Raw genomic sequence first — 57671 nt, 5'->3', positions numbered from 1 at the left:
AGCGAAACCCGCGACATCGATAACGTCCCTTCAGTGCTGGAAATCGAAGTGCCCTATGAGTTGATCAGGGACATCGCCCAAGGACGCGCCGATGCGTCTTATATTCTCTACAAAAAGGACGGTGGCGACCCGATATCTTCCAAGCGCGCTCTTGCCAGGGTAGACGGCGACGTCAACATGCTCCCCGAGCCGAGCATCCGCGAACTGCTCGGCGACACCCTCGAACCGGACGAGATCTACGCCACGGTCGACGTGCGCTACGCGATGAAAAATGGCGACCTGATCTGCCTGAGATGGTCTGGCATCAAGTCCAATGGCGATGACTATCTGCATGAAGTCCCGCATATCGTCAGCGACAACGAAGCCAGGGAAGGCCTGGTCACGGTCTACATCGATTCCCAGCACATCAGTGTGCTTGATAACGGCACGCTCGACCTTTCTTACGTGGTCGCGAACGATGCACCTGGCCTCCTCGACATCAGAGAGTCCGAGCGGTTGCTGGCCAAGGTCGGGAAGGTCCGCGCGACACTGCCGGCCCCCGAAGTGGAAGAGGCCGATCCGCCGGGGGATGTGCTGGATCCGTCCAAGGTGTTCGAGAGGGTGCATGTGTGGATCAGCGAGGCGAAGACCCTGAAGGGGGATGTTCTTACCTATTACTGGCGCAGTCCCAATCCCTTCGCCAGCACCAGTGACTGGTTGCCCATCACCACCGTGACCGAAGGTCAACCTGTGCGTTTTCCGGTGGACGCTGAATTCGTGACGCCCAACATTGGCCAGTATGTGAAAGTGCGCTACTCGGTGTTGCGGGCGTCGAACAAACAATACGAGCACTCGGCCACGCTCAATTTGCTCATAGGCGAACTGGTCGGTGAGTTGCCGCCGCCCGAGGTGGTCCAGGCACCCGACAAGACGCTCAACCCAATGGATGGGTTGAGCGGCGTGGACATCAACGCCAGTTACTCCAGCATGAACCCTGACCGGGACATGATCCGTTTGAAGTGGTCAGGAACGCCCGGCGCGGGCACCTCTGATGATCTGGAGTTGCCCGGCAGCCCCACAGGCACCGTTCAATTCCATTTACCCGCTTCAGTGGTTGGCGCCAATATTGCGAGAACGGTGTCGGTTGAATACGAAGTAACCCGCTATACCCTCACCACGCCCTCGCAAGTGCTCGACTTGTATGTTTCAGACTTCCAGGACCCTGAAAACGAACTGCCCCACCCGCAAGTACTCCAGGCACAGGACAACGTTCTGGATCTGATGACATTCAGCGGCGATGCCAAAGCTGTCCTCGCTATCTGGCCCTACATTGCCCTGAAACAGCGTCTGTGGTTCTACCTGACAGGACAAACAAGTTCAGGCGCGTCCCATACGATCCCGCTAATCACCGGCCAGGAAATAACCCCGACCCAAGTCAGCAACGGCCTCAACGAAAACTTGCTCAGAAGCGAGCTGATGAAACTGGGCCACTCCACACCCGCCAACGTGATCTGCAAAGTGGCATTCGATGGCAGTGAAAAAGAGGACACTGCCTGCGTATTTCCACAGTTGCCCCTGATCATCAGAACCCGCTACGACTACGTGCAACCGGCCATCACCGGGGTGACGGACTCACGGGGCGAAGTGGAAGAGGACGGCAAAACCCGCGACGAAAAAGTCACCGTCACCGGTACCGCCACACGCGGTGAAACGGTCGAGCTGTTCGATGGGCCAACGACATCGATGGGCACGGCACTGGTGGACGCCGACAGCACCTGGCGGCGTGAGATCGGCCCGTTGACCGAGAAGTCTTACCGCATCAGCGCCAAGGCCCTTTATGACGCCGACCCGGTGTCCAGCGATCCCCGCACATTCACCGTGAAATTCGCACAGACCCCGGAGATTCTCTCGGTCACCGATTCACGGGGGGACGTCGCCCATGGGGCAACCACCTATGACAACAGTGTACTGGTGGCCGGCAGCGCGACGCCAAACCTGCAGATCAAATTGCTGGAGAACACACAGCCGCTCATTACACTTGACGTCGACGATAAGGGTAACTGGAACCACCGCATCAACGATCTGAAAGTTCGCTCCTACAGCCTCACTGCCGAGGCGTTGTACGAGATTGACCCTGCGACCAGTCCGCCGCGGAATTTCGTCGTGGCGCAAGCGGTCACGCCGACGATCTCTCGCGTGAGTGACCTGCGCGGTGAGGTCGCCGCCAATGGTACGACCTACTACCGGACCGTCACCCTGACGGGCAAGGCCAGTCCAAACGAAAAAATCATCCTGCTCAATGCCGGTGCGGCCGTCGATACGGTGGATGTCAACGCCAGCGGCGATTGGCAATATGTTTTCAGCAGCCTGAACCTGACCACTTACCGCCTGACCGCGCGAGGCGATTACGGCAGTAACCCGGAGTCCAGCCCTCCCCGGGTCTTTACGGTTGCAGCCTTTATTTCACCGACGATTACCACGGTCACCGACTCGATCGGCACGGTGGGACAGAACGAAACGACCTATGACACCGCTGTGACCGTCAAAGGCGAAGCCACCCCGCGCGAGCAGATCCAGATGTACGACAATGGCGCCCCCGTTGGTACACCGATCAGCGTCAATGCCGACAAACAATGGACAACGTCTGTCACCGGTCTGGCCATCCGCTCGCAAAGCCTGAAGGCCAAGGCCTTGTATGACGCGATTCCGGTGGAAAGCCCGGCGAGAGACTTCAAGGTCGCCGCCCACATCGCGCCGACGCTGACGTCTGTGCATGATGGCCTCATTGAAATCGCTAACGGCGGAACAACCAAAAGGACCTCGGTCACCTTGCGTGGCAAGGTGACGCCCAACCGTGAAGTCCAGGTCTACGACAACAACAATCCAAAGCACACGGTGAGAGCGAACGGCGACGCGTGGAGTACCACGCTGGCGGTGGGTGTGGGTAATCATTCTATAAAAGTAAAAGCAGTCAGCACCGGCCAGGAATCTCAGCCGCCTCGTGCCTTCACGGTACTGCCGGTGATACCGCCGCTGAACTTCAATACAAATCACGAAACCTTGAGCGGCAGGATTTATCTCATTCCGGGGAGCTCAGTATTGCCAGCCTTCGGCCCAGGCACTTCGGTGCCCCACCAGGCAAGTGGTGGCCAACCTCCTTACGTTTATAGCTCTAGTAATGGCAACGTTGCTGCCGTGGATTCGCAGAGTGGACTCGTCACTGCGCGAGGTAACGGCAGTGCAACGATTTCGGTAAGGGATCAGGCAGGACAAGGGAAAAGCTATTCGGTGTCGGTAACAGGGGTGACGCAATGTTACGGATTAAGCGCAAACTGGTTGTCCAGGGTAGGTGATGAGGCAAAAAGTCGAGGGTTGAGGTTGCCTTCAATGGCCGAGTTACGGGCAATAAGCAGTTCTTTTGGCAATCGTTGGCCATTGGGTAATTCATTCTATTGGTCTAATGAGTCGAGACTTTATTGGCCCAACCCCAACCCGTTCTATTACTGTAGAAATCTGGTTACAGGGGAAGAGAAAACGATTATGAACCTGAGTGTGGTGCCCGGAGTGGGCATCACACCTTGAGCATTTCAAATGTGGGACCGTATACCTGCCAACAAAAAATCCCCTGCCAAACCCGATGAAGGCGCGCCATTGCGCCAAGGATGAGTCCTTCCCCCATGCTGGCGGCAGCATTGGACAGCGGATGGCTTCGGCACCAGGTAAAACCATTAACACAAATGACAAGGCCGCTGCTCCTCGACAGAACAGCGGCCGTTAAGGTATCTCGCTGATTACGAGACACTTTCCCTGTACCAAACAGTAGTTAAAAGCTGTACCGCCATCCCAGATTCACACCGTAAGGCTGCTCAATATGCTCCCCTTTGGCATAGTCCAGATCGACATGCACCTGCCACTTCTCCGATAGGGCCACCGCCACCCCCGCACCAAACTCCGCCCGAGAACCCGACAAGTCATTGTTGAACACGTTGTTGTTGACCTTCACTTCGTTGTTCGAAGCGAACTCATGAGCAATTGCCGCGCGCACATAAGGCTGAGCGACAGCGCCGTTACCAAAACCGAAGTTGCGCCCGACCGTGGCCCCGGCCTTGCCGAGCAGTGAGCGCATGCGATCACTGTCGGCGTCCATGTCGTTGTCCAGCGTGTAGTGTTTGCCCTGGATCTGCACGGCCGACAGTTGCGCGAACGGTTCGACGAAGTAGTCGTTGGCCAGTTTGATATGCCGACCGAACTCGGCGGAACCGCCTACACCCCAGTTGTCGTAATCACCTTTGGTGCGGCTGCCGTCGCTCAGGTTGACCTTGGACTCGTTGCGAAAACGGTTGAACTTGAGCACGCCGTCAAAGTAGTAACCGGTATCACTGTCGAGCCAGGTGAGATAAGGCCCGACGTAGTAGCTTTTCACCGTACCCGAAGTACCACGATTCAGATCCAGATCGGACTCACTCGTGCCGGCGAGCACCCCGACCAGCACCTGGCTTTCACCCAGTCGAGCGTCGGCGCCAAGGGACAAACCCTGTTGCGTCTGCTGATAACCCACGCCCGAGCCATCGGCAACGTTGTACTTGTTGCCGTAGGTGCGGATCCAGCCGCCGGCCTGGCCACCGTTGAAACGCAATTCGCCCATGCGGCTGCGCAACGAACTCAACTCGCCGTACCACACGGTCGGAGCTGTGTTGAACAAGGCCAGTACCGAGCGCGCGCCGGGGCTGATGACTTCGGTGGTCGGGTCGAGAAACCACTCCTTCGCTCCCCCCTCGATTTCCCGACTGGCCAGGCTGTAAGACCATGTGCCGACATCAACCCGTTGATCGCCGGCCAAGGCAAAATTCGCACCGTCGAGGGTGCCGGTACGCACCAGCGTCAACGCCTGCGGTGAAGCGGCGTCCAGGCCAGAGGCCGCAACCGCCAGCGCAAAGTCCCCCGCCGAAGCACCGATGACATTGAGAAAATCATGCTCACCGCTGGCGAAATCGCCCTTCATCGCAAAGGTCCCATTGCCGGAAAGTGAGCCGACATTGAGCGTGTAATACGTACCGGGAGCGTCCTGGGCGCCAAAGGTGACGGTGCCACCGTTCATGCCCAGTGCACCGATCGAATCGTTGCCGGTGAGTGTCCAGTTGGAGTTGCTGTTGACGTTCACGCTGTCGACCTGATCGAGACGACCGGTTAACTGCGAATGATTTTCCAATGTGACACCCGCCGTTGAGCTGCCATCGACGATGACATCACCGACCATGTGGCCGTGATTGAAAGACAGATTGGCGAGGCTGTTATCGGTGACATTGATGTTGCCTTCCAACATGCTGTCAGCCACCGTCATCGTTGCAGTGGAAGCGCCTTGCACGTCAAGCAGTACACCGTTGCCGGCAAGCAGGCGGGTGAAATTCAGCACGTTGATCTGTGCCGTAACCCCTCCAGTAGCAAGAATGGCTGCACCCGCCACCCCTCGAACCTCAACATTATCCAGCGTTACGTTGGCGCCGCTGCCAATGCCCTCGCCGTCGGGACGCAAGCGAATACCGCTCATGCCTCCGGTGATGCTACCGCCCTTGGCCCTGACTTCGGCACCGAACGAATTCAAGCCGAAGCTGTTTGCGCCGGTACCGGTCAGGTGCGTATCAGTCAATTGGATGTCAGTGCCGCCGCCGGTTTCGATTCCGGCGATCTGTCCGGTAATCCGGCTGCCAGTGATCACGGCAGTCGAACCGGTGGTTGTACCCGTCGCCCGGGCGATCGACATGCCCATTCGGGTACCGGTCACAATGGCGTCGCTCACATTGGCACTGGCATTGATCAGACTAATCCCAGCGTTGCCCGAACGCCCGGCATATGTCCCCCCCACCGCATTCAATTGCGAACCGGTGGTGATCAAGACTTCGTAAGTATTCGCATCATTGGCGTTCAATACACCACCATCGCGGGCGCGATAGTTGTCCTGTGCCGTTGTTTGATCGATGCTCAGCGTTTCTCCCGCCTCAATGGACGTCAAGGCGAAGACCAATGGGCTTGCGGAGAAGACCGGCACGAAGGCCAGCCAGGCCAAGCGATTTTTTGACATTAAACATGGATACCGACCTGGACAAACGCCCATACAAACTCCTTCGACTTTTAGCGGATATGTTTTCAGAAAAACAAGATTGGTCCGCGCGCACGGTACAGGAGCTATTCATTTTATTCTGTAGGATAACTCCTGCTTTTCCACGGAATTCATTACCGTACATGCCGCAGCAAAAGAACACGGGGGAAATATCCCCCGTGTTCTTCCATTATGCTTCCTAAGTACCCGGACAGAATGTCCCTGCATTATCAACCACAATTACCCTGACGTCGTGATCCTTGGAGTTATGAGTACGGCCATCAATTTCGGCTGTATATGAAATGACTCCGCGCCCATCCCTGATGGGTCTGAGGGCAGCATTGAAGGGCAGGTAAACTTCAAACCCCGCTATATGTTCATTGCCCTGCAACGTCTTGCTAAACGGGTAATCAGGAATATCGGCCCCTCCTGGAAGCGGTGTTCCTTTCCATACGAAGTCCAGTTTCAAATCAGCAACGAGTGAACCACCTCCAGGGATACGGACAACCGCGGCCTTACCTACCACCGGAATATCGCGAAGAGAAGAACAGTTCAAATACAAATTACCAGCCGGATTTGTATAAAGATTCTGAATGACAGGAGCGGGCAAATCCACTGGAATAACGTACGCATCTACCGGGGTCGGCAAGGATGGGTTCACATTGCTGCCATTTGCCGGATTGGTGATGATGTAGCGGGCTATCTTTATGCCGTTTTTAGCGGCCTCAAATACATCAGACGGTAGTTTGAACGGTATCTTGAAATCATCAGCCTCACCACCGACAACCGTATAACGACCGTCTGGAGCTGGAACTATATTACCGTCATACATCAAATCAAAAACATCCCCGATTTCTAATGTCGTGGTATCAGGAATAGTCAAGTCAATGTCGATCACGGTACCAACGTCAGCTTCCACCAAAGTGTTATCAGCCGTTGACCCTTTGACTACCAAGGCAACCAGGTTCGGATTACCTTTTTCCGGATCGGGTTCGGGGTTGGCAGGACCAGGGATCGACAGATCGACGTTGATGTCCGCCCCTGTCGGTTCCGGAAACGGGTTGTTGTTTCGCATGATCGCGTAAGTCACCCTCACAGGCTTAGGACCATCACCGCCGTCTGCGACATCTCTGAACGGTACGTCGACAATAACTTCGGTGGTGCCATCCGTCGGCTTGTCGGGCTGCACCTTCCCGTTGAAGGTGACTCGGGCTACATCGTTCGGCTGACCGCCTCTGAATGTCGGAATGACCACGGCGACATCGGGAAAGGCATCCTTCAAATCGACAACGCCGTCGTCGTTTTCCGGTACCTCGGGGGGTTGCAATCCACTGGGTGCCGGTGTCAGTCGAACATCGAATTGAAACGGTTTGGAAGAGGGCCCGACGTTGCCGACGCGATCTTCAAACTTGCAGTAAAAGATAAACGGTCCCTCGCCCCACGTTTCAATATTGGCTTTCGGGATAACCAGTTTAATCGGCGCAGTTGAATCCGTATCGACGATAAAGGTGTCCACGAGTATCCCTGGGTCACTTTTCCCATAGTAACCGCTATAAATATCCCCCTCCTTGACATCGTCAGGCCTCGGAATTTCCATCGTAACGTCACCCAGAGCATCCAGGATTTCCCGCGTCAACAAACCGTTAACAATCTCCGCCGGTGGTACTGCTTCACCTCCGGGCGCACCGTGATTAGGTGCGACAGTATCAATGAAAAATTCAAAAGTATCAGACGTATTAGAATTACCACCGTATTCAACTTTATATGTCAAGCGAAACGGACCGGGAGTTGCAGTCTCTTTCGCCGGCAAAATCATCTCGAAAGGTGAAGGTGGCGGAATAGGAACTGGTAACCAAGCCGACACTACTACCTCATCTTTTTGCAATGCAACAAATGTGTCACCGGCGCTTGAACCCGGCGGCACAACCATACCGGTAATAGTTACCTTGCAATCCGTCCCCTGCCGCGCCGCCTGCAGTTTCTTTACATTATCTCCCGGCAAAGCCGGGAGTAAGTTTTCAACTTCAGGAGCGGTACCTGATCGGGTACTCAGCGCCTGACGCAAATCAAACAATTTTTTACGGGCAAGCTCCGCCTTGGATGGTACTTTCAAGTTACTCATTTTCAATTCTCCTGATCTATGGACGCACCGATCCTCCACTCCCACTGCAAACTTCCAGAGCGATACCGGCTATTAACCGCATTACACAGTTGTTAAATATTTCAGTTCTCTTCGCACAAATCATTAGTGGGCGAACATACTGCGCCACTGGGCAAGGTGCGATTGATGATCACGATTTCCCTCTCGGATATCCCCCGGCCGCCCTTGCTTTTTTTCAGCCGGTAAAAAACCAGCGCAGAACCGTCGTCGACCATGGGCGCAATCAACCCGTCGTAATCCTCGACGACGATATCGATGTCTTCACCCGGGCGCAGTGTCGTGAGTTCTTTTTCGATTTCCGCGTAGGTACCTTCGATGGGGTCGCTGCCGTTGAGCCCGGTGCTGCCTTGCCAGACCAGCGTCAGCGTGTCGCCCTCCTCGATCTGCGGGTCAGCTTTGATTCTTACCGTGACGCCCTCCCAGAGCCTCGGGCGTGCGCAGCAGTCCAGTACGCCGTTCTTGTTAGCATGCGGGAAGACCGGCTCCTTCAACCCCCCGATCACGACAATGGAAACAGCCACCCGGGTCAGTAACGACTGCTGCTGATTCACGCCGTTGCCGGTGGTGTACCAAACCGGCAAAGCAGGGTTCTCTTTGTCGGTATCGATAACGTGCCAAGGAACGGAAAACTTGATGGGCTGACCAGCAACATCGCCTGATTTCACCTCATAAAACGCAACTGCGCCGGGGTAACTTCCCCAGTACAGCTCCAACAGCTGTCCCTGCTCGGGTGCATCGTACAGAGACAGCAACACGCGGGCCGGCAGACCAAAATCATCCGTTAACAGGGTGTTCAGGGTTTGGCTGTTTTCGCCGAACACTTCGACCAACGCAAGATCTTCATTGATCAACGCCGGCGCCTTGGCATGATCCTGACCTGCCAGCGTCAGGTTAACTGCCACCGAAATGTCTGGCGAGGGTGGCCCATAGGCTGTTCCCTGACGAATCTTGTAATAGATTTTGGCCCGCAAAGGCCCGTCGCCCTTGGCCTGCAAGATCGGCCATGGCACAGGGACCGACATAGGAAAGGCAGAGGGATCGACAGGCACTTCAGTGAGTGGCGTGTCGTCCCAGAAAACCGCCAGCCAATGGCCGGGATCGGCAAAGTCGTATTCATCGACTTGCACAACGACACCGTCACGGGCTTGCTGGCGATCGACCAGCCCCCGGGGTGACAGCGGCACTCGAGGTGGCAGCAGTGCCCCTGGTGCAGGCGACAAGTCAACTTCAATAGAGGAAAGATAGGAATTCGGTCCTTCGTTTCCGGCCCTGTCTCTCAGATGGTAATAAAAATAACGTGTACCAGAGCCCCAGTATCGAATTTCATCGGCATACACAGTGATGCGCAAACGTCGGTTAGCGACATCTTCAGCGCTGAACTCCTGCTCGCGGATCGGTTTTTCAGAGTCCGGCGGGATGGCTTCGCTGGTCCAGTAATAGGGTGCGCGATCCAGCGCCTCGACATCGGTGTACCAAGGCACCAGCACACTGACCTCCCCCTCCTGAGTCAGGAAGGTTTCAGTGATGGTGCCATTCAACTCGGGGGGAAACTCGGCCGCAGCCGGCTTGTTTCCGAAGTTGGGTTTGGTGGTGTCGATGGTCAGGGTTTTGCGCGGGCCTTCATTCGGGTTGCTTCCGTAGATCGAGATCTGGATTGCGACTTCGTAGACACCTTCTGACAGTAATTCGCTAGGCACTTTCAGGGTTTGCGGAAACGCAATGGGATCATTGGTCGGATACCAGCGGTCATCGACCCTCCTGAACTCTCCGTTTTTGGACATGAAGCCCAATTCGACCAGATCCGACTCGTCCGGCGCAGGACCTTGTTCAAAATCCATGAACGTCACGATCAGGTCATCACCCAGCGCTGTGAGCGGCAAAAGACCCTTGGGATCAGCCGGATCAAGAACGGCCGGTACCGTGACTTCGACCGACCGGCTCAAGAGATCCGGTGCAAGTTGCTCTGGCTGACCAGCCGGTTTTTCGCGCTTTGCCATTCCAGCCTTCCTCTATGGATAACGGCGCTGCGCGGTGCATGCGCTGCGGGGATGGCTTCATTAGATGCGGCTGGGATGATCCTGCCTACTGTCAGAAATTACAGGTACCGCTACCGCTCGTCGGAATCAGTGTTTGAACACGAGGAAATTAAACAGCGGCGTTTATCAAAAACGTACGGACACGAATCGAACTACGCCAGCATCTGCCGGGAGTTATTCGGAGTCAGATCTGGCGCTTTCGCGAGCAGGCTCCCACAGTTGAACGCGCTCCAATGTGGGAGCGAGCCTGCTCGCGAAGACTGACGAAAGAACAACGCCCTGCCTCCAGGCAGAAAAAACCCGCCGTCCCGGTTGAACGGGGCGGCGGGTTTCGTCGTTTCAGGCGTCGCCTACACCGTATCCACCTTCAACGAATGATCATTCAGCATGCCGCTGATGATCGTCGCCGTGTCATGCCCACCGGCAACCACCCCGCCCGCCCCAGGCGTCACGCCGTAATGGCTGGCGAGGTTGACGCCGGCCAGGTCAATGGTCTGGTTCGGCGTAGCACCGGCCATCGCGCTGACGTCGATGCTGGTGAGCACCGAGGCGCCGCTGCCGGTAACGGTGAAGTGCAGGTAGTCATCCAGTGAGGCGGTGGTGCCGTTTTCACCTTGCAGCAGTTGCGACAGGTCGAGCTTGTCGGTGCCTGGGGTGAAGTCGGTGATCAGGTCGTGGCCGCTGTTGCCCTTGAGCCACTGGAAGGTGTCGGCCCCTGCCCCGCCGGTCAGGGTGTTGTTGCCCATGCCGCCGATCAGCAGGTCATCACCGCCGCCACCGTTGAGGATGTCGTTACCCAGGCCACCGTTGATCACGTTGTTATTGTTGTCGCCGGTCAGGGTGTCGTTGAAGTTCGAGCCGACAAGGTTCTCGATCCCGGTCAGGGTGTCAGTGCCGGCGCCGAGGGTGTTTTGCGCACCGAGCAGGCCGAGGTTGACGGTGACGGCAGCCGTGGCGTGGGCGTAGCTGGCGGTGTCGCTGCCAGTGCCGCCGTCGAGCAAATCGTTGCCCGGACCGCTGTAGAGCAAGTCGTTACCGGCGCCGCCGTGCAGCTCGTTATTGCCTGAGCCTGCGGTCAGCACATCGTTGCCGTCGCCGGCGTTGATGATGTTGTCGCCGCTGCCGGCCACCAGCACGTCATCCCCCGCTGTGCCGGTGAGGGTGTGGCCGTCCTGATAGCTGATGCTGACGTTGGCGGTGTCGCTGCCGCCATGGTTGTCGTTGGCGGTGTAGCTGCCGTGGAAGTCCGGGGTGATGTCATGCGCCCCGGCGTAGTTGAGGGTCATGGTCAGCTGATAGTTTTCCGCCGCGTTGGGGTTACCGCCGCCGGTGGGGTTGGTGATGTTGGTGATGTGGATCTGATAGACGCCATCGGCCGACGCGGTGAGGGTTTGCCCATCCGCCAGCGCGATGTAGGCGCCACCGTTGATCGAGTACTCCATGCTGACTTGACCGGCCGCCAGGTTGTGATCGAGGTTGAGGGTTTCGCCCTGGCGCAGGTTGACGGTGATGCGGTCTTCGTCGTTGGCGTTGCTGTTGGTCACTGCGCCGAGATAGCCGCTGACCACCAGCAAGGCAGTCATGGTCGCAGCGTTGGCGCTGAACGAACTGCGCACGTTGGCCAGATTCTGGTTGGCAGTAGTGTTGACGTTGGTGCCGGTGAAGTTGATCGCCCCGGTGCCAGTGAAGTCCGCCGCTTTCGAGATCCAGCCGGTATTGAAACTGGTGGGCGTGGCGTTGAGGGTATCGCCGTTGGGGTCGGTGTCGTTGGCCAGCAGCAGTTCGCCCGGCACCACGATGTTGCCCGAGAGCACGTTGGTGATGACGTGGTCATCCACCGCCACCGGCGGCGCGTTGGGAATCACTTTAACGGTCAGCGTCGAACTGGCGAGATCGCCGTCGTTGTCGCTGACGGTAAAGCCGATGTTTTCGGTGATGACCACCGCCGTGGTTTTCTGCGAGGTGTAGGTGTAGTCGCCGCTGTCGAGGTTGACCACCAATGTGCCGCCGTTATTGGTGGCGATGCTCAGCGTGTTGTTCACGGTGTTGAACGTCCCGTGATTGGTGCCACCGCTTGGCGTCAGCGAGCCTTGGCCGCTGAGGGCTTTCGGATCGTAGGTGTAAGTGGTGCCGTCGACCACGATGGACTTGATGAAACCGCCATCGGCGCCGAAGGTGCCGCCCTCGCCCAGCAACGAACCGGTGACCGGTGCGCCCTGTACGGTGCCTGACAGCACCGAGTTCAGTTGGTTGAGATCGGTGACCACCACCGCATTGGTGTTGGTGTGGCTGATGCCGTCATAGGCCAGCGGGTCGAGGTTGGCGTTGCTCACGCCGCTGCCGAGGCCGATCGCGTAGTTCTTGATGTTGTTGGCATCGAGGAAGTTTTTCAGCGCGGCTTCATCAGCGGCGTTGATGTCGCCTTCGTTGGGTTTGCCGTCGGAGAAGAAGTAACCGACGTTCTGCGCCCCGGTGAGTTTTCCCGAGGTGTTGAACGCGGTTTGCATCACCGCTACCGCGGCGTCGTAGTTGGTGCCACCACCCGCCGTCAGGCCGGCGAGAATCGTCTTCGCGGTCGCCACATCGACCCATACCGAGGTTCGGTCAGTAGCGTTGCTGCTGAAAGTGACGAGCTGGACTTTGACATCCCCGAGGTCGTCGTACTTGTCGAGCAAGGCGCTGATCGCCTGCTTGGCCAGGGCCAACCGCGACAGGCCCGGCACACCGGAGGCATCGGCCATACTGCCGGAGATATCGAGGACGATAAGCAGGTTGGAATCGATCTCCACCGCCGCCACCGAACGATCCGAGGCCACCGCTTTTGGCACGTCATCGACGATGTTCACCACAAGGGTGCTGGTGGTGCTATTGCCCAGTGCGTCAGTGGCTTTGTAGGTGAAGCTTTCGCTGAGGGTGTTCGCCCCGTCGTTGGCGCTCGGCGAGGTTTTCGGCGCCGAGGTCAGCGTGTAGGTGTAGGTGCCGTCGGCGTTGAGCTGAATCTGCCCGTAAGTACCAGTGGCGCTGCCAACCAGGGTGTAGGTGATCGAGCCCGTGCCGCCGGTGACCGCGCCGACCAGCGTGCCGGTGGCGGTTTCGCCGGTGTTGCTCGGGTCGCTGCCGGTGACCGTACCGGGGGCCAGATCCGCGCCGTCCTTGCTCAGGTCGAGGGCTTTTTCATAGACCGTCACGTCCTGATCGACCGAGGCCACCAGTTTGCTGTCGGCGACGTTGATGGTGATGGTCGTGGTGCTTTCATCGCCGTCGCTGTCGCGAATGGTGTAGGTGAAGGTGTCGGTAGCGCCCGGTGGACTCACCGAGTTCGGATTGCTGTGATAGACGGCGTTGCCCGCCGCATCGAGGGTCAGGTAACCGAAGTTGCCATTGATGTTGCTGTTGAGACCGCCGATGGCCGAGGTGCCGGTATTGCTGCCGGCACGCACACCGACCACCGTGGCCGCGCCATCGGCACCACTGATGTCATTACCGAGCACGCTGACGTTGACCGTACCGCCCTCCGCCACCGAACCGGTGTCGGGTTTGGCGGTCGGCAGGTCATCGACGATGTTGACGTTGATCTGACCGTTAGCGGTGCTGCCATCGGTGTCGGTGGCCACCACATTGAAGTTCTCGGTGAGGCTGTTGGCACCGTTGGCGTTCGGGTGGATTTCGTTTTCGACCAGGGTGTAGCTGTAACTGACCACGCCGGTAGCCGGGTTGTAACCGGTGACGGTGAAGGTGCTGCCCAGCGGCGAAACCACCGATTGCGGGAAGCCTGCGGCGACACCGTTGGTGACCACGGCAATGCCACCGACGGTGAGGGTTTGCAGGCCATCGAGCGCGGTCACGGTGAAGGTGCCGCTCTGGGTCAGTGCCGGAGTGTCGGGGCTGGTGCCGTCGCTGAGGTTTTTCTCGTAGACGGTGAGTTCGCCGCCATTGACGTCGAGGCCGTTGAGCAGCACCGGATCGTCATTGTTGTGGATGTTCAGCACCAGGTTGGCAGTGCTGGTGTCGCCGTCGGCATCGGTCAGGGTGTAGGTGAACGTCTCGGTGCCATTGCCGCCGCCGTGCAGTGCTTTGAAGTCGGTGTCGTTGCCGTCCAGCGTGTAGGTGTAGGTGCCGTTGGCGTTGAGCACCAAGGTGCCGTAAGTCCCGACGATAGTGGCGGGGGTGATCGGGCCGGCATTCGGCCCGGTCGCGACCACATCGGCGCCTTGCACATCATTGGTCAGCACATTGCCGGTCAAGGTCAGTTGGGTTTCCGAGGCGCTGTTGGCGTTGCTGTCGTTCACAGCTTTTGGCACGTCATCGACGATGCTGACGACAAGGGTGCTGGTGACGATGTTGCCCAGCGAATCGGTGGCCTGATAGGTGAAGGTTTCGGTCAGGCTGTTGGCGCCATCGTCGGCATGCGGCGTGGTGCTCGCCGGCGAGGTCAGCGTGTAGGTGTAAGTGCCATTGGGGTTGAGGACGATTTGCCCGTAGTTGCCGGTGGCGCTGCCAACCAGCGCATAACTGATCGCACCGACTGCCCCGGTGACCGAGCCGACCAGCGTGCCAGACGCGGTTTCGCCGGTGCTGGTCGGGTCGCTGCCGGTAACCGTACCGGGCGCCAGATCCGCGCCGTCCTTGGTCAGGTCCAGCGCTTTCTCGAAGACGGTGACGTCGGTGTCGCTGGTCGCGCACAGCTTGCTGTTGGCGACATCGATAGTGATGGTGGTGGTGCTTTCATCCCCGTCGGCATCGCGCACGGTGTAGGTGAAGACATCCACTGCGCCCGGGCCGTTCACGACGTTGGGATTGCTGTGGTAGACGGCGTTGCCGTTGGCGTCCAGGGTCAGGTAGCCGTAGGTGCCGTTGATGTTGCTGTTGAGGCCGCCGATGGCCGAAGTCGAGGTGTCGGCGCCGGCGCGCACGCCGACCACTGCGCCGGTCACGGCTGGGCCGTCAGCGCCACCGATATCGTTGTCCAGAACATTACCGCTGACCGTGCCGCCCTCCGCCACCGATGCGGCGTCAGGATGGGCGCTCGGCAAATCATCGACGATGTTGACGTTGATCTGGCCGTTGGCGGTGCTGCCATCGGTGTCCGTCGCCACCACGTTGAAGTTCTCGGTGATGCTGTTGGCGCCGTTGGCGTTTGGATGAGTTTCGTTGTCGACCAAGGTGTAGCTGTAACTGACCACGCCGGTGGCGGGGTTGTAACCGGTGATGGTCAACGTGCTGCCGAGCGGCGTGACGGTCGATTGCGGGAAGCCTGCGGCCACGCCACCGGTGACCACGCTGATGCCGCCCACGGTCAGGGTTTGCAGACCGTCGAGGGCGGTGACGGTGAAAGTGCCGCTCTGGGTCAGCGCCGGGGTGTCGGGGCTGGTGCCGTCGCTGAGGTTTTTCTCGTAGACGGTGAGTTCGCCGCCATTGACGTCAAGGCCGTTGAGATAGACCTGATCGTCATTGTTGTGGATGTTCAGCACCAGGTTCGCGGTGCTGGTATCGCCGTCGGAATCGGTGATGGTGTAGGCGAAGGTTTCTGTGCCGTTGCCGCCGCCGTGGAGGTTTTTGAAGTCGGCGTCATTGGTGTTCAGCGTGTAGGTATACGTGCCGTTGGCGTTGAGTACCAAGGTGCCGTAAGTCCCGGTGAAAGTGCCCGGGGTTACCGGACCGGTCGGTACGCGATCGGCGCCTTGCACATCGTTGGTCAGCACGTTGCCATTCAGGGTCAGCAGGGTTTCCGAGGCGGTGCCGGCATTGCTGTCATCCACGGCTTTGGGCAGGTCGTCGACGATGTTCACGTCGAGAGTGGCATTGGCGGTGGTGCCGTTGTCATCGACCACGGTGACGGCGAACTGCTCTGGCAGATTGTTCGCGCCGTTGGCGTTGGGATGCGCTTCGTTGTCGGCAAGGGTGTAGCTGTAGCTGACCACGCCGGTGGTGGCGTTGAAACCGGTGATGGTCAGCGTGCTGCCGAGCGGAGTGGTGACCGATTGTGGAAATCCGGCAGCCACGCCGTTGGTGACTACAGCGATGCCGCCGACAGTCAGGGTCGTCACGCCATCGAGTGCAGTGATGGTGAAGGTGCCGCTTTGGCTCAGCGCGGTGGCGTCCGGTGCGCTGCCGTCAGTGAGGTTTTTCTCGTAGACGGTGAGTTCACCGCCATTCACGTCGAGGCCGTTGATGATCACCGGATCGTCGTTGTTATGGATCTGCAGAACGAGGTTGGCGGTGCTGGTATCGCCGTCCGAATCGGTGATGGTGTAGGCGAAGGTTTCCGTGCCGTTGCCGCCACCGTGCAGGTTTTTGAAGTCGGCGTCGTTGGTGTTCAGCGTGTAGGTGTAGGTGCCATTGGCGTTCAGCACCAAGGTGCCGTAAGTCCCGGTGAAAGTGCCCGGGGTTACCGGACCGGTCGGTACGCGATCGGCGCCTTGCACATCGTTGGTCAGCACGTTGCCATTCAGGGTCAGCAAGGTTTCCGACGCGGTGCTGGTGTTGCTGTCATCCACGGCTTTTGGCAGGTCGTCGACGATGTTGATGTCGAGGGTGGCATTGGCGGTGGTGCCATTGTCATCGACCACGGTGACGGCGAACTGCTCAGGCAGATTGTTCGCGCCGTTGGCGGTGGGATGCGCTTCGTTGTCGACCAGGGTGTAGCTGTAGCTGACCACGCCGGTGGTGGCGTTGAAACCGGTGATGGTCAGCGTGCTGCCCAACGGGGTTGTGATCGATTGCGGGAAGCCTGCGGCCACGCCATTGGTGACAACGGCGATGCCGCCGACAGTCAGCGTTGTGACGCCATCGAGTGCAGTGATGGTGAACGTACCGCTCTGCGTCAGCGCAGTGGAATCCGGCGTGCTGCCGTCGCTGAGGTTTTTTTCGTAAACGGTGAGTTCACCGCCATTGACGTCAAGGCCGTTGATGATCACCGGATCATCATTGTTGTGGATCTGCAAGACGAGGTTGGCGGTGCTGGTATCACCGTCGGAATCGGTGATGGTGTAGGCGAAGGTTTCCGTGCCATTGCCGCCGCCGTGGAGGTTTTTGAAGTCGGCGTCGTTGGTGTTCAGCGTGTAGGTGTAGGTGCCATTGGCGTTGAGAACCAAAGTGCCGTAAGTCCCGGTGAATGTTCCGGCGGTGATCGGCCCGGCACTTTCATTGGTCACCACGCGGTCGGCGCCCTGCACATCGTTGGTCAGCACGTTCCCTGTCAGTGTCAGTTGCGTTTCAGACGCCGTACCATTGCTGTCATCAAAGGCTTTGGGCACGTCGTCGGTGATGTTCACGTCGAGCGTGCCGTTGGCAGTGGTGCCGTTATCGTCGAACACGGTGACGGCGAATTGCTCTGGCAGATTGTTCGCGCCGTTGGCGGTGGGATGCGCTTCGTTGTCGACCAGGGTGTAGCTGTAACTGACCACGCCGGTGGTGGCGTTGAAACCGGTGATGGTCAGCGTGCTGCCCAACGGGGTTGTGATCGATTGCGGGAAGCCTGCGGCCACGCCATTGGTGACAACGGCGATGCCGCCGACAGTCAGCGTTGTGACGCCATCGAGTGCAGTGATGGTGAAGGTGCCGCTCTGGGTCAGCGCGGTAGCATCCGGTGTGCTGCCGTCACTGAGGTTTTTCTCGTAAACCGTCAGCTCGCCGCCTTCGACATTCAAGCCATTGATAACCACCGGATCATCATTGTTGTGGATCTGCAGGACGAGGTTGGCGGTGCTGGTATCACCGTCGGAATCGGTGATGGTGTAGGCGAAGGTTTCCGTGCCATTGCCGCCACCGTGCAGGTTTTTGAAGTCCGCGTCATTGGTGTTTAGCGTGTAGGTGTAAGTGCCGTTGGCGTTCAACACCAAGGTGCCATAAGTTCCGGTGAACGTGCCCGGGGTTACCGGTCCGCTTGGTACGCGATCCGCACCTTGCACATCGTTGGTCAGAACGTTGCCGGTCAGCGTCAGTTGGGTCTCTGACGCCGTGCCATTGCTGTCATCGAACGCTTTCGGGACGTCGTCGGTGATATTGACGTCGAGCGTACCGGTCGCGGTGTCGCCATTGCTGTCACCGGCAATCACCGTGAACTGTTCGCTGAGATTGTTCGCGCCATCGCCGGCCGCGTGGCTTTCATTGCCGTTGAGGGTGTAGCTGTAAGTGACCACGCCAGTCGCCGGGTTGTAGCCGGTGATGGTCAGGGTGTTGCCCAGTTGCGAGGTGATCGATTGCGGGAAGCCGATCGGCACACCACCGACGATAACGTTGATGCCGCCGATGCTCAGGCTGGTCAATCCGTCCGGCGCCGACACCGTGAAGGTGCCGCTTTGCGTCAGTGCCCCCGGGTTGGCCGACGAACCGTCAGGCAGATTGGCTTCACTGAGATTCAGTTCGCCGCCCGCCACATTCAGGCCAGTGAGGGTCACCGGATTGTTCACCGGTGGCGGCACCACGACAGCCGGGGTGTCATCGCCGTTGTCGATCACCGCGTTGTGGCGTTCTTCAGGGAATTCGGGAATACCGCCGAAACCGGCGGTGGGGAAACCGATGATCGGGTCAACGCGTCCACCGACTTCCGTCAGCAGGACAAAACTGTGGCCGCCGCCCGCCTCTCCCGGTGCGCCACCCGGGGCATTCGGACCGGCCGCGGTGGCTTCAGCGGTTTTGCTCGGATCGTCACCGGCAGCGATGGCTTTCTGGATCTGCTCGACGTCGGTCAATTGCGCGTCGCTCGGGGTCACGGCCTCCGCGGCATTGACATGCGCCGCCTGACCCCCCAGCAGTTCACCGGTCATGGTCATGCTGCTGCCGCGTCCGAGGGTCAGTTCCTGGCCGTTTTGCAGCTTCACCGCCACCGCGCCTTCCGCGCCAGTGATCAGTTGATCACCTGCTACCAGGCGATCCCCCTCAACCAGTACGCGTTTATTACCGTCGGCTGACTGGGCGAAAACCTGGCCAATGACTTTAGTGACTATCCCGATGAGCGTTGCCATGTGAAATCCTCCGCTGCCGACCACCGTCGGCACTGGTAAGCGAAGCAGCCCATGGCTCAATCGGGTTGTCGGAGGGGACGCTCGCACCCTCGACAGTTCGTTTCGCAGGTGGCTTCTTTCGGAAACATCAGTGCTATCAAGCACTTCCGCATCCTGATCAAAGCCATACGCCCACTAACGCTACGTAACGCTGATGAATCACTCGAGTGACAAAAATCTGTCGCCCCTCAGCCGCTACGCGTCCCTCCCCTTCAGCAGTACTTCGCCGTATGTCGCAAAGTGAGTGGAACTTTCCTCAAGCCTTTTTGCGCTCCCTAAAGCGCATAAAACAAAGGCTTTCATGCTGAACAATGTGCCGGTTTTTACAAAGCGCATAAGTTTTTTTCGGCATAAGCCTTATGAAAATTTTTTCTTAGCTACGCTTCAGGATGTTCTTAGCTCTGTTGTTACAAGAGTGAAACGCTTAGACCTAAAAATATCGTCAAATATTTGGCGACAGTAACACACCATCAGGACTCAGGGAGATGCACCCATGCGCGTTCTAACCCCCCTCTGCAGCGCGGTTTTGCTGGCCATGGCTTGCACTTCTCAAGCCCAGGCCATGAACCTTACCGAGGCTATTCAAAGCACCATCGCCACGCACCCGGAACTGGCCTCGCGCGTGGACGCCCGCCTGTCGGCTGATGAACAAGTCAAAGTGGCCAAGGGTGGCTTCTATCCGTCCGTCGATTTGAACGCCGCGTATGGCCGTGGCTACAGCGACAACACCAACACCCGGGCTTTCGGTAATCACCACACCGAAATCCTCAATTACACCCAGTCCGAGCTGCGTCTGCGGCAGATGCTGTTCGACGGTTTCAACACCGCCAACGAAGTCGAGCGCACCAAAGGCGTGTCCAATTCGCGCGCGTATTACGCGCAAGGCACCGCCCAGGATCTGGCCCTGCGCACCATCGAGGTCTACCTCGAAGTGCTCAAGCGTCGCGAACTGGTGACCTTGGCCAAGAACAACCTGCAGGCGCATTTGCGCGTCAATGACCAGATCGGCCTGCGCACCGAGCGTGGCGTCGGCAGCACCGCGGACTCGGATCAATCGGTCGCACGTAAAGCGCTGGCGCAAAACAACCTCGACACCGCCGAAGTCGATCTGGCCGACGCTGAATCGAATTTCTACAGCGTGGTCGGGCGCATGCCCGATGAGCTGGAAACCCCGGCCTCGACCCGTGGCGAATTGCCGACCAGCCTGCCGGAAGCGCAGCAGAGCATGGTCGAGAACAACCCGTACCTGAAATCCGCGCAGGCTGACGTGCAATCGGCCGAGAGCCAGTACGAAGTCGCCAAGTCGCCGTTCTATCCGCGTTTCGATGCTGAGGCGGCCGTCGGCGCGAACAACAACGTGCAGGGCGATGAAGGCCACGACAACGAATGGCGCGTGGGTGTGGTGATGAACTACAACCTGTTCCGTGGCGGCAGCGACAAGGCACGACTGGCCTCCGATGCGCACCAGATCAACCAGGCGATGGACATCCGCAACAACGCCCTGCGTCAGTTGAACGAGAACATTCACCTGGCGTGGAACGCCATGGTCAACGCGAAGAAGCAGACCCCGACTGCCCGCGAATACGCGGAAACCACCAAACGCGTACGCGCGGCTTATCAGGATCAGTTCGGCCTTGGCCAACGGACTTTGCTCGACCTGCTCGACAGTGAAAACGAGCTGTACAACGCCAACCGTCGCTACACCGAAATCCGCTACACCGAGGAATATTCGATGTACCGCGTGCTGGCGAACATGGGCCAGTTGCTGAGCAAACAGCGGGTGGTGCTGCCAGCCGATGCGATCGCCGCGACCGAAGTCAAAAACGAAGCGCGCCTGCCCGAGCTGAAATAAGTCCACTGTTGATCGTTCCCACGCTCTGCGTGGGAATGCCTCAATGGACGCTCTGCGTCCGCTTTGGGACGCGGAGCGTCCCGGGCTGCATTCCCACGCGGAGCGTGGGAACGATCAATGTGTGGATTCCCGTGCCCGTTCAACAGAGGCGATCAATATGACCAGCATGGAACCCGGCCACACCGGGATCGATCCGCGGCTGAGCTTCGATGATCCGTTACTCGACGGTCTGTTGATCCTCTGCAAACTGCATGGCGCAACGGTCAGCCGCGCCAGCCTGAGTGCCGGCCTGCCCCTCAATAAACAACGCCTGAGCCTCGATCTGCTGCCCCGCGCCGCCGCCCGCGCCGGGTTGCAGGCACGGATTCTGCGCCGTGATCTGAAAGACATCTCACCACTCAATCTGCCGATTCTGCTGCTGCTCAACGACGGTCGCACTGCTGTTTTACGGCGTTTCGGCGACGACGGCAAAGCGCTGATCCTGCCCAGCGAAGCCGATGGCGGCGAACAATGGATCAACCGTGAAGAACTCGCCGAACACTACAGCGGCCAGGCCCTGTTCGCCCGGCCACGCCACGAACTCGAAGACCTGCGCTCACCGCTGGTGCCACGGGTACATGCATGGTTTCGCGACACCCTGAAGCTGTCGAAATGGCTCTACAGCGATGCGATCCTCGCCAGTTTCCTGATCAACCTGTTAGGCCTGATGGTGCCGCTGTTCGTCATGCAGACCTACGACCGTGTGGTGCCGAATCAGGCCACGTCGACCCTGTGGGTACTGTCGATCGGCTTGCTGATCGGTACCGGCTTCGAACTGGTGCTGCGGGTGGTGCGTGCGCACCTGCTCGACACCGCCGGCAAGAAAACCGACGTGATCCTTTCCGCGACTTTATTCGAGCGCATTACCGGCATGTCGATGAAGGCACGGCCGGCGACCATCGGCGGTTTCGCCCAGAGCATTCATGACTTTCAGGGCCTGCGCGAATTCCTCACGGCGGTGACGTTGACCAGCCTGATCGATCTGCCTTTCGTGGTGTTGATGCTGGTGGTCATCGGCCTGCTCGGCGGCTGGCTGGTGGTGATTCCGCTGCTGGCGTTTCCGATCACCATTATCTTCGCGATGATCATTCAGGTACGTCTGCGTGACACCGTGCAAAAGAGCCTGAGCCTCGGCGCTGAACGCCAAGCGGTGCTGATCGAAACCCTCGGTGGCCTGGAAACCCTCAAGGCCTGCAGCGCCGAAAGCGAGCGCCAGCACAAATGGGAAAGCACCCACGGCGCCCTCACCCGTCTCGACAGCCACGCGCGCAATCTGTCGGCGCTGGCCACCAACGGCACGTTGTTCATTCAACAGTTCTCGGGGATGGCGACCATTGTCGCCGGGGTCTACAGCATCATCGCCGGTAACCTCAGCGTCGGTGCGCTGGTCGCCAGTTACATGCTCGGCAGCCGCGTGCTCGCGCCGCTGGGGCAGATTGCCGGGCTGATTACCCGCTATCAGCAAGCGCAATTGACCATGAAAAGCACCGATGCGCTGATGGCCCTGCCGCAGGAACGCGACGGCAAACAGCGGCCGCTGGAACGCACGCAACTGCAAGGCGCGCTGGACGTCAGCGGCGTGACCTTTCACTACAACGGCCAGAACGCGCCGGCGCTGAGCAATGTCAGCTTCAGCCTGAAACCCGGTGAGCGGGTCGGCATCATCGGCCGCAGCGGTTCGGGCAAAAGTACGTTGGCACGATTGGTCATGGGTTTCTATGAACCCGAAGAAGGCCAGCTGTTGCTCGACGGCCTCGACCTGCGCCAGCTCGATGTCGCCGACCTGCGCCAGCAAATCGGTTACGTCGCCCACGATCTGCCGCTGCTGGCCGGCAGTCTGCGTGACAACCTCACGCTCGGCGCACGTTACATCAGCGACTCACGGATGCTCGAAGTGGCCGAGCTGACCGGCGTTACCGAACTCGCTCGCCAGCATCCGCAAGGTTTTGATCGACCGGTAGGCGAGCGCGGACAATTGCTTTCCGGCGGCCAGCGTCAGGCGGTGTTGCTCGCGCGATCCTTGTTGCTCGACCCGCCGATCATGCTGCTCGACGAACCGACCAGTGCCATGGACAACAGCAGTGAAGACTTGCTGCGGCAGAAGCTGCACGGCTGGGTGCAAGGCAAGACGCTGCTGCTGGTCACCCACCGCACTTCGATGCTGAGTCTGGTGGACCGGTTGCTGGTGCTGGACAACGGCCGGGTCGTCGCCGACGGCCCGAAAGAAGCGGTCATCGATGCACTGCGCAAGGGCCGTGTCGGCTCGGCAGCGGTCTAGGAGTTGCCCCATGTCTGCTTCCTCCGATAGCAAAGAGCGCGGCTACTTCGACAGTTTCGGCAAAAGCGCAGAAGCCGAATTCATGCCGGAAACCGCCGGCGCGTCCTTGCAGGATTCGCCGCGCTGGTCGCGGATCACCGTGTGGCTGGCGGCGGCGCTGCTGATCAGCGCGGTGGTCTGGGCCAAATTCGCCGTGCTCGAAGAAGTCACCATGGGCGAAGGCAAGGCGATTCCTTCGAGCAAGGTTCAGGTGATCCAGAACCTTGAGGGCGGGATCGTCACTGAGATATTCGTCCGCGAAGGGCAGATGGTGAACAAGGGTGACACCCTGCTGCGCCTGGATGACACACGCTTTCGTTCGAACAAGGGTGAGAGCGAGGCTGATCGCTATGCGCTGACTGCACAGGTCGAACGGCTGTCAGCGGAGGCCGAAGGCCGGCCGTTCAAGCTCTCCGATGAGGTCATCGCCAAGGCGCCGCAAGTCGCCGAAGACGAGCGTTCGCTGTACGAACAACGCCAGCGCCGACTGGCCAGCGAGCAGCGCACGTTGAGTGAACAATTGCGGCAGAAGACTCAGGAGCTCGCCGAGTTTCGCTCCAAGCAAGGTCAGTTCAGCTCGAGTCTGGCGCTGCTGCAGCAAGAGATGAACATGTCCGAACCGCTGGTGAAAACCGGTGCGGTGTCCCCCGTGGAAATCCTCCGCCTCAAGCGCAGCGCGGTGGAAATCCGAGGTTCATTGAATGCGACGACGCTGGCCATTCCCCGCGCCGAATCAGCGATTGCCGAGATCCGCAGCAAGATCGACGAGTCGGAGCAAACCTTCCGCTCGGAAGCGGCCAAAGAGCTGAATGAGAAACGCACCGACCTGTCGAAAATCACCGCCACCAGCATCGCCATCGACGACCGCGTGACCCGCACCACGGTCATCTCGCCCGTGCGCGGCGTGATCAAGCAAATGAAGGTCAACACCATCGGCGGCGTGGTTCAACCGGGCAGTGACATGGTTGAAATCGTACCGTTGGAAGACAACTTGCTGATCGAGGCCAAGGTGCGGCCGCAGGATGTCGCGTTCCTGCATCCGGGGCAGAAGGCGATGGTCAAGTTCAGTGCTTATGACTACACGATTTATGGTGGGCTGAGCGCTAAACTGGAGTTGATTGGTGCCGATACCATTACCGATGACAAGGGCAACAGCTTTTATCTGATTCAGGTGCGCACCGATAAAAACCATTTGGGCGGGGATGTGAAACCGCTGCTGATTATTCCGGGGATGGTGGCGACGGTGGACATTATTACCGGGGAAAAGAGTGTGCTGGATTACTTGCTCAAACCCGTGCTTAAAGCCCGGACCGAGGCGATGCGCGAACGCTAGAGCTAGAGATATCTGGATTTTGTGGTGAATTGACTGGCCCCATCGCTGGCAAGCCAGCTCCCACAGTGTCCGTGTCGGCCACAAAACCTGTGAACACCTCAGAACCTGTGGGAGCTGGCTTGCCAGCGATGAGGCCAGCAAGAACACCGACTATTTTTCAGCATGATTACGCTGAAACGTCTCCTCCCCCATCGCCGCAATCTGCCCCTCGATCAACGCCTCGAACGGCTTGAGCAACGGCTCGAATGACGCTGGTGCCTCCAGCGTCTGCAACGCCTGCACAATCGCCTCAATCGTCGACAACGCTCCCGGCCCCGGCGCCTTGCGCAAGCGATAGCGCGACACGCCACCCTCGGCCAGCGTCACCCGTGGCAACGCCGCCAGCAGCGGATTGAGGTGCAACATCTTGCGCGCCTTGCGCCAGGTGCCATCCGGAACGACCAGCAACAGGGGTTCATCAGACTCGCCGTAAGCCTCTATCGGTTGCGCATCATCAGCCGGAAACAACAACCGCGCCCGATACCCCGGCAGGTTCAACAGCGTCGGTAAATCTTCGAATACTTCACCGACAATCAGCTCGGCATTGGTCAGTCCCAACGCCGCTAACCGCGCAGTATTCAACGCATGATTGACCTCACTCGGATGCTGCAACAGCAGCACCCGGGTGCGACTGTCGAGGCGCGGAATCAGCGGGCACAGGCAATGGGTTTGGGGGCGCAGGCAGCGCGGGCATTGAGGTCTGGACATCTTCTTTAAGCCTGATTGAGCTGTGCTTTGAGCAAATCGCGGAAAGTCTGGATCAGCGGCTCGCGACTGCGACCCCGGCGCATGATCATCGAGAACGGCGCCTGATAACCGAAGGTCGCCGGCAACAGCACGCGCAGATCCCCCTTGTCGGCCCAGGCTTGCGCGTAGTGTTCCGGCAAATAACCGATGTAGGCGCCGGACAGCACCAGAATCAGCTGTGCCTCCATACTTTCCACGGTGGCGGCGCTGTGCTTGAAACCGTGGCGGGCGAGTTCCGCCTGACTCCAATAACCGCGCCCGACCATACGTTGCTGGGTGATGACTTGTTCGGGAATACGCCGCTCGTTGAACAACGGATGGCGGCTGCTGCAATACAGCCAGTGTTGTTCGCGGTACAGCGGCATGTAGACCAGACCGCTCATACGCGTGGAAAACGCACCGATGGCCAGATCGAGGCGGTTGTCCTGCACGCCGAGTTGCAGTTCGTACGGGCTCATCACCGACAGATGCAAATGCACCGCCGGGTGTTCCTGGCTGTAGGCGCCGATGGCTTCGGCGAACGGCAAGGCCTTGTCGCTGACCGTGGAGTCGATCACGCCGAGGTTGAGCGTGCCGCGCAGTTCGCCCTTGAGCGCTGCAGCGTATTGCTCGAAACCTTCAAGTTCGGCGAGCAGACGCAGGGTTTCCTGATGGAATAGCTCACCCTTGCTGGTCAGGCTGAACCCGCCGCGCCCGCGATGGCACAGCACCAGGCCTAGCGCGGCTTCGAGCTGGCTCATGTAGGTGCTGATCGCCGAGGTCGACAGGTTGAGTTCCTGTTGCGCGTTGGCAAAACCCTGATGGCGCACGACGCTGACGAAGATGCGCAACAGTTTCAGGTCGGGTAAAGCGTTGGCCATGTCTGCTCCGGGCTTTAGAGATGTGTTGCCTGATAGAACCTTCCCTCACCCCAGCCCTCTCCCGGAGGGAGAGGGAGCCGACCGCGGTATTCTCAGGATGCGCATCGACCTGTGATATCGAGTCGAACTCAGGATTCGAACGCAATGGAGATCAGCTCCCTCTCCTGGGGGAGAGGGCTGGGGTGAGGGCAGCAATGTTCAGCCAGGCAAGAATCCCGAGACCGCAAAGTCTAATCCCAGCCTCGCCATTAGTTTAGAAAAATCTGAACTAAGTTTTTGCCCGTAGCGATTCTTTCCCCTCACTACATTTCGCATCATCGACCCCACAGCGGCGTCCGAACCCGTGCTCTACGGCGCGCCGACATAAATAAAACAAAGACGATGAGGCCTTACCCGTGGACAAGATTCTTCACCAACCACTGGGCGGCAACGAAATGCCGCGCTTCGGCGGCATCGCCACCATGCTCCGACTCCCCCATGTACCGACCGCTGCCGGCCTGGATGCTGCCTTCGTAGGCGTGCCCCTGGACATCGGTACTTCGCTGCGCCCCGGCACCCGCTTCGGGCCACGCGACATCCGTACCGAATCGGTGATGATCCGTCCGTACAATATGGCCACCGGCGCGGCGCCGTTCGACTCGCTGTCGGTGGCTGACATCGGTGACGTGGCGATCAACACCTTCAACCTGCTCGACGCCGTGCGCATCATCGAAGAAGCCTACGACAACATCCTCGAGCACAACGTGATCCCGATGACCTTGGGTGGCGACCACACCATCACCCTGCCCATCCTGCGTGCGATCCACAAGAAGCACGGCAAGGTCGGTCTGGTGCACATCGATGCCCACGCTGACGTCAACGATCACATGTTCGGCGAGAAAATCGCCCACGGCACCACCTTCCGTCGCGCCGTTGAAGAAGGTCTGCTGGACTGCGATCGCGTGGTGCAAATTGGTTTGCGCGCCCAGGGTTACACCGCTGACGACTTCAACTGGAGCCGCGATCAGGGCTTCCGCGTGGTTCAAGCCGAAGAGTGCTGGCACAAGTCGCTGGCGCCGCTGATGGCCGAAGTGCGCGAGAAAGTCGGCGGCGGTCCGGTGTATCTGAGCTTCGACATCGACGGCATCGATCCGGCTTGGGCACCTGGCACCGGCACCCCGGAAATCGGTGGTCTGACGACCATTCAGGCGATTGAAATCGTCCGTGGCTGCCAAGGCCTCGACCTGATCGGTTGCGATCTGGTAGAAGTCTCGCCCGCTTATGACACCACTGGCAACACCTCGCTGCTGGCCGCCAACCTGCTGTACGAAATGCTCTGCGTACTGCCTGGCGTGGTCCATCGCTGAGGGTCGGGTCATGAACGAACGTGATCAGGTTTTGCAAGCGGCCGCCGCGCTGGTGGACGCCTTCGCCCGTAACGATCGCGAAGCTTACTTCGGCGCGTTCAGCGCCGATGCGAGTTTCGTTTTCTACACCCTCGAACAGCCACTGCTGTCGCGCGATGCCTATCAGGCCTTGTGGGACCGCTGGCGCGCCGAGGATGGCTTCGAGGTGCTTGCGTGCACCTCGAGCAACGCCTTCGTCAGCCTGCAAGGTGACGTGGCGATTTTCATCCATGACGTGGCCACCGAGCTGCGCATGCAAGGGGAGCAACACTTCAGCCAGGAGCGCGAGACGATTGTGTTCAAGAAACACGCGTCGAGCCTAGAACAACAAGGCCATTGGCTGGCCTGCCACGAACATTTGTCCGCAATGCCGGAAGGGCTGCCATCCCCTTAGCCAAAACAGGTGACGCTCACGCACGATGAGCGCGCCTTTATGATCGGAGCAGATCATGAATAACAACAACAACGACCAAAGCCTTACGCAGATTGAAACCCACGGGGTCGAGCAGATCCCGGACCACGAACGCAGCGCAGGCCCGACGGACTTGTTCCGGATGATCTTCGGTGGTTCGAATACCTTTGCCACCGCCGTGCTCGGCAGTTTCCCGGTGCTGTTCGGTCTGTCTTTTCAGGCCGGCGTCTGGGCGATTGTGCTGGGCGTGCTGCTCGGCTCGCTGATCCTCGCACCGATGGGCCTGTTCGGCCCGCTCAACGGCACCAACAATGCCGTGTCGTCCGGTGCGCACTTCGGCGTGCACGGGCGGATCGTCGGTTCGTTCCTGTCGCTGTTGACCGCTATCGCGTTTTTCTCGCTCTCGGTGTGGAGTTCGGGCGATGCGCTGATCGGTGGAGCAAAACGCCTGATCGGTCTGCCGGAAACCGACCTGACCCTGGGCCTGGCCTACGGTCTGTTCGCGATCCTGGTGCTGACCGTGTGCATCTACGGCTTCCGCTTTCTGCTGTGGGTGAACAAGATCGCGGTGTGGAGCGCCAGCCTGTTATTTCTGCTGGGCATCTTCGCCTTCGCCGGTCCTTTCGATGTGAACTACGCCGGTACGGTGAACCTCGGTCAGCCGGGCTTCTGGGCCGCGTTCATCGGAGCTGCGCTGGTGGCGATGAGCAACCCGATTTCCTTCGGCGCGTTCCTCGGCGACTGGTCGCGCTACATCCCGCGTGACACCTCCAAGCAACGGATCATGGCGGCGGTGGTGCTGTCGCAGATCGCCACGTTCATCCCGTTCCTGTTCGGCCTGACCACCGCGACCATCGTCGCGATCAAGGCGCCGGACTACATCGCGGCGAACAACTATGTCGGTGGTTTGCTGGCGGTGTCGCCGAGCTGGTTCTTCCTGCCGGTGTGCCTGATTGCGGTGATCGGCGGCATGTCCACCGGCACCACCTCGCTGTATGGCACCGGGCTGGACATGTCCAGCGTGTTCCCCCGCGTGCTGTCGCGAGTGAAGGCGACATTGCTGATCGGCGTGTTGTCGATTGCCTTCATCTTCATCGGCCGTTTTGCGGCGAACCTGGTGCAGAGCGTGTCGACCTTCGCCGTGCTGATCATCACCTGCACTACGCCGTGGATGGTGATCATGATCATCGGCCTGCTGGTGCGTCGCGGCTTCTACTGCCCGGACGACCTGCAAGTGTTCACACGCGGCGAACAAGGCGGTCGCTACTGGTTCAGCCACGGCTGGAACTGGCGCGGTCTGGGTGCGTGGATTCCGAGCGCGGCGGTTGGCCTGTGCTTCGTCAATTTGCCGGGGCAGTTCGTTGGCCCGCTGGGTGAAATGGCCGGCGGCATCGACATCAGTTTGCCGGTGACATTGGGCCTGGCTTCGGTGGTGTACCTGACGCTGCTGAGCCTGTTCCCGGAACCGCGCGAAGTGTTCGGCCCGAAGGATGCCCGGCGTGAAGCCGCAGTAAAACCTCAACTGCGTCAGGCCGCCTGACGCAGATCCCCTGTGGGAGCGAGCCTGCTCGCGAAAGCAATCTGTCAGTCACGTCGTTGTTGAATGTGCTGACGCCTTCGTCGGATCGCCGCCCGGAGCAGGCTCGCTCCCACAGGGGGCAGCCTTGCTGAACCAAATTTGTTTCACCATAAAAAAGACAATCGGAGACACGCCATCATGGCTTTGGATTTATTCGTCGTCCTCATCTACGCCGCCGGCATGCTCTTGCTCGGCTACTTCGGCATGCGCAAGGCCAAGACCAACGAGGACTTTCTCGTCGCCGGTCGTAACCTCGGCCCGAGCCTGTACATGGGCACCATGGCCGCGACCGTACTCGGTGGCGCGTCCACCGTCGGCACTGTGCGTCTGGGTTACGTGCATGGCATTTCCGGTTTCTGGCTGTGCGCGGCACTCGGTTGCGGCATCGTTGCGCTGAACCTGTTCCTCGCCAAACCGCTGCTGAAACTGAAGATCTACACCGTTACCCAGGTCCTGGAAAAGCGCTACAACCCGATGGCCCGCTCGGCGAGCGCGGCGATCATGCTGGCCTACGCACTGATGATCGGCGTGACCTCGATCCTGGCGATCGGCACCGTCCTGCAAGTGCTGTTTGACCTGCCATTCTGGGTTTCGGTACTCGTCGGTGGTGGCGTGGTGGTGATCTACTCGGCGATCGGCGGCATGTGGTCGCTGACCCTCACCGACATCGTCCAGTTCATCATCAAGACCGTGGGCCTGATGTTCATCCTGTTGCCGATCTGCCTGTACCGCGTTGGCGGCTGGGACGAACTGGTGCTGAAACTGCCGGCGACAGCCTTCAGCTTCACCACCATCGGCTGGGACACGATCATCACCTACTTCATGATCTACTTCTTCGGCATCCTGATCGGTCAGGACATCTGGCAACGGGTGTTCACCGTCAAGACCGCCAAAGTCGCGCAATACGCCGGCAGCATCGCGGGTATCTACTGCATCCTCTACGGCCTGGCTTGCGCGCTGATCGGCATGGCTGCACACGTGCTGATCCCGGATCTGGACAACGTCAACAACGCCTTCGCCGCCATCGTCAAACTGTCGCTGCCGGACGGCATCCGTGGTCTGGTGATCGCTGCGGCACTGGCGGCAATGATGTCCACCGCCAGCGCCGGCCTGCTCGCCGCGGCCACCACACTGACGGAAGACCTGTTGCCGAAACTGCGTGGCGGTAAACAGTCGAGCCTGGGCATCAACCGCCTGTTCACCCTGCTCACCGGTATCGTTGTGCTGGGTATCGCGCTGGTGGTGAATGACGTGATCAGCGCCCTGACGCTGGCGTACAACCTGTTGGTGGGCGGCATGCTGGTCCCGCTGATCGGTGCGATTTTCTGGAAACGCGCGACCACCGCCGGCGCCATCGCCAGCATGGGCCTGGGTTTTGCCACTGCGCTGCTGTTCATGTTCAAGGACGGTCTGGATGCCAACACGCCGATTTATTACAGCCTGGCTGTGGGTCTGGTGAGCTTTGTGGTGGTCAGCCTGGTCTCCCCTCGCCCGGCAACCGTGGCGAGCGCGATCTAAGCTCTGATGTAACGACTTGATGCTTTCTTCGACGGGTGTGGCGTCGGTTGCCACACCCGTTTTTTTCGTCTGAAGGAAAGTGCTGATGAAGATTGTTTCTCGCGATAAATGGTTCGAAGTACAACACCTGAGTGACGGCATTCGGCTGATTCACGAGCCGTATATTCGGCCGTTTTACCGATGCAACCTCTGGCACGTTCAGGGCCGTGACAAAGACTTGTTGCTCGATAGCGGTTCGGGACTGGTCAGCTTGCGCGAGCAGTTGCCGTGGATAACCGAGCGGCCGCTAGTGGCGGTGGCCAGTCATTGCCATTTCGACCATATCGCCGGGCATCACGAATTTACTGAACGGCTGGTGCATCCAGCCGAAGCGGACATTCTGGCCGCGCCGGATGGCGAAAACGACTTGAGCCGCGCGTTTGTCGGCGATGACATGTTCGAAGCGCATCCGGATTGCCCGTTGTGCTACGCCGAATACCGGGTCAAAGCCGCGCCGGCGACCGGATTTGTCGAGGACGGTGATGTGCTGGATCTGGGCAATCGCACGCTGCAAGTGCTGCATACACCGGGGCATTCGCCGGGCGGCATCAGCCTGTATGAGGCGTCGACCGAGACGCTGTTCAGCGGCGACATCATCTACGACGGGCCGCTGATCGAAGACGCCTACCACTCCAATCTTGAGGATTACGCCGCCAGTCTGCAGCGTTTGCAGGCGTTGCCGATCCGCACCGTGCATGGCGGGCATTTCGGCAGTTTTTCCGGGGAGCATTTGCGCTCGATGATTGACGAGTGGTTGCGCGGCCACGCCTGAGGCCTGCTTCACTCAAGCACAACAACAATCAGAAAATCTGCCATGAGAAGAGCTGCCGTGCGTGCCGCCGTGCACCGATACATCCGGCGTCTGCTGGAAACCCGTGAATTCAACGACAACACCAGCCTGGCCCAACTGGGCCTGGAGAAAGCCGATATCGAAGATCTGATCTTTCATCTGGAAGATGAATTCGGACTGACGGCGTTCACCGCCGAGGAAGACCGCATGCTCAAGACCGCGAAGACGGCGAATGACTTGAGCCGGTTTTTGCTTGAGATCGGCCGTCATTAAAAGCAAAAGATCGCAGCCTTCGGCAGCTCCTACATTAATCCGTGTAGGCGCTGCCGAAGGCTGCGATCTCTTGATCTTGAATCCTTGATCTCGGATCGGGGGCGTTACCGGCGCCGTTGTTGACGGCGGCGCTGCTCGTCATCGGTGCGGATCGGAACAGGTTGCAGAGGCGGTTCGATCAAACCGAGGGCGACACCCAAATCGTGCAGCCAGTTTTGAATTTTCTCTTTCATCGTCATGCCCCCTTCAGGGTGGTGCTGAGCGGCCGGAATTCTGAGGTCGCTTCGCACTGATAATAGTCCGAAGTCCTACGTAATGCTCGGCCAAATCCGCAATGATCTGTTACTGAATTGAACAGAGTTCGCCATCATTGGTTCAGGCTGTTTCTCGTGTTTCGATCTGAGCCGCAGGATAGACGGCCTGCTGAACCTCGATCCAGGCATTGAGGTTGGCGCCGAGCATGCCCTTGCGCCACATGAGCCATGTTGTCGCACCCGCAAATGGCTCGGCCAACGGGTGCGCGGCGACACTGTCGCGACCCGGCAGACTGGCGAGCATCGACTCCGACATCAGCGCCACACCACTGCCGGCAATCACACAAGCGAGCATGCCCTGATACGACTCGATCTCCATCGCCCGGCCCATGGTCGCTTGGTAGTGCGAAAACCACGCTTCCAGGCGCATGCGATACGAACACCCGCGACGAAAGGTGAACACCGAACGCCCTTCAACGTCCCGGGCGCTGCGCACTGGCGGATGATCGGGTTCGGTGATCAGCACCAGCCGCTCTTCGCACAACGGCACGCCGTCGAGCCCGGCCAGTTCCAGTGGCCCGTCCACCAGTGCAGCGTCGAGGCGCCCGGTGAGCAACCCTTCCAGCAACTCCCCGCTCGGCGCCGACTGCACTTGCAAATTTACCGCCGGATACTGCTTGTGATAGCGCGCCAGCAACTCGGGCAGATGAATCGCCGCCGTGCTGTACATGGTACCCAACACAAAGTCCCCCGCCGGCTGCCCGCCCATCACCGCCGCACTGGCCTGATCACGCAAGGCAAACAGTTTGCCGGTGTAGTCCAGCAGGACTTTTCCCGCAGGCGACAATTGCAAACGCTGACGCTCACGGACGAAAAGTTCGACACCGAGTTGCTCTTCGAGCTGTTTCAGCCGGGTCGACAGATTCGACGGCACCCGGTGCAGACGTTCGGCGGCGCGGGTGATCGAACCTTCTTCGGCCACGGCCTGAAAGATCCGCAGTTGGCTGAACTCCACAACCTTTCTCCATAACAGAACAAGTTACTCACTATTATTCAATTTTAAAGAAAGTCAATCAGTCCTAGCCTGACGGTCATTGATCCTTCAAAGGAATTCCGACCATGTCGCCCCTGATTCGCTTATCCGCCTGCTCCGTGGCCCTGATGATGGCCATGGGCATCGGGCGTTTCGCCCTCACCCCGCAAATGCCGCACCTGCTCAGCGAAGGGCAGATCGACCTGACAGCCGCTGGTCTGATTGCAGCGGCCAACTACCTCGGTTACTTGCTGGGCGCGGTGGATGCGATGTTCGCCCATCGCCCGCAACAGGTTCAGCGACGCCTGCATGGCGGCCTGTGGTTGTGCGTGCTGCTGACGCTGGCGTCGTTCTGGGCTGATGGTTTCTGGTCGCACCTGGTGCTGCGTTTTGGCACCGGAGTGGCAAGTGCCTGGGTTCTGGTGATGATCACGTCTTTAAGCCAACCCTTGGCAGCCGCAGCGGGTCGTCCACGTTTGGGCGCTCTGGTATTTGCCGGACCGGGTTTGGGGATTTTTCTCACGGGGTTGTTGGCGCTGATCTCACATCTGCTGAATCAGACGTCCGCGACGTTGTGGCTGATTTATGCAGCGGCTGCGTTGGTGATGATGTTGGGTGTATGGCGACTGCTGCCAACGCCGGTCGCACCGGCTACGGTTGCAGTGGCGACCGTCAGTCCATCGAATCGGGGAATCGGGCGGTTGGCGGTGATTTATGCGCTGTATGGCGTCGGCTACATCATTCCGGCGACCTTCCTGTCGCAGATGGCCACTGCGCAGTTTCACGGGCAGTGGCAGGCGGACCTGTTCTGGCCGTGTTTCGGTCTGGCCGCGGCGCTTGGCGTGTTGCTGGTGAGCCTGCGGCGCCACGATCCCGAAACGACGCGCCACTGGTTGATGGCGACGTTGTGGCTGCAAGCGGCCGGTGTCTTTGCCTGCCTGCTCGGCAGTGGCCTGGGCCTCGCACTGGGCGTGATCCTTTGCGGCACACCGTTCCTCGCCTGCATGCAACTGGTCATGCAACGCTCACGAGAATTGGCACCGCACACCACTCAGCGCAATGCCGGCATGCTCACCGCTTGCTTCGCCGTCGGCCAACTCAGCGGCCCGTTGCTGGCGGCGTTGAGCAGCCATTTCAGCGGCGGCCTGCATCCGGCACTGGTAATCGCCGGCAGCGGCTTGCTGATCGCTGGCGGCCTGGCGATGCAGTCGACTAGCGCTGGCCCAGCGCCCTGCGCAAACGCCGACGCAGCCACTGCTCGGCGCTGACAAAAGTGATGCCGAGCAATACCAGCACGGCGCCGATGACGAAGTTCACGCTCAATTGTTCGCCGAGCAGCAGCACGCCGAAGGTCACGCCGAACAACGGCGTCATGAACGAAAACACCGCAAGGTTGGCTGCCAGATACCGACGCAGCAGCCAGAACCAGATCAGGTAACTGAAGAATGACACCACCAACCCTTGGAACAGCACGCTGGCCACCGCCACGGTGGTCAGGCTGACATGGGTGATCTGGCCGCTGAACAACGCAATCAAGAGCAGCCCGACGAAGCCGACGATCAATTGATAGAACAGGGTCAGCGTCACCGGTGCTTCCGACAGACGCGAGGCGCGCACTACCACCGTGGTCGCGCCCCAACAGGCGCCAGCCAATACGCCAAAGGCATCGCCGAGCAGCATGCGCCGGTCGAGGTTGTCCCACGACACGCCGCCGGCGAAGGCAATCGCGATGCCGATGAAGGCGAGCAGGATGCCGAGCCATTGCAGCGGCCGCAGTCGCTCACTGGCCAGCAGAAAATGCACACCCAACGCGGTGAAAATCGGTGCGGTGTAGAGGAACACCGACATGTGTGCGGCGGTGGTCAGTTGCAGGCCTTCGGCGATGAAGAAGAACTCCAGACCGAACAGCGCACCGGCCAGCAAGCCACCGCGCCAGGTGTTGCCGACCTGATCCCAACCGCCCTTCCAGCAGATCAGCAAGCCGACCAGCAACGCAGAAATCCCTGAGCGCCCCGCGGCTTGCATCACTGGCGCGATATCCGCCGCTGCCCACTTGATCATCACCTGCTGCACGCCCCAGATCAGGCAGAGGCCGATCATCACTTGCAGGGCAAAACTGTCGGCGTTACGCCGCTCGACAATCACCGCAACACCTCGAATACACACAACATGGCAGGCCATCCATTGGTCAGAAAACAGTGCTGGGGATTATCAATCAGTCAGACAGAAAAAGCCGTCTGGAAAAGACATTTTGTGCTTCAGTGGCGTCAGGGGTGAATGGCTGTCGGCTACGCCGCCATTCGCTGGCAAGCCCGCTCCCACAGTGACCGGGGTTGCTCACTGATTCTATGTTCAACACAAAACCCTGTGGGAGCCTGGCTTGCCAGCGATGGCGTCAGTTCAATCAACCCTTCTCATGGATCTGAATGCAGTCGTTTAGCCAACAAAAACCCAACGCTGCAAGCCACTGCCGTGGCAAACGTCCCCCACGCCCAATCCATCAACGTCACCTGCACCGACCAGCCGCGCAACGTCGCCCAATTGGTCAGGTCATACGTGCCATACGCCACCAGACCCAACAACGCACCCCGCTTCGCCGCCCACTGCCAGGTCGCTGCTGGCATCACCACAAACACCACGCAGCCAAAAACATACAGGCAATAAAAAACCGCTGCCGGAACCAGCAGCGGTTTTTCGAGCATCAGCGAACCGAGTAGCTCACGGTAGGTCGGCGCCATCAACAGGCCGAGCCAGATACCGTCGAGCAACAGAAACGTCACCAGCGTGGCAACGTAGGCAACCAGAGACTTCTTCATCACACCCGCCCTCATGTAGGAGCTGCCGAAGGCTGCGATCTGTTGATCTTCAAAGTCAAAAGATCGCAGCCTTCGGCAGCTCCTACATGGGGCCAGCGGTGTCTCAGGTTAGTTCAATGCGATCAGCATGAATAACGATCTTGCCTTCCTTGTACAGCGAACCGATGGCCTTCTTGAAGTTGCCTTTGCTGACGCCGAACAGGCTGCTGATCAATGCTGGATCGCTCTTGTCGCTGACCGGCAGCGTGCCGCTGTTGTCGCGCAACTTGGCGAGGATCTTCGAGTTCAGGCTGCTGGCCGCTTCCTGGCCAACCGGTTGCAGGCTCAAGGCGATTTTGCCGTCGGCACGGACTTCCTTGATGTAGCCTTTCTCGATCATGCCGGCGCGCATGAACTTGAAGATTTCGTTCTTGTGAATCAAACCCCAGTGCTTGTTGTTGATGATCGCCTTGAAACCCATGTCGGTGGCTTCGGCAACCAGCAGATCAACTTCCTGGCCCGGGCTGTAGTTGGCCGGGGTCTTGTCGAGGTAGCGATCCAGACGCGCGGTGGCGGTGATGCGGCGGGTGTGCTTGTCGAGGTAGACATGCACCACGCAGTATTCACCGGCGGTCATCTGGCGCTTTTCTTCGGAATACGGCAGCAACAGATCCTTTGGCAGCCCCCAATCGAGGAACACACCGATGCTGTTGACCTCAACGACTTTCAGACTGGCAAATTCGCCGACTTGAACTTTCGGTTTTTCCGTGGTGGCGAGAAGTTTGTCTTCGCTGTCCAGATAAACAAATACGTTGAGCCAATCTTCATCTTCGGTAGGAATATCTTTCGGGATATAACGATTGGGCAAAAGAATCTCGCCGTCGGCACCGCCATCCAGATATAAACCGAAGTTAGTGTGTTTAACCACTTGCAAACTGTTGTAACGCCCGACTAAAGCCATTTTCCGAAACCCTCATTGCGTGGGCGGCATTCTACCCGTTTTTGGCGTGGCCGTCGGGCGGCAGATCCGCACGCTGTTGAAACCCGCTCAACGCCTTGATTTTCCGTGTTCGCGCCAGTGCTTGAGTGCCGCTCGTCAGGCAGGCACAAGCGCTCAAGGGTGAAAACCTGAATGCCGCAACACCTGAATGTTCTTATTTAAAACAGCAGCTTAGCCAAATACTTCGAACATTTAATCGAGAATAATGCAGCAATGAGGTTGGTTATTCCCGAGGATATTTACCAAGCAATTGTCAAGTTATTCCTGTACGATGCCTGGCCGAGTTACTTTTCTACAGGTTAATGGCCGCCATGCGTGTAAAAGCATCCACCAGCAAAGCAAAGCCAGCTCCAGCCGTTGAAACCAGCGAATCGATCAACGATCAGATCGCAGCGTTCCTCAAGTCCGGCGGCGAGATTCAGCAAATTGCCAAAGGCGTCAGTGGCCAGACATTCGGCCCGTCCAAGCAGATCAGCCTGGGCAAGAAGTAATACCCGGTTTTACACCCGTCCAGAGGCGCTTTGAGCTTCGAAGCGTCTGGACTGGCACCGCGCAACATACCCTCCACATTAAACAAAAATCCTTTTAAATCGACGAACGGCCTTCAATGCCGAGCATTCGCCGGTATCCTTGCACGCGTCTAGATCAAGCGTTTCAGCAGGCCCGCCGCCCTGCCCTCGCTGTTCATGGAGTGACGCATGCGCAAAACATCCCGTTTATTACTCGTAGGCCTATTGGCCAGTGCGACCGCGCACGCGCAGATTTTCCAGCGTGAACTCGGCGACTTCGACCTCAAACTCGGCACAACGCCCACACGCAGCATGGCCCAGGGCCTGGTCAAACCAGCGGCAGTCGGTTCCTTTCACGGCGGCCTCGACCTTAGCCACGACAGCGGCCTCTATGTCGGCCAGTACGCACCGAGTATGGGCATCTCCCCGGGCAAGAACCTCGAAATCGATTCCTACGTCGGTTTTAAACAGCCTTTCGATCAGACCCTCGGCTACGAAGTCGGGATGATCCACTACAGCTATCCCAAGGTCGATACCCTCGACAGCCAGGAGCTGTTCGGTGGTCTGACCCTGCTCGGCAGTCGTTTCGGCGTGGCCTTCAGCAATGACCCCGATAAACAGAACAACACGTTGTTTGCCGATCTTGGCGGCAACCAGCCATTCGGCATCGGCGTCAGCATGAAATACACCACCCACCAACTGAACACGCCCGTCGCCGTGGACGGTGGTTATGTCAGCAGTTTTACCGATTGGTCAGTGAAATTGTCCCGGCCGTTCATGGGCGTCGATCTCGATCTGATCTACAGCAATTCCAGCCTCAGCGGCAGCGATTGTTCGGCCTACTCCGGGCACAACAGCGAGTGCGACGGGCTCGTCACGCTCAAGGCTGCGCGCGCGTTCTATTGATCGGCTGAACTGCCGGGTTCATTCTGCGTTCACATAGGAATCAGTCCCTCGAAGCCAGGCTCACGCAAGGATTCGCCCATGTCTCGCTGGTTCAAACACATCGCCGCGCTACTGATCTTTACCCTCGCCCTCGGCGCCTGCAGCCGTGTCGGCCTGGCCTACCGCAATCTCGACGTCATTATTCCGTGGACGCTCGGCGATTACCTGGACATGAACGGCGAGCAGAAAGACTGGTTCAACGAACGCCTCAAGGATCATTTGAGCTGGCATTGCACCACGCAATTGCCGGGCTATCTGGACTGGCTTGATCGCCTGCAGACCATGGTCGAATCCAATCAGGTCACCGATGCCGCGCTACAGGCGCGCACTACGGAAGCCAAGCAGGCCATTGCCGAAACCGCTCGAGAGATCACCCCGTCGGCGATCGAGTTGCTGCAGGGGCTGGATGACAAACAGGTCGCCGAGATGAATGACGCGTTTGCCAAGGATTTGCGCAAGCGTCAGCAGGAATACCTCAAGCCGCCGCTTGATCAACAAATTGCCGAGCGTGGCGCGCGAATGGTTAAACGTCTGAACGACTGGCTGGGGCCTTTGAGCGCCACTCAAGAACAGCGGGTCATGGCGTGGTCGACCGCGTTGGGCGATCAGTACACCCAATGGATTGCCAACCGCGCGCATTGGCAGAAGCAATTCAGTGCCGCCGTCGCACAACGCAAAAGTCCCGAATTCCCACAGAGAATCGCGACGCTTCTGGTCAATCGCGAGAGTTTATGGACAGCGGATTACCGCAAGGCCTTCGCCGAAACTGAAGCGCAGGGACGCTCGCTGGCGGTCGACTTGATGGCCGAGAGTACGCCGCAACAGCGTCAGCGGTTGTTGAAGAAGATCGAAGGGGTGCGCAAAGACTTCAACGACCTCAAGTGCCTGAAGGCCGGCTGCGATCTTTTGCTTTCAGAACCTCATGCGATCTGGGCTTTTGAAGCCACTTCATCAAACGTCGCCTCAGCCAGCGCATCCTCCTGCTCATCCAGCACCTGACGCGGGTGATCGTTGCCGGGAATGCTGCTGTCGATCAGACTCAGCAAGCTGGAACCGCGCGGCGTAAGCACAAAATTGTTTCCGGTGCTGCCCTCCTCATCCGGACGCGGTGCAATGTAACCGCGCAACAGCAGCAACCTTTCATAGTCGCAAGCCAGCGTTTTCAGATGATCCAGATTCTCGATCGGCTCGCCGGCGCTGGCTTTCGCCGCCGCATAGTCTTCGGCGTAGGCCCGAGGGGCAAAACTGTGGCCGGCACTGTTCTGCACTTCGTGCAGCAAGCGTTCAATCAAATCCCAGTTATAAGTCGTCATCCTGATCCAACCTCCGGTGCGCGTGATTTATGGCGCGTTCATAGGTTGTGACCTGAGCGGTTCCCAGCCGTTCAGCCGCATTTCCCGAGGCGACCGACCGGCGGTCTGTCGATTTCCAGCAGGGTTAAACGACTAGTCTGAAACAGACGGTTTCAACCCCGCAGGAGAAATCATCATGAACATTGAGAATCATCCGGTGGTATCGCGCGAAGAATGGCTCGCCGCCCGTAAGCAACATCTGGCCCACGAAAAAGCCTTCACCAAGGAACGCGACCGCCTCAGCGCTGAACGTCGCGCGCTGCCGTGGGTGAAGGTCGACAAGGACTACCATTTCCAGGGGCCCAACGGCGAACTGAAGCTGGCTGACCTGTTTGGCAAAAACAGCCAACTGGTGGTTTACCACTTCATGTTTGCCAAAGACTGGGAGGAAGGTTGCCAGGGCTGCTCGTTCCTCAGTGACCACATCGATGGCGCCAACCTGCATCTCGCGCATCACGATATCGCCGTGGTTGCGGTTTCGCATGCGCCGTTCAACGAGTTCCAGGACTTTAAACGGCGGATGGGCTGGAAGTTTGACTGGGTGTCGTCAGAGGGTTGCGACTTCAACTATGACTTCGGAGTTTGCGCCCGTGCTGAAGAGGTCGCTGCTGGCAAGGCTACGTACAACTACGAAAAGACTGACAGTGCCGAGGAGGAAATGCCGGGATTGAGTGTGTTTTATCGCGATGAGGCCGGGGAGATTTTCCACACCTACTCGACCTACGCTCGCGGTCTCGACATGCTGGTCGGCGCCTACAACTACCTCGACCTCACGCCCAAGGGCAGGAATGAAGACGAGATCATGGAATGGGTGCGGCATCATGATCGGTATGAGCAAGGTGCTAAATCGAGTTGCTGCCACGAAGGGTGACAAGCACTGAACTTTTCCCGCGCTCAAGGCCTCAACCGGTTAACCCGCCTTAACCGGAACTGAGGCCTGCCCCGATGAAAACCCTGATAAAGCTCACCCTCGCCGCCACCCTCGCCTGCGCCCTGCCCGTCTGGGCCTGCACGCCGGAAGAAGCCACCGCCAAACGCGAACAACTGGCCAAGGAAGTCGCCAAGCTCACCGAACAGAATCCGGCCAAGGCCAAGGAGATCAATGCTGAGTTGCAGAAGATGGATTTGGGCACGGCCAGTGCGGATCTGCCGGACAAGTGCCAGTTGATTGATCAGCGGTTGAAAGAACTGAATTCTGCCGAGAAGAAGACCGAGGGCTAACAGCAAGATCAAAAGATCGCAGCCTGCGGCAGCTCCTACACAAAACCCTGTGAGAGCTGTTGCAGACTGCGATTTTTTGCGCTTGAAAATGCACCAATGCATTTATTTATTTGCATTAACGCATATCACTGACTAGGGTTACCTCGAGCAAGGAGATCGGAACCGGCCACAGAAGATGGCAACCGTTAAGCACCGATCGCTCGGCAATACCGCAACACCCACACAAGCTGGACGCTTGTTTTCACTCATGGAGGATTGAAAAATGTTAACCACAGAAGCAACGCAATTCACTGGCGAATCTTTGCCAAGGTGCCTGACTGGCCATCTGCTCGACCCGCAACTGGTCGAGGTCGAGGCTGCTGAACAAATCAGCGCCCTCGCCGCCGGCAGCCTCAACTTCAATATGCAGAAACAGACCCAGACCAACTGGTGCTGGGCCGCCGTTTCCGCCTCGGTCGGCAACTATTACGGCACCGGCAACTGGACGCAGTGCGGCGTGGCCAGCACCCAGCTCGACCGCAACTGCTGCAATCAGCCGGGACCGTGCAACGTCTACGGCTATCTGGATTCGGCACTGCAAACCACCCGTAGCTACAACGGCATGAATCAGGGTTCGCTGCAGATGTCGGCCATCCAGAACCAGATCAGCATGGGCCGCCCGGTCGGCCTGCGCTGCGCCTGGTACGGTGGTGGTGCGCACTTTCTGACGATCTACGGCACCAATGGCGATTACGTGTTGGTGGCGGACTCGATCTACGGTTATTCGACCCGCGCACTGAACGCATTCCCCCGCGCCTACAACGGCGGCGGCAACTGGACTCACACCTACTTCACCGTAAAAAACTAGGAGGGCGACATCATGCAACTGACTTATCCAAAGGCGCCTTCCAACGGCGTACAGACCTTGCGCCCGGCGCTGCAAGCGGCACTGCAAACCCAAGGCTTTGGCGCCAATCGCCAGTTCGCCAATGCGCTACCTGCGAAAATCAGCCTCAGCGAGGCGTACCGTGGCTACTCGCTCAATCTGGAGGACCTGAGCCACGGCAAAGGGCTGAAAGACGCCCGCCTCGGCGACTGGCATTACCTGGTGTTTGCCGACGGCGTGACGATTGCCGATGCGCAACTGGCCGAGGTGCGCGGGCATGTCGAGTTTGCCTCGCTGAACCACGGCGATCACGCCGCTGCTACGGTGGGTGCGCTGAAACTGGCAGAACAAGCGCCGCAACTCCAGGGCAAGACCGTTGAGTTGCGCGTGCTGTTTGTCTCGGCGCTGCACGTCGTGGCGATCTGGCTGCATGCCGACGGTGAGGACGTATTGATCCCGATTGAGCCAACGCCGAAGGATCTGGCGGTCACGCGGCTGTACAGCGAATCGGCCTTGCTCGCCGCATTGAAACCGGCGGCGGATCAAGCCAAGCGGCGCTTTGACGCCGACACCAGTGGCCAACTCGGCAACTGATGGACGAAAAAAAACCCGGACATTGTCCGGGTTTTTTATGCGCGCCTGAAACTTACTCAGCCGCAGGCTCGGCCGGCTTGCGGCGCTTCAGCGGGGCCATGCCGTCGCTGCTTACCAACGAATCCGGCTTCGGACGGTTGGCGCTCTTGCGCTTGGTCGGCGTCTTGGCGGCGGTTTTCTTCTTGTCGCCCTTGGCGTCGGTCTTTTTCTTCTTCACACCAACGGCTTTGCCCGAGGCCTTGACCTTTTTCGGCCCGCCGTAGGTGCCTTTGACTTCCTTGATGGTGCGGCGCTCGAAGCTCTGCTTCAGGTAGCGCTCGATGCTCGACATCAGATTCCAGTCGCCGTGGCAGATCAGCGAGATCGCCAGACCGTCGTTGCCGGCACGACCGGTACGACCGATGCGGTGCACGTATTCGTCGCCGCTGCGTGGCATGTCGAAGTTGATCACCAGATCCAGACCATCCACATCCAGACCACGGGCCGCGACGTCGGTCGCCACCAGAATCTTCACGCCGCCCTGCTTCAGACGGTCGATCGCCAGTTTGCGATCCTTCTGGTCTTTCTCGCCGTGCAGCACGAACGCTTTGTATTCCTGAGCCACGAGGCGACCGTAGATGCGGTCGGCCATGGCGCGGGTGTTGGTGAAGACGATGGCCTTCTGATAGGTCTCGTTGGCCAGCAGCCAGTTCACAATCTGCTCTTTGTGCTGATTGTGGTCGGCGGTGATGATTTGCTGACGGGTGGTCGAGTTCAGCTGGCTGACCGCGTTGAGCTGCAAGTGCTCTGGGTTGTTCAGCACTTTGCCGATCATGTCGCGCAGGCCGGAACCGCCGGTGGTGGCGGAGAACAGCATGGTCTGCTGACGGTTCGGGCATTCGTCGACCAGACGCTGCACGTCTTCGGCAAAACCCATATCGAGCATGCGGTCGGCTTCGTCGAGCACCAGCACTTCGACTTCTTGGAGGTCGAGGTTGCCGGCATTGAGTTGCTCAATCATCCGGCCCGGGGTGCCGATGAGGATGTCCGGCACTTTGCGCAGCATCGCGGCCTGGACCTTGAAGTCTTCACCGCCGGTGATCAGGCCGGACTTGATGAAGGTGAACTGCGAAAAGCGTTCAACTTCCTTCAGGGTCTGCTGGGCCAGTTCACGGGTCGGCAGCAGGATCAGCGTCTTGATGCTGACGCGAACCTTGGCCGGGCCGATCAGGCGATTGAGGATTGGCAGAACGAAAGCGGCGGTTTTGCCGCTACCGGTTTGCGCCGTCACCCGCAGATCACGCCCTTGGAGCGCCAGCGGGATGGCCGCGGCTTGCACAGGCGTTGGCTCGACAAATTTCAGCTCGGCCACAGCTTTAAGCAGGCGTTCGTGCAGGGCGAATTGGGAAAACACGGGTGCTACCTCGAAGATATGCAAAAAAACAGCTGCATAGGTTACCGGTTTCGAGCGCTCAGGCCGAGTTTCTTTATGCAAACGGACGTAATCAGTGGCTTTTTTGTTGCTCGATTTGTCTCCAACGGTAATACACGGCGTCTTAAATGCTCTAATCGCCCATCGCGTCTTAACAGAAGAATCGTTGCTCTCATGGATATCAAACAGCTCTGGCTCAACGCCCAGGACCTCTGGGGCACTCTCGAACAGCATCCCCTGTTGCAGGCCGGTCTGGCTCTGACGGTGTTATTGGTGATCGCGCTGGTGCTCGGACGAGTGGCGCGTTACCTGATCCTGCACGCCAGCCGCATGCTCGGGCGCCAACCGGCGCTGCACTGGATCAACGACTTCCGGCACAACAAGGTGTTTCAGCGCCTGGCGCAGATGACGCCGTCACTGGTGATCCAGTTCGGCCTGCACCTGGTGCCGGAACTGAGCAAAACCGCCATGACCTTCCTCGGCAATGTGGCGCTGTCGTTCACCATTCTGTTCCTGCTGCTCTCGATCAGCGCCCTGCTCAATGCCCTGCTCGATATCTATGCACGCACCGAACACGCCCGTACGCGCTCGATCAAAGGCTACGTGCAACTGGCGAAAATGGTTTTGTACGTGTTCGGCGCGATCATCATCGTCGCTACATTGATCGACCGTTCGCCGCTGTTGCTGCTGTCCGGTCTGGGTGCGATGTCGGCGGTGATTCTGTTGGTCTACAAGGACACGCTGCTGTCATTCGTTGCCAGCGTGCAGTTGACCAGCAATGACATGCTGCGGGTCGGCGACTGGATCGAGATGCCGCAGGTCGGCGCCGATGGCGATGTGGTCGACATCACTCTGCACACGGTCAAGGTGCAGAATTTTGACAAGACCATCGTCTCGATCCCGACCTGGCGGCTGATGTCCGAGTCATTCAAAAACTGGCGCGGCATGCAGCAATCGGGCGGGCGGCGGATCAAGCGCAGCCTGTTCATCGATGCCAGCGGCGTGCGTTTCATCCGTGACGACGAAGAAGAAAAACTCACCCAGGTGCACCTGCTGACGGATTACATGAGCCGCAAGAAAGCCGAACTCAAGGCGTGGAACGAGGCGCAGGGTAATGTCGCAGCGATGTCGGCGAACCGCCGGCGCATGACCAATATCGGCACGTTTCGCGCTTATGCACTGGCGTATCTGAAGAGTCATCCGGAGATTCAGCCGAACATGACCTGCATGGTCCGCCAGATGCAAACCACCGCGCAGGGCATTCCGCTGGAGATCTACTGCTTCACCCGCACCACGGTGTGGGCCGATTACGAGCGGATTCAGGGGGATATTTTCGATTATCTGCTGGCGGTTTTGCCGGAGTTTGGCTTGAGCCTGTATCAGCAGCCGAGTGGCGGGGATTTGCGCTCTGGCCTGCTGCCGGCGGTACTTGGCGCGGCCAGCATTCCTGAACCGCAGAAACACCTCCTGTAAAACACAATTCCCGTGTAGGAGCTGCCGAAGGCTGCGATCTTTAGACTTTAAAGATCAAAAGATCGCAGCCTTCGGCAGCTCCTACACCGGATCATGCGGTACGGCGGATGCCCAGTCGGCTGATCCATACGGCGGCGAGGATGACGCTGCCACCGAGGAACAATCTTCCAAGTTCCTCATGCTGATTCCAGATCAGCAGATTCAGCAGCAACCCCACCGGCACATGCAGGTTGTTCATCACCGCCAGCGTCCCGCCGTTGACCATGCACGCCCCCTTGTTCCACCAGTACATACCCAGCGCGGTCGAAACCAGACCGAGGAACAGCAACACGCCCCATTGCAGCGGCGCTTCCGGGAGGAAGTTGGCTTTGCCGAACAGCAGGAATGCCGGCAGCACCACGGCCAGCGCGCCGAGGTAGAAGAAGCCGAAACGCCGGTAATGCGGCAGATCGCTCGGGTGCTTGGCCACCAGATGCTTGTACATCACCTGCCCGGCGGCGTAGGTGAAGTTGGCCAGTTGCAGCAGCAGGAAGCCCATGAAGAAATCCGGACTGATGCTGTCGAAACGAATCACCGCCGCCCCGCCCACTGCCACCAGCGCGGCGATCAGCGCCCACGGGTTGAAGCGTCGGTTCAGCGCATCTTCGATCAACGTCACGTGCAGCGGTGTGAGGATGGTGAACAGCAACACCTCGGGCACCGTCAGCACACGGAAGCTCAGATAGAGGCAAACGTAAGTCACACCGAACTGCAACGCCCCAATCACCAACATGCCGCGCATGAACGAAGGTTCCACCGAACGCCAGCGGGTCAGTGGAATGAACACCAGTCCGGCCAGCACTACGCGCACCAGCACCGCGAAATAACTGTCGACATGACCGGCCAGGTATTCGCCGATCAGACTGAAGGAAAACGCCTGGATCAGCGTGACAAAAAGTAGATAGCCCATGCTCGCCCCTAATTTGAATGGCGGCGACGATAGCGGTTTTTCGATTCCGCAACCAACACAAATCCCCGCGTAGGAGCTGCCGCAGGCTGCGATCTTTTGATGTTGATTTTAAAAAACAAGATCAAAAGATCGCAGCCTGCGGCAGCTCCTACAGGGGATCGGTGAATCGCGGGCAAAAAAAAGCCCGATCTCGCTAATGCGTTCAATCGGGCTACAGCACTCAGGAGCAACAAGTGCAAAGGGAGGTTCGATGCGCGTAGAGCCTTGAAGGGGTTGCGCCAGGTCACTTAAACAACCGGCGATTATCTGGCGATTAACATATCAAGCGACCTGGGACAGCTTGGCGTTGGCCTGATTCAGGCCCTTCTCCTGGAAATCGCCACCGAGGTTCATGCCTTCGGCGTGAATGAACGTCACGTCGTTGATGCCGATGAAACCCATCACCTGACGCAGGTACGGTTCCTGATGATCGGCCGGGCCGCCGGCGTAGATGCCACCGCGAGCGGTGAGCACGTACGCACGTTTGCCGCTGAGCAGGCCTTGCGGACCGGTTTCGGTGTACTTGAAGGTCACGCCGGCACGCAGTACGTGGTCGAGCCAGGCCTTGAGGGTGCTCGGGATGGCGAAGTTGTACATCGGCGCGGCCATCACCAGCACGTCGGCGGCGAGCAATTCATCGGTCAATTCGTTGGAGCGGTCCAGCGACGCTTGTTCGCTGTGGTTGCGTTGCTCAGCGGGTTTCATCCAGCCGCCCAGCAGATTGATATCCAGGTGTGGCACCGGATTCACGGCGAGGTCACGTACGGTGATCTGATCGGTCGGGTGCGCCGCTTTCCACTGACTGATGAAGGTCTGGGTCAGTTGACGGGATACCGAGTCTTGCTGGCGGGCGCTGCTTTCAATGATCAGAACGCGGGACATGGTGTGTAGCCTCCATCCGAGAATGTTGTAGGTCGATGGAGTGAAGGTTAAACAGTGTTGAATCGATGAAAAAGCGCAAATATTTGCTGCAAAGCATCGAATAATTCGTTTAGATGCACTTGGAACATGTGGGAGCGAGCCCGCTCGCGAAAGCGGTGTGTCAGTCAAGGAATGTGTCGACTGACACTACGTCTTCGCGAGCAGGCTCGCTCCCACAGGAAATACGCTGTTATTTCGGGGTGCAGGTCAGTTTGATGCGCAGCTTGATGATCTCGCGGGTGAACTTGGCCGTGGCGTTTTTATGTTTGCCGGCCGGTACGTCGATCGTGCGGGTGCGTGGTGCTTCCGGGCCATTGCTGAACACCGCTTTGCACGTCGCGTCGACATCACCGTAGTTCGCCACCCGAATCGAGCCGATGTCGTTATCGGTGTCGAAGGTCTCGTAGTCGATCTTCATGCCGTTGAGGTTTTTCTGCACATCGATCGGGTACGCAAAAGCAGTCAGCGGTAGCAGCGCCAGCAGCACACAACAGAATTTTTTCATTCGGCAGTCTCCATGAGGGACGGCCAGCTTAGGACAAGAGGAGCTATTGATGAAAGCGCCCCGCGTGACCCTTGATCAATGGCGAACATTGCAGGCCGTGGTCGACCACGGCGGATTCGCCCAAGCCGCCGAGGCCTTGCACCGTTCGCAATCGTCGGTGAGTTACACCGTCGCCCGTATGCAGGACCAGCTCGGCGTGCCGTTGCTGCGCATCGACGGGCGCAAAGCCGTGCTCACCGAAGCCGGCGGCGTGTTGCTGCGTCGTTCGCGACAATTGGTGAAACAGGCCAGCCAACTGGAAGATCTTGCCCACCATATGGAGCAAGGTTGGGAAGCCGAGGTGCGGCTGGTGGTCGATGCGGCCTACCCGAGCGCGCGAATTGTGCGCGCATTGACCGCGTTCATGCCGCAGAGTCGCGGCTGCCGCGTGCGTCTGCGTGAGGAAGTATTGTCGGGTGTCGAGGAAGTGCTGCTCGAAGGCGTGGCGGATCTGGCCATCACCGGCCTGAGCATTCCCGGTTACCTCGGCGCGGAATTGAGCGACGTCGAGTTTGTCGCCGTCGCCCACCCCGATCACCCGCTGCACCGGCTCAACCGCGAGCTGAGCTTTCAGGATCTGGAGACCCAGATGCAAGTGGTCATCCGCGATTCCGGCCGTCAGCAACCACGGGACGTTGGCTGGCTCGGCGCCGAGCAGCGCTGGACCGTTGGCAGCCTCGCCACGGCGGCCACGTTCGTCAGCAGCGGCTTGGGCTTTGCCTGGCTGCCCCGGCACATGATCGAGCGGGAATTGAAGGATGGCTCGCTCAAGCTGCTACCGTTGGACAGGGGCGGCAACCGCAATTCCAGCTTCTATCTGTATTCGAACAAGGACAAACCCTTGGGCCCGGCCACGCAAATCCTCATCGAACTGCTGCGCACCTTCGACACTTTGCCGCTGGACGCACCGTTCGCCGCCCCTGAACAAGCCTGACACGGAGTTCACCGATGGCGTATTTCGAGCACGAAGGTTGCAACCTGCACTACGAGGAATATGGCCACGGCACGCCGTTGCTGCTGGTTCACGGGCTCGGTTCGAGCACGCTGGACTGGGAAATGCAGATCCCGGCACTGGCCGCGCACTATCGAGTGATCGTGCCGGATATTCGCGGCCACGGGCGCTCGGACAAACCGCGCGAGCGCTACAGCATCGCCGGTTTCAGTGCCGATATGCTGGCCCTGATCGAGCACTTGAACCTCGGCCCGGTGCACTACGTCGGGCTGTCGATGGGCGGCATGATCGGCTTCCAGTTCGGCGTCGATCAGCCGCAAATGCTGAAAAGCCTGACCATCGTCAACAGCGCACCCGAAGTCAAAATCCGCAGCCGCGACGATTATTGGCAGTGGTTCAAACGCTGGAGTCTGATGCGACTGCTGAGCCTCTCCAGCATCGGCAAAGCCCTCGGCGGCAAGCTTTTTCCGAAACCGGAACAAGCCGATCTGCGGCAGAAAATGGCCGAACGCTGGGCAAAAAACGACAAACGTGCTTATCTCGCCAGCTTCGATGCGATTGTTGGCTGGGGCGTTCAGGAACGACTTTCCCGGGTGACCTGTCCAACGCTCGTCATCAGCGCCGACCGTGATTACACACCGGTGGCACTGAAAGAAACCTATGTAAAACTGCTGCCGAATGCGCGGCTGGTGGTGATCGCCGATTCGCGCCACGCCACCCCGCTCGATCAACCCGAACGCTTCAATCAAACGCTGCTGGAGTTCCTCGCCGCAGCCGATACTCAATCTCAGGATCACTGACCCATGCTGAAAAAACTCGCCCTCGCCGCTGGTACTGTGCTGTTTGCCGCCAACCTGATGGCTGCCACGCCGGTCAAAGCACCGCACGTGCTGCTGGACACCACCAACGGTCAGATCGAAATCGAACTGGATCCGGTCAAGGCGCCGATCAGCACCAAGAACTTTCTCGATTACGTCAACAGCGGTTTCTACACCAACACCATTTTCCACCGCGTGATCCCGGGTTTCATGGCTCAGGGCGGCGGTTTCACCCAGCAGATGCAACAGAAAGACACCAAGGCACCGATCAAGAACGAAGCCAGCAACGGCCTGCACAACGTTCGCGGCACCTTGTCGATGGCGCGCACTTCCAACCCGGATTCGGCCACCAGCCAGTTCTTCATCAACGTGGCTGACAACGCGTTCCTCGATCCGGGCCGTGACGCCGGTTACGCGGTGTTCGCCAAAGTGGTCAAGGGTATGGACGTGGTCGACATCATCGTCAACTCGCAAACCACCACCAAAAGCGGCATGCAAAACGTGCCTGTCGACCCTGTGATCATCAAGTCGGCCAAAGTCATCGACTAAGCTGTACAGGGCGTATCGAGCGGCGTGAATTCAACCTCACGCCGCTCACACCGATAAAAGGAGAGCCCGTACTCCGGGCGGTTATCTGATGCTCTATCGCCGTTTCGAACAACTGATCGACATATTCCGTGAAGCCCCGACGGCGTCTCCGCCGGACCGCGTTCTCCCCTTCTACACCTATTACCTCAAGCAGGTCTGGCCGAGTTTCGCCGCCCTGCTCGTTGTTGGCCTGTTCGCCGCACTGATCGAAGTGGCACTGTTCAGCTACCTGAGCCGCATCATCGACCTGGCCCAAGGCACCCCCAACCCGAATTTCTTCAGCGACCACGCCCTCGAACTGACGTGGATGCTGGTGGTTGCCCTGGTGCTGCGACCGATCTTCTTCGGCCTGCACGACCTGCTGGTGCATCAGACGCTGAGCCCCGGCATGACCAGCATGATCCGCTGGCAGAACCACAGCTACGTGCTCAAACAAAGCCTGAATTTCTTCCAGAACGACTTCGCCGGGCGCATCGCCCAACGCATCATGCAGACCGGCAACTCGCTGCGTGACTCGGCGGTGCAAGCGGTGGATGCACTGTGGCACGTGGTGATCTACGCGATCAGCTCGCTGGTGTTATTCGCCGAGGCCGACTGGCGCCTGATGATCCCGCTGCTGACGTGGATCGTCGCCTACATCGGCGCGCTGTATTACTTCGTACCGCGTGTGAAAGAGCGCTCGGTGGAAGCCTCCGACGCGCGCTCGAAACTGATGGGCCGCATCGTCGACGGCTACACCAACATCGCCACGCTGAAGCTGTTCGCCCACACCAACTTCGAACAGCACTACGCCAAGGAAGCCATCGAAGAACAGACCGTCAAAGCGCAGATGGCCGGCCGCGTCGTCACCAGCATGGACGTGGTAATCACTGCCATGAACGGTTTGCTGATCGTCGGCACCACGGCGTTGGCTCTGTGGCTGTGGACGCAGTCGCTGATCACTGTCGGCGCGATCGCCCTGGCCACGGGTCTGGTGATTCGCATCGTCAATATGTCCGGCTGGATCATGTGGGTGGTCACCGGCATTTTCGAAAACATCGGCATGGTTCAGGACGGTTTGCGCACCATCTCGCAACCGGTCAGCGTCACCGACCACGAGCAGGCCAAACCGCTGGAAGTCGCCCGTGGCGAAGTACGTTTCGAGCACGTGGATTTTCACTACGGCAAGAAGCGCGGGATCATCGGCGACCTCAATCTGAACATCAAACCGGGCGAGAAAATCGGCTTGATCGGGCCGTCCGGCGCCGGCAAATCGACTCTGGTCAACTTGCTCCTGCGTCTGTACGACGTCGAAGGCGGACGGATTCTGATCGACGGCCAGAACATTGCCGAGGTCGGCCAGGAAAGCCTGCGCGCGCGGATTGGCATGATCACCCAGGACACCTCCCTGCTGCACCGTTCGATCCGCGACAACTTGTTGTACGGCAAACCCGATGCGACCGATGCCGAGTTGTGGGATGCAGTGCACAAGGCGCGTGCCGATGAGTTCATTCCGCTGCTGTCGGACGCTGAAGGTCGCACGGGTTTCGATGCGCATGTCGGTGAGCGCGGAGTGAAGTTGTCCGGTGGCCAACGCCAGCGCATCGCCATTGCGCGGGTACTGCTCAAGGATGCGCCGATCCTGATCATGGACGAAGCGACCTCGGCGCTGGACTCGGAGGTTGAAGCGGCGATTCAGGAAAGCCTGGAAACGTTGATGCAGGGCAAAACCGTGATCGCCATTGCCCACCGGCTCTCGACCATTGCGCGAATGGATCGGCTGGTGGTGCTGGAGAACGGCAAGATTGCCGAGAGCGGCACCCATGCTGAACTGCTCGCCCATCGCGGGTTGTATGCGCGGTTGTGGGCGCATCAGACCGGGGGATTTGTCGGCATCGACTGACCCCTCCAAGATCGTTCCCACGCTCTGCGTGGGAATGCAGCCCGTGACGCTCCGCGTCACTGGACGCGGAGCGTCCCTTGAGGCATTCCCACGCAGAGCGTGGGAACGATCACCGCCACAGCCCGCCAACCACGGGCGCTGGCGGTTTTTTTGTGTCTGCTGGAAATCGGCAAAAAGCCTGCTGTACTCAGCCAAGGTTCCGGAATGGAGCCTGTCGTAAGTCTGCAAGGATGCACAACTCGATGCAGTCTCGATAGCAGGGCTATCAAGGACGCCTCTCATGTCTCTGTTCAAACGTTCAGTCACTGAGTTGTTGGGTACGTTCTGGTTGGTATTGGGTGGTTGCGGCAGCGCAGTGATCGCCGCGTCTTCACCGCTCGGAATCGGGGTGCTGGGGGTGGCCCTGGCGTTTGGTCTGACGGTGCTGACCATGGCATTCGCCATCGGCCACATCAGCGGCTGTCATCTGAACCCGGCCGTTTCGGTCGGTCTGTTTGTCGGCGGTCGGTTTCCGGCCAAGGAGTTACCCGCTTACATCATCGCTCAAGTGCTCGGCGCAATTCTCGCGGCGGCGCTGATCGCCCACATCGCCAGCGGCAAGGAGGGCTTCGACATCGCCGCCGGCCTGGCCTCCAACGGTTATGGCGAACACTCGCCAGGCAAGTATTCGATGGCGGCAGGGTTTGTCACTGAGCTTGTGATGACCGCAATGTTTGTGATCATCATCCTCGGCGCCACCGATAGACGCGCACCGCCAGGACTGGCACCGATCGCCATCGGCCTGGGCCTGACGTTGATCCACCTGATCTCGATTCCGGTCACCAACACCTCGGTCAATCCGGCGCGCAGCACGGGGCCGGCATTGATGGTCGGCGGCTGGGCGATTGCGCAGTTGTGGCTGTTCTGGGTCGCGCCGTTGATGGGTGCGGTGGTCGGTGGCGGGATTTATCTCTGGTTGGGCAAGGAAGAAACCTGAGGGGTGCCTGAGATCCCTTTGTAGGAGCTGCGAAGACTGCGATCTTTTGATCTTGATGTTCAAAAAAGCAAGATCAAAAGATCGCAGCCTTCGGCAGCTCCTACAGGGGATCTAGGTTTGGCGGTAGGGCAACGCTGTTTTTGCTTCTTCGGCGTAGGCGAGGATGCCGGCGCGTTCCTGTTGCAGGAAGTCTTTCACCGCCGCTTTCAACCCCGGATGCCGCAGGTAATGCCATGAATGGGTGATCACCGGTTCGAACCCGCGAATCAGCTTGTGCTCGCCCTGGGCGCCAGCATCGAAACGCTGATAACCCTGCGCAATCGCGTAATCCATACCCTGATAAAAACAGGTCTCGAAGTGCAGTCGATCGAACTCCGCCAGACAGCCCCAATAGCGCCCGTAGAAACTGTCGCCACCAACCAGACTGAAGGCCATCGCCACGGGCCGTGAGCCCTGTTTAGCCAGTACCACGCGAATCGCTTCGGGCATGCGCTCGGCCAGCAAACTGAAAAACTCCCGCGTCAGATACGGCGACTGGCGCCGCACCGCATAGGTATTGGCGTAGCAGGCGTAGACAAAATCCCACTGCGCCTCGTCCAGCTCGCGCCCTTCCAGCCATTCAAACTCAAAGCCCTGCCCCGCCACTTGCTCGCGCTCCTTGCGCATCTGTTTGCGCTTGCGCGAACTGAGTACATCGAGGAAATCCTGGAAGTCGCGATACCCGCGATTCTGCCAGTGATATTGACAGCCAATGCGCTGCAACCAGCCCGGTTGTTCGGCCATCGCCGCGTCGGTAAATGGGTCAGTGAAATTGATGTGCGCGCTGGAAAGCCCTTCGATCTCCAGATAGCCCGGCAGGCTCTTGAGCAGTTCAAAACCGTCTTCGACATTGTCCGCCAACAAGCGCGGTCCACAGACCGGGCTGAACGGCACAGCCGTCAAAAGCTTGGGGTAGTAATCGATGCCGGCGCGGGCGCAGGCGTCGGCCCAGCCATGATCGAACACGTACTCGCCGTAGGAATGCCACTTGCGGTAACTGGGCAACGCGGCGATCAGTCGATCATCTTCGATGTGCAGCAAATGCTCAGGTTGCCAGCCGGTGTGGGGGCCAACGCTGCCGCTGTCTTCCAGCGCGCTGAGAAAGGCATGGCGCAGAAATGGCTGGGTTTCAGGCACCAGCGCATCCCAGCTTGCCGAGGCGATTTCCGACAGGTTTTGCAGGCGTTGCAACGGCATCAACAAGCTCTCCACAACAGGACTTCAGCGCCCGGCGAGTATCGCCGATTGCGCGGCTTTGCACACCCGCAATCGGCCGACAGCGCTCTAGATCAATAGTTCAGGGCGAATCGATATCGTCATCAACCTGCCATCACTGTGCCACTGCTCTGTCATAAACCATCGCGATACTGGCGCCTGTTTTTAGAGCGCCGGGTTCTACCCGGACACTGTTTTCCGACGCTCAAACCGTCGGTTGTGCCCCGGATGGTTCAGCCATCCCCTCTCATCTTCGGAGATTGCTATGCGTCTTGCTTCCACGAAAACTGCGGCGGCCCTGTGCGGTGGCTTGTTGCTGGCCATGAGTGTTCCGGCCAGTGCTGCAGTCGACGCCAAACTGCTCGACATGCTCAAGGCTAACGGTTCCATTTCCCAGGCGCAGTACATCGAACTGCAAACTGAACTGGCCAAGGATCAGAAGGCTCAGCAAATCGCGCAGCAGGCGCAGCAAGAGACCAACGAACAAGTCGCTGCTGTTGCGAAGAAAACCAACGAACAAAGCGTCTTCGACCAGAAACTGGCCTGGGCGGCCAAGACCCAGTTCAAGGGCGATGTGCGTATCCGCCAGGAAACCATCAAGATCGACGGCGAGCCAAACAACGGCGGCCGCGACAAGGATCGTCAGCGCATCCGTGCCCGTCTGGGTGCCTACACCGAGATCAACCCGCAAGTTGACACCGGCATCCGCATCGCCACCGGCGGCGGCGATGACGCCCGTTCGACCAACCAGGACCAGGACAACTACTTCGACAAGAAGCAGATCTGGCTGGATCTGGGCTACATCGACTACCACCCTGACCAGATCAAGAACCTGCACATTATCGGCGGCAAGATGCTTCAGCCGTGGGTCAGCATGGGCGACGTGATCTGGGACAGCGACATCAACCCGGAAGGTCTGGCCGTTACTTACAAATACCCGTTGGGCAGCAGCGCCGAACTGTTCGGCAGCCTGGGTAACTACAACCTCAAGGACAACGTTGACGGCGATGGTGTGCAATTCCGTCACGACCTGCGTCTGACCGCTGGCCAGTTGGGTAGCCGCTTCAACATCACCGACAACCTGAAAGTCACCTTGGGCGGCAGTGTCTACGCCTACCAGAACGACGAAGACAGCCGCTGCACCGGCACTTCCACCCCGTGCGCCCTGGCAGTCAATGGCAACTCGGCCAACAACGAATTCCGTCTGTATGAAGGGTTCAGCCAGGTCGACATCGGCGGTCTGCCAATGCCCCTGTCGTTCTACGGCCAGTACGTGAAAAACAACGATGCTGTGACCGATCAGGACACTGCGTGGCTGTTGGGTGCCAAGTCGAAAGTCTTCGGCCTGAACCTCGATTACAACTATCGTGACGTGCAGCGCAACGCCGTAGTCGGCGCCTTCACCGACTCCGACTTCGCCAACGGCACCACCGGTTCCCGTGGGCACAAGTTCAAGGTCGGTTACGACATCGACAAGAACTTCGCCATTGGCGCGACGTACTTCCTGACCAAGGCCGACTTCGCCAGCCGTACCCAGCGTGACGCTGACGCCAACACCCTGCAGCTGGATGCGGAAGCCAAGTTCTAAAAACAGCAGTTGCAAGCTTCGAGCCTCAAGCTGCAAGTCAAAGCATTACTTGCAGCTTGAGACTTGGCGCTTGCAGCTGACTCTCTTATAGCCCGGTGCGGGCGGGACGATCCCCATCATCCGTTCGTTTCACCCGCACTGGGTTATTTCTGCAGGATGCAAAAACCCCCTGTAGGAGCTGCCGAAGGCTCGGGCCGCGATCGGACGATCTTTTGATCTTGATCCTGAAAACAAGATCAAAAGATCGCAGCCTCGTTTCACTCGACAGCTCCTACAGGGGGTTATCTTTTCGTCGTTGCTCGGCCAGGCGTTCGGCCAATTCTTCGACGCCTTCTAGCGGTGGTTCCGGCATCGCCTTCAAGGTCGCTTGCATCAAACGCATCTGGCGAATGAAACGCCGGCAGTTCGGGCAAAACATCAGGTGATGACGCACCATCCACTTTTCCCGAAAGCTCAACTGGCCATCGAGATAATCGCTGGATCGTGCCACTTGCTCCTTGCAGGTCAACATTCTCCTGTCTCCTCAAAATGTTCTACGGTCGCGAAGACCTTCAAACGTGCCCGATGCAGCAGCACGCGGACATTGGAGAGCGAGATCTCCAGAAGATTACAGATTTCCTCCAGCTCCAGCCCTTGGCGTTCGCGCAACAACAAAACGCTGCTTTGCAGTTCCGACAGGTTCAGCAGGGTGTGCTCCAGACAGTCACGCAACTCGTCTTCAGTGAGCAGGGCTTCAGGGGTGTCCTGGTGCCAGGCGAAGGGAGCGACCAGCCAATGGCCGTCACCGGCAGAAAAGCGGTCGTCGTCGATCGTGCCATGGGGCGATGGCAGATCATCCATCAACACCTCCCGGCGATTCTGTTTATAGCGACTTTTCGCTGAGTTAGCGGTGATGGTCAACAGCCAGGTCTTGAGACTGGAGCGACCTTCGAAGCTGCCGATGTGACGCACCACTGATAGCCAGGCATCCTGCACCACTTCTTCGACGTGACGCTGACCAACAATCGCATACGCCACCGCGCGCATGGCGCTCTGATACGTGGTCACCAGTTCCTTGAAAGCCTGTTGCTCACCGGCCAGCAGGCGCGCAAGCAGTTGGGTGTCGTTAGCCGCCATCCAAAAATTTCCTTGTGCCGATTCCGAAAATGACGGCGGCAGGTCTTCACCTGCCGCCATTTCCGAAAAATTACAGCGTTTGAGCCGATTCGGATGTAGGAAAAGTCGGCGCGATTAAGAGGAAATTAAAC

General features: G+C 59.0%; 44 protein-coding genes (1 of these 44 running past the window's edge). 25 read left to right on the top strand and 19 right to left on the bottom strand.

What is annotated here, in order from left to right; genetic code table 11:
* Positions 1–3561, top strand: the 3' portion of a protein-coding gene (locus M5G26_RS03400; protein ID WP_273914442.1) for an Ig-like domain-containing protein. Its footprint begins 975 nt before the window's first position; the window shows 3561 of its 4536 coding nt (coding positions 976–4536); its start codon lies off the left edge, out of view; the stop codon is at positions 3559–3561.
* A gap of 241 nt (positions 3562–3802) precedes the next feature.
* Here M5G26_RS03400 and M5G26_RS03395 read toward each other — a convergent pair whose 3' ends face one another.
* From M5G26_RS03395 to M5G26_RS03380, 4 genes are all read right to left on the bottom strand, one after another.
* On the bottom strand, positions 3803–6058 hold the full coding sequence (locus M5G26_RS03395; protein ID WP_273914441.1) for an autotransporter outer membrane beta-barrel domain-containing protein: 2256 nt from the start codon (positions 6056–6058) through the stop codon (positions 3803–3805).
* 217 nt (positions 6059–6275) lie between these two features.
* Positions 6276–8198, bottom strand: a complete 1923-nt coding sequence (locus tag M5G26_RS03390; RefSeq protein ID WP_273914440.1) for a hypothetical protein — start codon at positions 8196–8198, stop codon at positions 6276–6278.
* A 101-nt stretch (positions 8199–8299) separates the two neighbouring features.
* Entirely contained in the window at positions 8300–10234 is a 1935-nt protein-coding gene (locus M5G26_RS03385; RefSeq protein ID WP_273914439.1) for a hypothetical protein, read from the bottom strand.
* Positions 10235–10623: 389 nt separating this feature from the next.
* Complete coding sequence (locus M5G26_RS03380) at positions 10624–19239, bottom strand: retention module-containing protein (protein ID WP_273914438.1); 8616 nt, start codon at positions 19237–19239, stop codon at positions 10624–10626.
* 532 nt (positions 19240–19771) lie between these two features.
* Between M5G26_RS03380 and M5G26_RS03375 the strand changes: the two genes are divergently transcribed.
* The 3 genes from M5G26_RS03375 to M5G26_RS03365 all read left to right on the top strand — a co-directional run bounded on the left by M5G26_RS03375 (position 19772) and on the right by M5G26_RS03365 (position 24819).
* Positions 19772–21130, top strand: a complete 1359-nt coding sequence (locus M5G26_RS03375; protein WP_064388304.1) for a TolC family outer membrane protein — start codon at positions 19772–19774, stop codon at positions 21128–21130.
* A 157-nt stretch (positions 21131–21287) separates the two neighbouring features.
* On the top strand, positions 21288–23447 hold the full coding sequence (locus M5G26_RS03370; protein WP_150692146.1) for a type I secretion system permease/ATPase: 2160 nt from the start codon (positions 21288–21290) through the stop codon (positions 23445–23447).
* A 10-nt stretch (positions 23448–23457) separates the two neighbouring features.
* The gene (locus M5G26_RS03365; protein ID WP_038363699.1) at positions 23458–24819 is read left to right on the top strand and encodes an HlyD family type I secretion periplasmic adaptor subunit; all 1362 of its coding nucleotides are present in this window, start codon (positions 23458–23460) and stop codon (positions 24817–24819) included.
* Between the two features lie 150 nt (positions 24820–24969).
* Here M5G26_RS03365 and M5G26_RS03360 read toward each other — a convergent pair whose 3' ends face one another.
* Positions 24970–25566: a tRNA-uridine aminocarboxypropyltransferase gene (locus M5G26_RS03360; protein ID WP_273914437.1), complete on the bottom strand. Its 597-nt coding sequence runs from the start codon at positions 25564–25566 to the stop codon at positions 24970–24972.
* 5 nt (positions 25567–25571) lie between these two features.
* The gene (locus M5G26_RS03355; protein ID WP_007956593.1) at positions 25572–26465 is read right to left on the bottom strand and encodes a LysR family transcriptional regulator; all 894 of its coding nucleotides are present in this window, start codon (positions 26463–26465) and stop codon (positions 25572–25574) included.
* A 395-nt stretch (positions 26466–26860) separates the two neighbouring features.
* Between M5G26_RS03355 and speB the strand changes: the two genes are divergently transcribed.
* The 6 genes from speB to M5G26_RS03325 all read left to right on the top strand — a co-directional run bounded on the left by speB (position 26861) and on the right by M5G26_RS03325 (position 32461).
* Positions 26861–27811: an agmatinase gene (gene speB / locus M5G26_RS03350; RefSeq protein WP_003222717.1), complete on the top strand. Its 951-nt coding sequence runs from the start codon at positions 26861–26863 to the stop codon at positions 27809–27811.
* A 10-nt stretch (positions 27812–27821) separates the two neighbouring features.
* Positions 27822–28244 carry a YybH family protein gene (locus M5G26_RS03345; RefSeq protein ID WP_134177712.1) on the top strand — a complete coding sequence of 141 codons (423 nt, stop codon included), beginning with the start codon at positions 27822–27824 and terminating at the stop codon, positions 28242–28244.
* Between the two features lie 55 nt (positions 28245–28299).
* A complete protein-coding gene (locus tag M5G26_RS03340) occupies positions 28300–29802 on the top strand; it encodes a purine-cytosine permease family protein (protein ID WP_273914436.1) in 1503 nt (500 codons plus the stop codon).
* A gap of 177 nt (positions 29803–29979) precedes the next feature.
* Complete coding sequence (locus M5G26_RS03335) at positions 29980–31359, top strand: sodium:solute symporter (RefSeq protein ID WP_038363687.1); 1380 nt, start codon at positions 29980–29982, stop codon at positions 31357–31359.
* A gap of 85 nt (positions 31360–31444) precedes the next feature.
* Complete coding sequence (locus M5G26_RS03330) at positions 31445–32170, top strand: MBL fold metallo-hydrolase (RefSeq protein ID WP_273914435.1); 726 nt, start codon at positions 31445–31447, stop codon at positions 32168–32170.
* Between the two features lie 42 nt (positions 32171–32212).
* Positions 32213–32461: an acyl carrier protein gene (locus M5G26_RS03325; RefSeq protein ID WP_150692142.1), complete on the top strand. Its 249-nt coding sequence runs from the start codon at positions 32213–32215 to the stop codon at positions 32459–32461.
* A gap of 104 nt (positions 32462–32565) precedes the next feature.
* Here the strand turns inward: M5G26_RS03325 and M5G26_RS03320 are convergent, their stop codons facing one another.
* Both M5G26_RS03320 and ptrR read right to left on the bottom strand, forming a co-directional pair.
* On the bottom strand, positions 32566–32694 hold the full coding sequence (locus tag M5G26_RS03320; protein WP_007914492.1) for a PA1414 family protein: 129 nt from the start codon (positions 32692–32694) through the stop codon (positions 32566–32568).
* Between the two features lie 142 nt (positions 32695–32836).
* Complete coding sequence (gene ptrR, locus M5G26_RS03315; protein ID WP_273914433.1) at positions 32837–33730, bottom strand: putrescine utilization regulator PtrR; 894 nt, start codon at positions 33728–33730, stop codon at positions 32837–32839.
* A gap of 104 nt (positions 33731–33834) precedes the next feature.
* Between ptrR and M5G26_RS03310 the strand changes: the two genes are divergently transcribed.
* A complete protein-coding gene (locus M5G26_RS03310) occupies positions 33835–35016 on the top strand; it encodes an MFS transporter (RefSeq protein WP_273914432.1) in 1182 nt (393 codons plus the stop codon).
* On the opposite strand, the gene M5G26_RS03305 is transcribed toward M5G26_RS03310, so the two are convergent.
* From M5G26_RS03305 to M5G26_RS03295, 3 genes are all read right to left on the bottom strand, one after another.
* On the bottom strand, positions 34961–35929 hold the full coding sequence (locus tag M5G26_RS03305; protein WP_401043500.1) for a DMT family transporter: 969 nt from the start codon (positions 35927–35929) through the stop codon (positions 34961–34963). The two genes, M5G26_RS03310 and M5G26_RS03305, sit on opposite strands and share 56 nt — an antisense overlap.
* A 233-nt stretch (positions 35930–36162) precedes the next feature.
* Positions 36163–36564 carry a DUF2177 family protein gene (locus M5G26_RS03300; RefSeq protein ID WP_134177707.1) on the bottom strand — a complete coding sequence of 134 codons (402 nt, stop codon included), beginning with the start codon at positions 36562–36564 and terminating at the stop codon, positions 36163–36165.
* 103 nt (positions 36565–36667) lie between these two features.
* The gene (locus tag M5G26_RS03295) at positions 36668–37504 is read right to left on the bottom strand and encodes a CvfB family protein (protein WP_134177706.1); all 837 of its coding nucleotides are present in this window, start codon (positions 37502–37504) and stop codon (positions 36668–36670) included.
* A 341-nt stretch (positions 37505–37845) separates the two neighbouring features.
* Here M5G26_RS03295 and M5G26_RS03290 point away from each other — a divergent pair, with 341 nt between their 5' ends.
* From M5G26_RS03290 to M5G26_RS03280, 3 genes are all read left to right on the top strand, one after another.
* Positions 37846–38034 (top strand): hypothetical protein, encoded by a 189-nt coding sequence (locus M5G26_RS03290; protein WP_016985943.1) that lies wholly within the window; start codon positions 37846–37848, stop codon positions 38032–38034.
* A gap of 207 nt (positions 38035–38241) precedes the next feature.
* On the top strand, positions 38242–38958 hold the full coding sequence (locus tag M5G26_RS03285) for a TorF family putative porin (RefSeq protein WP_273914431.1): 717 nt from the start codon (positions 38242–38244) through the stop codon (positions 38956–38958).
* Between the two features lie 78 nt (positions 38959–39036).
* Positions 39037–39996 (top strand): DUF6279 family lipoprotein, encoded by a 960-nt coding sequence (locus M5G26_RS03280; protein ID WP_273914430.1) that lies wholly within the window; start codon positions 39037–39039, stop codon positions 39994–39996.
* Here the strand turns inward: M5G26_RS03280 and M5G26_RS03275 are convergent.
* On the bottom strand, positions 39918–40310 hold the full coding sequence (locus tag M5G26_RS03275) for a hypothetical protein (RefSeq protein WP_007914475.1): 393 nt from the start codon (positions 40308–40310) through the stop codon (positions 39918–39920). The genes M5G26_RS03280 and M5G26_RS03275 overlap by 79 nt on opposite strands.
* Positions 40311–40485: 175 nt before the next feature.
* Between M5G26_RS03275 and M5G26_RS03270 the strand changes: the two genes are divergently transcribed.
* The 4 genes from M5G26_RS03270 (at position 40486) to M5G26_RS03255 (ending at position 43029) form a co-directional block, all read left to right on the top strand.
* Entirely contained in the window at positions 40486–41220 is a 735-nt protein-coding gene (locus M5G26_RS03270; protein ID WP_273914429.1) for a DUF899 domain-containing protein, read from the top strand.
* 74 nt (positions 41221–41294) lie between these two features.
* Positions 41295–41570 carry a hypothetical protein gene (locus M5G26_RS03265; RefSeq protein ID WP_134177702.1) on the top strand — a complete coding sequence of 92 codons (276 nt, stop codon included), beginning with the start codon at positions 41295–41297 and terminating at the stop codon, positions 41568–41570.
* A gap of 262 nt (positions 41571–41832) precedes the next feature.
* Positions 41833–42417, top strand: coding sequence for a papain-like cysteine protease family protein (locus M5G26_RS03260; protein WP_122600629.1), 585 nt, complete (start codon positions 41833–41835; stop codon positions 42415–42417).
* A gap of 12 nt (positions 42418–42429) precedes the next feature.
* Positions 42430–43029, top strand: a complete 600-nt coding sequence (locus tag M5G26_RS03255) for a hypothetical protein (RefSeq protein WP_134177700.1) — start codon at positions 42430–42432, stop codon at positions 43027–43029.
* A 52-nt stretch (positions 43030–43081) separates the two neighbouring features.
* Here the strand turns inward: M5G26_RS03255 and M5G26_RS03250 are convergent, their stop codons facing one another.
* Complete coding sequence (locus M5G26_RS03250) at positions 43082–44422, bottom strand: DEAD/DEAH box helicase (protein ID WP_273914427.1); 1341 nt, start codon at positions 44420–44422, stop codon at positions 43082–43084.
* Between the two features lie 192 nt (positions 44423–44614).
* Between M5G26_RS03250 and M5G26_RS03245 the strand changes: the two genes are divergently transcribed.
* Complete coding sequence (locus M5G26_RS03245) at positions 44615–45913, top strand: mechanosensitive ion channel family protein (RefSeq protein ID WP_273914426.1); 1299 nt, start codon at positions 44615–44617, stop codon at positions 45911–45913.
* 91 nt (positions 45914–46004) lie between these two features.
* On the opposite strand, the gene M5G26_RS03240 is transcribed toward M5G26_RS03245, so the two are convergent.
* The 3 genes from M5G26_RS03240 to M5G26_RS03230 form a co-directional block, all read right to left on the bottom strand.
* Entirely contained in the window at positions 46005–46862 is an 858-nt protein-coding gene (locus M5G26_RS03240) for a carboxylate/amino acid/amine transporter (RefSeq protein ID WP_134177698.1), read from the bottom strand.
* A 321-nt stretch (positions 46863–47183) separates the two neighbouring features.
* A complete protein-coding gene (locus M5G26_RS03235; RefSeq protein WP_038358486.1) occupies positions 47184–47783 on the bottom strand; it encodes an FMN-dependent NADH-azoreductase in 600 nt (199 codons plus the stop codon).
* A gap of 229 nt (positions 47784–48012) precedes the next feature.
* A complete protein-coding gene (locus tag M5G26_RS03230; RefSeq protein ID WP_273914425.1) occupies positions 48013–48327 on the bottom strand; it encodes a 3-phosphoglycerate kinase in 315 nt (104 codons plus the stop codon).
* A 49-nt stretch (positions 48328–48376) separates the two neighbouring features.
* On the opposite strand from M5G26_RS03230, the gene M5G26_RS03225 reads away from it, so the two are divergent.
* The 5 genes from M5G26_RS03225 (at position 48377) to aqpZ (ending at position 53582) form a co-directional block, all read left to right on the top strand.
* Positions 48377–49300 carry a LysR family transcriptional regulator gene (locus tag M5G26_RS03225; RefSeq protein ID WP_007914443.1) on the top strand — a complete coding sequence of 308 codons (924 nt, stop codon included), beginning with the start codon at positions 48377–48379 and terminating at the stop codon, positions 49298–49300.
* Between the two features lie 14 nt (positions 49301–49314).
* Positions 49315–50118, top strand: coding sequence for an alpha/beta fold hydrolase (locus M5G26_RS03220; protein WP_273914424.1), 804 nt, complete (start codon positions 49315–49317; stop codon positions 50116–50118).
* A 3-nt stretch (positions 50119–50121) separates the two neighbouring features.
* Positions 50122–50685 (top strand): peptidylprolyl isomerase, encoded by a 564-nt coding sequence (locus M5G26_RS03215; RefSeq protein WP_038358475.1) that lies wholly within the window; start codon positions 50122–50124, stop codon positions 50683–50685.
* A gap of 88 nt (positions 50686–50773) precedes the next feature.
* Positions 50774–52606: an ABC transporter ATP-binding protein gene (locus M5G26_RS03210; RefSeq protein WP_273914423.1), complete on the top strand. Its 1833-nt coding sequence runs from the start codon at positions 50774–50776 to the stop codon at positions 52604–52606.
* A 280-nt stretch (positions 52607–52886) separates the two neighbouring features.
* On the top strand, positions 52887–53582 hold the full coding sequence (aqpZ, locus tag M5G26_RS03205; RefSeq protein WP_273914422.1) for an aquaporin Z: 696 nt from the start codon (positions 52887–52889) through the stop codon (positions 53580–53582).
* Positions 53583–53693: 111 nt separating this feature from the next.
* On the opposite strand, the gene M5G26_RS03200 is transcribed toward aqpZ, so the two are convergent.
* Entirely contained in the window at positions 53694–54818 is a 1125-nt protein-coding gene (locus M5G26_RS03200) for a GNAT family N-acetyltransferase (protein WP_273914420.1), read from the bottom strand.
* Positions 54819–55101: 283 nt separating this feature from the next.
* Here M5G26_RS03200 and M5G26_RS03195 point away from each other — a divergent pair, with 283 nt between their 5' ends.
* A complete protein-coding gene (locus M5G26_RS03195; RefSeq protein ID WP_007914428.1) occupies positions 55102–56424 on the top strand; it encodes a putative porin in 1323 nt (440 codons plus the stop codon).
* Positions 56425–56695: 271 nt separating this feature from the next.
* Here M5G26_RS03195 and M5G26_RS03190 read toward each other — a convergent pair whose 3' ends face one another.
* Both M5G26_RS03190 and M5G26_RS03185 read right to left on the bottom strand, forming a co-directional pair.
* Complete coding sequence (locus tag M5G26_RS03190) at positions 56696–56935, bottom strand: anti-sigma factor family protein (protein ID WP_273914419.1); 240 nt, start codon at positions 56933–56935, stop codon at positions 56696–56698.
* A complete protein-coding gene (locus M5G26_RS03185) occupies positions 56929–57540 on the bottom strand; it encodes an RNA polymerase sigma factor (protein ID WP_273914418.1) in 612 nt (203 codons plus the stop codon). Before M5G26_RS03185 ends, M5G26_RS03190 begins: the two co-directional genes overlap by 7 nt.
* Positions 57541–57671 lie beyond the last annotated feature (131 nt).

This window comes from Pseudomonas sp. TNT2022 ID642, from assembly GCF_028656995.1.
Lineage (GTDB): Bacteria > Pseudomonadota > Gammaproteobacteria > Pseudomonadales > Pseudomonadaceae > Aquipseudomonas.
This window is presented reverse-complemented; position numbering and strand designations above follow the sequence as displayed.

Bases quoted from the DNA above. Each gene is read 5' to 3' on its own strand.
- M5G26_RS03230 (WP_273914425.1), bottom strand. From the start codon at position 48,327: ATGAAAAAATTCTGTTGTGTGCTGCTGGCGCTGCTACCGCTGACTGCT.
- M5G26_RS03220 (WP_273914424.1), top strand. From the start codon at position 49,315: ATGGCGTATTTCGAGCACGAAGGTTGCAACCTGCACTACGAGGAATAT.
- M5G26_RS03245 (WP_273914426.1), top strand. From the start codon at position 44,615: ATGGATATCAAACAGCTCTGGCTCAACGCCCAGGACCTCTGGGGCACT.
- M5G26_RS03195 (WP_007914428.1), top strand. From the start codon at position 55,102: ATGCGTCTTGCTTCCACGAAAACTGCGGCGGCCCTGTGCGGTGGCTTG.
- M5G26_RS03335 (WP_038363687.1), top strand. From the start codon at position 29,980: ATGGCTTTGGATTTATTCGTCGTCCTCATCTACGCCGCCGGCATGCTC.
- M5G26_RS03210 (WP_273914423.1), top strand. From the start codon at position 50,774: ATGCTCTATCGCCGTTTCGAACAACTGATCGACATATTCCGTGAAGCC.
- M5G26_RS03285 (WP_273914431.1), top strand. From the start codon at position 38,242: ATGCGCAAAACATCCCGTTTATTACTCGTAGGCCTATTGGCCAGTGCG.
- M5G26_RS03370 (WP_150692146.1), top strand. From the start codon at position 21,288: ATGACCAGCATGGAACCCGGCCACACCGGGATCGATCCGCGGCTGAGC.
- M5G26_RS03340 (WP_273914436.1), top strand. From the start codon at position 28,300: ATGAATAACAACAACAACGACCAAAGCCTTACGCAGATTGAAACCCAC.
- M5G26_RS03390 (WP_273914440.1), bottom strand. From the start codon at position 8,198: ATGAGTAACTTGAAAGTACCATCCAAGGCGGAGCTTGCCCGTAAAAAA.
- M5G26_RS03280 (WP_273914430.1), top strand. From the start codon at position 39,037: ATGTCTCGCTGGTTCAAACACATCGCCGCGCTACTGATCTTTACCCTC.
- M5G26_RS03260 (WP_122600629.1), top strand. From the start codon at position 41,833: ATGTTAACCACAGAAGCAACGCAATTCACTGGCGAATCTTTGCCAAGG.
- M5G26_RS03385 (WP_273914439.1), bottom strand. From the start codon at position 10,234: ATGGCAAAGCGCGAAAAACCGGCTGGTCAGCCAGAGCAACTTGCACCG.
- M5G26_RS03320 (WP_007914492.1), bottom strand. From the start codon at position 32,694: ATGAAAGAGAAAATTCAAAACTGGCTGCACGATTTGGGTGTCGCCCTC.
- M5G26_RS03325 (WP_150692142.1), top strand. From the start codon at position 32,213: ATGAGAAGAGCTGCCGTGCGTGCCGCCGTGCACCGATACATCCGGCGT.
- M5G26_RS03190 (WP_273914419.1), bottom strand. From the start codon at position 56,935: ATGTTGACCTGCAAGGAGCAAGTGGCACGATCCAGCGATTATCTCGAT.
- M5G26_RS03365 (WP_038363699.1), top strand. From the start codon at position 23,458: ATGTCTGCTTCCTCCGATAGCAAAGAGCGCGGCTACTTCGACAGTTTC.
- M5G26_RS03375 (WP_064388304.1), top strand. From the start codon at position 19,772: ATGCGCGTTCTAACCCCCCTCTGCAGCGCGGTTTTGCTGGCCATGGCT.
- M5G26_RS03360 (WP_273914437.1), bottom strand. From the start codon at position 25,566: ATGTCCAGACCTCAATGCCCGCGCTGCCTGCGCCCCCAAACCCATTGC.
- M5G26_RS03265 (WP_134177702.1), top strand. From the start codon at position 41,295: ATGAAAACCCTGATAAAGCTCACCCTCGCCGCCACCCTCGCCTGCGCC.
- M5G26_RS03275 (WP_007914475.1), bottom strand. From the start codon at position 40,310: ATGACGACTTATAACTGGGATTTGATTGAACGCTTGCTGCACGAAGTG.
- aqpZ (WP_273914422.1), top strand. From the start codon at position 52,887: ATGTCTCTGTTCAAACGTTCAGTCACTGAGTTGTTGGGTACGTTCTGG.
- M5G26_RS03310 (WP_273914432.1), top strand. From the start codon at position 33,835: ATGTCGCCCCTGATTCGCTTATCCGCCTGCTCCGTGGCCCTGATGATG.
- M5G26_RS03215 (WP_038358475.1), top strand. From the start codon at position 50,122: ATGCTGAAAAAACTCGCCCTCGCCGCTGGTACTGTGCTGTTTGCCGCC.
- M5G26_RS03270 (WP_273914429.1), top strand. From the start codon at position 40,486: ATGAACATTGAGAATCATCCGGTGGTATCGCGCGAAGAATGGCTCGCC.
- M5G26_RS03380 (WP_273914438.1), bottom strand. From the start codon at position 19,239: ATGGCAACGCTCATCGGGATAGTCACTAAAGTCATTGGCCAGGTTTTC.
- M5G26_RS03300 (WP_134177707.1), bottom strand. From the start codon at position 36,564: ATGAAGAAGTCTCTGGTTGCCTACGTTGCCACGCTGGTGACGTTTCTG.
- M5G26_RS03240 (WP_134177698.1), bottom strand. From the start codon at position 46,862: ATGGGCTATCTACTTTTTGTCACGCTGATCCAGGCGTTTTCCTTCAGT.
- M5G26_RS03255 (WP_134177700.1), top strand. From the start codon at position 42,430: ATGCAACTGACTTATCCAAAGGCGCCTTCCAACGGCGTACAGACCTTG.
- M5G26_RS03185 (WP_273914418.1), bottom strand. From the start codon at position 57,540: ATGGCGGCTAACGACACCCAACTGCTTGCGCGCCTGCTGGCCGGTGAG.
- M5G26_RS03305 (WP_401043500.1), bottom strand. From the start codon at position 35,929: ATGGCCTGCCATGTTGTGTGTATTCGAGGTGTTGCGGTGATTGTCGAG.
- M5G26_RS03225 (WP_007914443.1), top strand. From the start codon at position 48,377: ATGAAAGCGCCCCGCGTGACCCTTGATCAATGGCGAACATTGCAGGCC.
- M5G26_RS03345 (WP_134177712.1), top strand. From the start codon at position 27,822: ATGAACGAACGTGATCAGGTTTTGCAAGCGGCCGCCGCGCTGGTGGAC.
- M5G26_RS03295 (WP_134177706.1), bottom strand. From the start codon at position 37,504: ATGGCTTTAGTCGGGCGTTACAACAGTTTGCAAGTGGTTAAACACACT.
- M5G26_RS03330 (WP_273914435.1), top strand. From the start codon at position 31,445: ATGAAGATTGTTTCTCGCGATAAATGGTTCGAAGTACAACACCTGAGT.
- M5G26_RS03200 (WP_273914420.1), bottom strand. From the start codon at position 54,818: ATGCCGTTGCAACGCCTGCAAAACCTGTCGGAAATCGCCTCGGCAAGC.
- M5G26_RS03235 (WP_038358486.1), bottom strand. From the start codon at position 47,783: ATGTCCCGCGTTCTGATCATTGAAAGCAGCGCCCGCCAGCAAGACTCG.
- M5G26_RS03290 (WP_016985943.1), top strand. From the start codon at position 37,846: ATGGCCGCCATGCGTGTAAAAGCATCCACCAGCAAAGCAAAGCCAGCT.
- M5G26_RS03355 (WP_007956593.1), bottom strand. From the start codon at position 26,465: ATGGCCAACGCTTTACCCGACCTGAAACTGTTGCGCATCTTCGTCAGC.
- M5G26_RS03395 (WP_273914441.1), bottom strand. From the start codon at position 6,058: ATGTCAAAAAATCGCTTGGCCTGGCTGGCCTTCGTGCCGGTCTTCTCC.